Genomic DNA, 57,671 nt, shown 5'->3' on the forward strand with positions numbered 1-57,671 from the left:
GAATAATCATAAAAGGTGCCTTTAGGCACCTTTTATCAATTACATTATTTCAAAAGAATCCTTACCTACTCCGCATAGAGGACAAACCCAATCCTCAGGCACTTCTTCCCAAGGTGTTCCGGGAGCTATGCCGCTGTCCGGATCTCCTAACTCAGGATCATAGACATAACCGCACGCTGTGCATACCCATTTATCCATTTTGAATACCTCCTTAAATTTCAGATATTATTGTACATAGATTATAGCATCAAATGGATAATAATTCTAGATTAATTTATAAAGTTTTCAAAACTTTGCCCAGTCTCGTTATTCCCTCTACAATTTTGTCTTCAGGCATGCAGGAATAATTTAATCTAAAGTGGTTTTCATTTCCGCCATTTGGATAGAAAGAACCTCCGGGTACGAATGCAACCTTCTCTTCAAGCGCTTTTTTTAGCACCGCGGCTGCATCAACGCCTTCCGGCAACTCAACCCATGTAAAAAGGCCACCGCTGGGATAAGTAAATTTTACATTCTTGGGAAATTCCTTTTCCATGGTCTCTATCATCAATGTTCTTCTTCTGCCGTATACTTCTATTATTTTATTGATATGCTTATCAATATCAAACATTTGAACAAATGCAGCGGTCTCTCTCTGGGCCATGCTATTGCACTGCAAATCTGCCCCCTGTTTAACCAATACATATTTTCTTACAATCTCCGGTGAAGCAGCAACCCAACCAACTCTCAGACCGGGAGAGAATGTCTTTGAAAAAGTACCCAGATATATTACCATTCCTGCTGTATCAAAGTGCTTAACAGCCGGGATTCTCTCGCCTTCAAACCTTAGATCGCCATATGGATTATCCTCTACAATAGGTACATTATATTTTACCGATAACTCTACTAGTCTTTTTCTTCTCTCAAAACTCATGGTGATTCCGCTTGGATTCTGGAAATCTGGTATTGTATAGATGAATTTCGCGTTCGGATTAGCCTCCAATGCTTTCTCCAATTCATCCATTTTCATTCCTTCATTATCCATTTCTACTTCTACGAATCTAGGCAAATATGACTTGAAAGCATTTAAAGCTCCTAAGTAGCTTGGGCTTTCGCATATAACAGTATCCCCTTCATCCAAAAATACTTTGCCTGAAAACTCCAAGCCTTGCTGGGATCCGCTTGTTATTAGTATGTCGTCTGCTGGGATTTCAATACCTGAATACCTCATTCTCTCAGAGATGATCTTTCTGAGCGGCAAATAACCTTCTGTCGTACTATACTGCAATGCTGCCTTGCCATCGGTGTCAAGTACCTTAAGACAAACCTCCTTCATCTCCTCAATGGGAAACAACTCTGGTGCAGGTAAACCCCCTGCAAAAGAAATAATCTCAGGCTGTTCCGTCAGTTTTAAAAGCTCTCTGATGGCAGAACCCTTGATGTATTCCATTCGTTTTGCATATTTGATAGACATAGTTAATAAAACCCCCTAAAATATTATGCCCGTCATCCTATGTATACATCCTCCAATACCATTGTACATTATATTTGATTTTAAAGCTATCAAAAAATATTAAGGACAAATAGGATTCATCCTATTTGTCCAATTCTTTAATAATTTTAACCGAAGCACTGGCGCCTATCCTTGTAGCGCCAGCATCTATCATTTTCAAAGCGGTGTCAAGATCTCTAATGCCTCCGGAGGCTTTTACACCAAAATCCGCTCCTACTGTTTTTCTCATCAATGCCACATCAGCTTCTGTAGCACCAAATGTTGAAAAACCGGTAGAGGTTTTTACATAATCAGCACCGGCAAGCTTTGTTATTTTGCAGGCTTCAATCTTCTCTTCATCGCTTAGCAAATAAGTTTCTATGATCACCTTCAGCAGTGCTTTGCCTTCACAAGCTTTGGCTACACCGGCAATATCCTCTTGAACATAGCCAAGCCTTCCCTCTTTTAAAGCCCCAATATTTAGTACCATATCTATTTCTTTTGCGCCATTTTGTATTGCTTCTGCAGCTTCAAAGGCTTTTACCGCCGAGGTGTTGGCACCCAAGGGAAATCCTATTACTGTGCAAACCTTTACCGAAGAATCTCTCAGAATACTGTATGCTAGCTTAACAAAGCATGGATTGATACATACTGAAGCAAATCCATACTTCAAGGCTTCATTGCATATTTTTATTACATCTTTTTCTGATGCTTCGGGCTTTAGTATGGTATGGTCTATATACGAAGCTAAATTATTCATTACTTTATTATTTCCCCCATATCTCCATTAGAGATTCCGGCAGCATTTCCTTCCTCAATATCAATATGCATATCAAGAGCGTATTCAGGATGAACCCTTACTACTACATTTTCAAATACTACTGCTCTTTCTTTGCCAACTCTTACTTTTACTATATCTTTATCTTTCAACCCGAATTTTGGAGCATCGCTTGTATGCATATGAATATGTCTGGCTGCTACTATAACTCCCTCTTCCAGCTTTACCTGACCCTTAGGTCCCACTAAAGTGCATCCCGGAGTTCCGGCAATATTTCCAGAAGCTCTTACTATTCCTTCAACACCCATAGTCCTTGCATCAAACATGGATATTTCCACTTGTGTAGCAGGTCTTACAGGTCCGAGTATTCTCACGCCTTTTAAAGTTGATTTTGGTCCTACTATATCTACCTTTTCCTCACATGCATATTGGCCAGGTTGAGAAAGATCTTTCATATTGGTCAGTTCATGCCCTTCTCCAAAAAGAATGTCTAAATCTTTCCTGGTTACATGAAGATGACGGTTTGACATAGCCACCGGTATAAATTTTTCCATAAATACCCTCCTAAAATTAATTTTCTATAATTGAATAATATGCATTTAGCATTATTGAGCACTCTATTCTTTTGCGCTGTAATTTGCATTCCAGCTCATAAGGCACTTTCAAATCTCCGCAGAATGCATCTGCATTGGCTTGGCAGCCACCGCTGCAATAAAACTTGGCCCAGCATCCGCTGCATTTTTCCTTATGATATACTGAATTGTTTGAGAAGCTATCCTGAAGTTCTCCATTATTGATTCCTGAGTAAACATCACCCATTTTATACCCATCTCTGCCCACAAATTGGTGGCAGGGGTACAAATCGCCATCGGGAGTAACAGCAAAATATTCATGGCCTGCGCCGCATGAAGCCACTTTTTTGTATACACAGGGGCCTCCGTCCAGATCCACCATATAGTGATAGAATCTGAAGCTCTTGCCCTGCTTCTCATATTCTATCATCTTCAGCACAAGCTTTTCATATTCCTTCATTATTGTATCCAGATGCTCTTCTTTCAGAGCATAGTCCATATCGGGAGAAGCAATAACCGGCTCTATAGAAATTTCTTTAAAACCTTCGTCGGCCAGGGCGAGCACATCATTTACAAAATCAAGGTTGTAAGAAGTAAATGTACCTCTAATGTAATGGCTTTTATCTCCCCTTTTTTCTAAAAACTTTTTTATCTTTGGCAAAATTATATCATAAGTTCCCTTGCCATTTATAGTTTTTCTCATGCCATCATTTATAGTTTTTCTGCCGTCTATGCTGAGAACCACATTATCCATATTCTCATTCAAATACTCTATTGATGCATCATCCAATAATGTTGCGTTTGTTGTCATAGTAAATCCTATACGCTTGCCAAATTCTTTTTCCTTTTCTCTTGCATATCCTATAGTGGCCTTTACCACTTCAAAATTAAGCATTGGCTCTCCGCCAAAGAAGTCAACTTCAAGTCTTTTCCGATTTCCTGAGTTAAGGATCAAAAAATCTATAGCTTTCTTTGCCACCTCCAGTGGCATCAGCTTTCTTCCACCATGGTAGTCTCCCGTTGACGCAAAGCAATAGCCGCATCTTATATTGCAATCATGAGCAATGTTAAGACATATCGCTTTAACTTGGGAATCATTCTTTCTTGATAAGACCATATCTCTATATGTATCATCAGAGAAAAGCAAGCCCTCACCCTTAAGCTTCATGACCTCTGCTAACGCCTCTTTAATCTCTTTGTCATCATATTTATCCTCAAGTCTTTTTACAAGATCGGCCTCAAAGGGATCTGTTAACATGTCCAAAATATCATAGATTATATCTTCCACTACATGAACAGAGCCGCTGTTTACGTCCAAAACAATATTTAGTCCATTCATCCTATATTTGTGTATCATAAATATTAGTCCTCTCCATCAAAATTACCCTTAATAATTCTATATCATATTGAATCTGCTGTCAAACCTGAAGGCATACAAAAACCGCCCCAGAGGGCGGAAATATTATTGGGGTATGGCTTCATTCAATTCTTTTGTGAGCTCATCTGAGTCTATCCCGTATCGTTGAGCAGCCTGCTCAACAGACATATACAATGCCCCGCCTCAACCGAAGCATTTAATCCCAAAGTTCTTAAAAATATATTCCAAATCCGGATATTTAAACAAGATATCATCGATTATCATTTTTTTGTCTATCATTATTTCACCTCCACACTTGAATCAAGGTATTTAACAGCGCTTAAAGCTGCAGTACTTCCTTCTCCAACTGCTTTAGAAATCTGAAAGGGTTTGCCGGCACAATCACCGCAGGCATAAACTCCGGGAATACTTGTAGCCATCAGCCTATCAACCTTTATTGAACCATCCTCAAGTTCAAGACCTTCCAATAGTTGGTTTACAGGCAAAACATTCCTGATAAAAAATACTGCATCCACATCTATATTTCCCTTAGAAGTAGAAAGTGATGTAACTCTATTTTCATTTCCAATAACTGATATTGGTTTAGCTTTTATGACTTCAATGCCATTAATTTCTTCAAAGCTTGTTTTATAAAGAGGCAAATAGTATACTTTAGAGCATATTTCACTTAAGAACCTGGCTTCTTCCTCTCCTTCTTCGTTTTCAGACACTATAGCAACAGCCTTATTTTTATACAAAGGACCATCACAGGTAGCGCAGTATCCAACACCCATCCCAAGATATCGCTCTTCGCCTTCAATCAAACTGTTCTTCGCCTTTCCTGTAGCTATGATCAGCGTCTTTGCATCATAAAAATTGCTTCCTGCATTTATTGCAAAGTAATCCCCCATATTAAGGATGTTGTAGGCCATTTCGTTCTTCTTTTCAATTTCCATATCGCGCAGGTGCTTTTCAAAGCTCAATAAAAGCTCTGCCCCGCTTATGCTGTTTATTCCTAAATAATTATCTATGCTTGGAGCCTTGCTCAAGCCGGTAACCTTTTCATTGCCTGCCAACATTATAAAGCTTTTATTTCGAATTTTGAGATTCAAAGCTGCAGACATAGCAGCAGGGCCTCCGCCAATAATCGCTGAATCAAACATTAACAATACCTCCATCCATTAAAATTATCTATATATTTTATCCTCCATCCGTTCTAATGGCTCATCCACTATTACATGCTCAATGTTGAGCGCCATACCTTCAACGCTAAGCAGCACCTTTTTGATACCCTTCAGCTCAGTCATTGTATTCACCAGAGAGCTGATCGTCATATCTTCTCCTGCTGCTCCTCCCCAATGCTTCGTATACATTTCTCTTGAAAAGTCAATAAGAATAGTGTCTTCCTGTATCTCAACATTCAAAACTTTAACTTCACCGGGTATTGTTTTATATAGATTCTCTTCATTGGGACCCTTTATCAATTCTTCCAGCACCAATTTCGCAAAATCTTCTTCAGTTATATCCTTATCTGCTTTAACAGTGCGATATTCAGGTACAACAAATTGAGCCTGGGAATTGGCGAAATATAACACAATTTCTTTTTCTACAGTATCGGGTTCAACTGTTTCAACGTTATTGTCGACCGTATTATCTATTTGGGGAGTGCCCTTTTTAGGCCCACTGCAGCCCGCAATACCCAAAATAATTATAAGTAAAATAATTAAAAATCTTTTCATAATGATTAAGCCTCCATCATCTTGCATTAGTATGTTTTTTTTGTGTATTTAAGCATAATAGAAAGTATAAATAAAATAAACTGAGCAGTCAAATAGTATGTTATTATTCTAAAGGCAATATCAGAAAAAAAGCTTTCAGGGAAAATATTAACAAGTCTGTCGGCATTAGGGTCCAGAAGCCATAGATCATTGGTGAACAATATTTCATGAAAAATAGTAAAGTACTTATAAAAATCAATATTGATCAAAATAACCAATAAAACTATAGGTAATACACCGGCTATTGATGACAGCAGCAAAGCTTTCCCTACATCAAATCTTATATTTCTATTATATCTAAGTACAATTATTATAAACAGCAACAAAATCAAAATACCATTTCTGATGTTGCGCCCAGTAATAAATAGATTTTTTACATCAACCATGTGCAGTTTGTCTCTATCACTGAAAAATTCCTGTTCTATACCATTTACCGTTGTCTGAAAATCCAGATCTTTTCTGTTGTCTCTAAGATAATCCAGCAGCTTTGAGGTTGAATCCATTAAATCTTTTTGCTCAATAGCCAAGTTTCTTGAAATATTATATTTTTCATATTCAGTCCTATAATAATTGATATCGAATGCTGCAATTTCTGTTGAAATAAGCAAAATAAAAAGCGGCAAAACTAAAGCTAATATAATATATGAAATATTTCTCAAAGCCTTGTTTAACATAAAAGATGCTCCTTGCTGAATTTCTCAAAATTTTCATTGCCTTATAAACCAAATTATATCATAAATCCATACATTTTTATCTTGTTTATTTTTTATCAAATATTAATCAACCCACAGGAAATAATAAAAGTGAGGTGATTTTTTTGAATAAAAGATGTGTTTTATATAAAGTCATTGCCATTCTGTTTATAATTGCATCGCTTGGCGGTCTTTCATCCTGTACCCCACAATTAAAGCCCTCCCCTGAAGCTTCAAATGAGGATGAGGAGAAAGAGCCTCCCAAAGAGCTGGAAGAATTAAAAAAAAGCATTGGAAATATAGAAAAAACTCTGATGTCTATGCATGAAGAAAAAAAGAGAGCACAGCAAGGAATAATATCATCACAATCTGGCGGCGGACAGGGCCAGCAAGACCAGCAGCAAGGACAGGGAGGACAACAGGGGCAGCAAAGCCAGCAGCAAGGTCAGCAGCAGGGAAGCATGGGCCAGGGGCAGATTCAGATACAAATGAAGCCTGAGGAGCTTGCGGAATATCAAAAACAACAGGAAAAAGCTAAATTGCAGGAAGAGCTTGCAAAAAAAGGAAAAGAAACCTTAGAGAAATTTGAGGGCTTGAAAAAAGACGTGCTGGAGCTTCATGAAAAATGGAATTCCTTTGAGCCAAAGGCTGTTGTTGCTTTAGCCTCTCAAAAATCCATGGAGGATTTTGAAAATGCATTGAATAATTTAACCGATACCATACAGTTAAAAGATGAATATGTAAATTTGCTTTCAGTAAATTCATTGTATAAAACCCTTCCTGATTTCTATGAGCTCTATAAAACAAAGGAGCCGCCAGATTTAGACAGATTAAGGTATGGAATTAAAAAAGTAAAGCTGGTGGCTGAAAAAGATGATTACAATTCGATGAAGCTCACACTTGAATATTTGATAAATGTTTGGTCTGCAGCAAAGCCAAAACTAAAAAAGAGCTCATCCGATTTGATGAACAAATTTGAATTTGCTTTAAATGATCTAAAGAAATCAATAGAGGGCAAAAACAAAACTATAATCGATGCAAAGTCTGAAGTACTTTTAAAAATTATTGATGAAATGGTTCAAAGCTTAAAAAAGTGAACCAAACATTTTAATAGTAAGGGCTAAGGCTATGGTAATAAAAATAGGTTTTATTACTTTAGCCCCGTTCTTTATTGCAATTTTCGTTCCCGCTAAGGCACCCAAAATCATAGATGCTGCAAGGGGAATGGCTGTATAATAGTCTATAGAATCATTTATCGCAAATACTGCCAGGGATGCTATATTGCTTATGAAGTTTAAAGTCTTCCCATTTCCTGCACTTACAGAAAAATCAAACTTATAAACGCTTATGAAAGCAAAGATCAAGAAAGAGCCTGTCCCGGGCCCGAATAAGCCATCATAAAATCCCAGAGAAAGGGCAAGAATGATCCCGATAAATATATTCTTTTTGGTGAGACCTCCGAAATCATTATGGCTGCCGAAATCTTTCTTTATAAATGTATGTAATGCTATAACAAATGTAAGTATCAGTATGACCAATTGCAGCTTCTGCTCATCTATGCTCAGAACTGTTTTGACTCCCAGTATAGCCCCTATAAGAGTAAAAGGCATTAAACATTTTATCAATGGGAAGTAAATCTTTTTTGATTTAAAAAATGTCAAGGTACTGGCAAAGGCACCAAATGATGCTCCAAGTTTATTTGTTCCTAAAGCAATATGCGGCGGCATACCGGCTGCCATAAGGGCTGGTATGCTTATTATCCCGCCGCCCCCCGCTATTGAATCAACAAAGGCAGCGATAAATCCGGCAGTGCATATAAACAGTAAAAATCCCATATTCATTATTTTATAACTCCAATCTCTTCTGCAGCATTTCTTCTACTTTTTTTTCAGTGGTTTCAAAAAACTCAGCATAATCCTTGCTTATTATAAATGCAGCTTTATCAATTATTTTGGAAGCTTTATCTATATCTATGCTGATACCATGCTTATTTTTCATATGTTGATCATAGTTAATTGATAGAATAAAGCTATCTACATTCTTCTTATAAACGAAACTCTCAAATCTAATAAAGCTGTTCCCCAAACTTTTTGGTTCAAGTCCATAGAATTTTTCCAGAGTTGCTTCTATTTCTTTAATCAGTTCGGTATCTTTCAAGGCATCTTCTAATAACATTGGAAGATTATTATTTTCGCTTAATATATTTAACTCGACAGCCATTTCGATAAAATTGTGAGCTTTCCATAAGCCATGTTCTTTAGGTATATTGCAGGCATCTATAACCTCTTCTGCAATCTCGATAGCCTTTTGGAAGCAAAAACCTTTTGAGCCTTTATATTCTTCATCCCCGTAAAAGTCCAAACCCCTGGGATATACGGTGTGAGTTATGCCAGATTTAATAAAATCCAACAGCTCCGGCTTTTCTCTATAAAAATAATCAAGAATATGCCATCCAATTTTATGAGTAGCTTCGTAGTTCAGCGTGGCTGAAACCAGTGCATCCGGAAATATTGCCCCCAGCACTGTCATATTATTTGAATAACCTAATACCTTTTGGCTAAACCAGATATGGGTAAATGGAAACATAAAAAACACATCCCAAAATATTATACAACTATTCCATTATATATTATTTTGGGATGAAAAAGAATGATTATATCTGAATATTATTTTCTATTCCATTTTGTCCCCTCTCATAAACATCTTAATAATCTCATTGACTATCAGTGGGACCAAAGCAAATAATATAACCAATCCCCAGTCTCTCAGACTTAAATTATGGACACTAAATGCGTTTGCAAGAAACGGTATGGAAATAACTCCAAACTGGAGAATAAACCCGACAATTATTGCCCCTATTAAGTACATATTAGAGAATAACCCAATCCTTAATATTGATTTGGTTGAATTTCTCATTGACAATGAATAAAACAGCTGGGTGCCTGCAAGTACGACAAAGGACATTGTTCTGGCATAAGTTAATACTTCCTCAGGTATATTCTTTGAACCAAGACTGTATCCATATTCGGTCAGGCCAAAATAGAATGCTGCCAATGTCAAAATGCCTATTAATACGCCGCCGATAACAGCTCTCACCCCTGCACCATAGGCGAAAAAGCTCTCCTTAGGGTTTCTCGGCTTCTTTTTCATAACATCCTTATCACCTGGGTCGATACCCAGTGCTATAGCCGGCAGTGAATCAGTTATCAGGTTTATCCATAATATTTGTGTAGGCAGCAAAGGTACAGGCCAAAAAAACAGGATAGATGCAAATACTGTAATAACTTCTCCCAGATTGCAGGATAGCAGGAAGATAACGGACTTCTTTATATTGTTATATATGTTCCTGCCTTCTTCAATAGCATGAACTATTGTAGTGAAGTTATCATCTGTTAATATCATATCGCTAGCACCTTTAGAAACATCTGTCCCCGTAATGCCCATTGCAACACCTATGTCAGCATATTTCAATGAAGGAGCATCATTGACACCATCACCGGTCATAGATACTATATTCCCTTGTGATTTATATGCCTTTACTATCTTTACCTTGTGTTCCGGCGATACTCGTGCAAATACTCTATAGTCATTTATCTTTTTTGAAAACTCCTCATCAGATAATTCATCTATTTCAGCACCTGTTAAGCTCTGATCAATAGAATCTGCAATCCCTAGCTCTTTAGCAATTGCAACTGCCGTATTTCTATGGTCACCGGTGATCATTACGGGAGTTATTCCCGCTTGTTTAGCATCTTTTATAGAATCCTTGACCTCCATCCTTGGAGGATCTATCATGCCAACAAAGCCAATAACAGTCAAATCTTTTTCCATTTCTTCCGGAGCTATAATTCTATCTGTATCCTTAAAGGCGGCGCCAAGCACTCGCAGCGCGTCATCCGACATTTCTTCAGCCGCTTTTAGGTAGCTGGATTTCATTTCTTCAGTTAACGGTACTACTTTACCGTCTACCAGAGCATTAGCTGAAATCTTCAAAATATTGTCCAATGCTCCTTTAGTATGAACTCTGTATCCATCTTCTTCTGCATTTAAGGTAGACATCAGCTTTCTATCAGAGTCAAACGGGTTTTCGCCAAGCCTTTTATGCCTTGAGTTCAAATCTTTTTTTGAAAGATCATATTTATCGCCTAATACGACTAAAGCTATTTCTGTAGGGTCTCCTGTGCCTTGACCGTTTTCATATGTAGCATCCGAGCATAAAACAAAGGACTTGATCAATTCGGCTTCATCTTTAGAGGCTTCAAAGCCGGTTCCTGCAGCAGGTACATGCTTTAGATTGTTAAGCGTATAATATTTTACTACAGTCATCTTGTTTTGTGTGAGGGTCCCTGTTTTATCAGAGCATATAATATTGACTGAACCTAATGTTTCGACTGCCGGGAGCTTCTTTACAATTGCGTTTATCTTTGACATTCTAGTAACTCCTAATGCCAGCACTATAGCAACTATAGCAGCGAGACCTTCAGGGATTGCCGCAACAGCTAAACTGATCGCAGTCAAGAACATTTCAAACAGATCTCTCTTCTGAAACAGAGCGATTGCGAATATTAATGCACATATTCCGATAGCTATAAAGCCTAAAATCCTGCCAAGCTCATCTAATCGTCTTTGCAAAGGGGTCATTTCATCGTTGTCTTCATCCAGTATCTTTGCTATTTTTCCTATTTCTGTTTCCATGGCTGTTCCTACGACTACGCCTTCACCTCTGCCATATGTGGCAAGAGTGGACATAAAAGCCATATTTGACTTGTCTCCTATGGGAGTTTTCGGGTCTGTATGAACATCATTTGCATCCTTGCTTGTCGGAACAGATTCACCTGTCAGAGCAGATTCCTCGATCTGAAGGTTTACGCTTTGTATCAGCCTTAGATCCGCAGGTATATATCTACCTGCATCAATGATCACAATATCCCCGGGCACTATTTGCTCTGAGCTGATTTCTTCAATCTCTCCATCACGCCTCACAAGAGATTTTGGCGCAGTCATTTTTTGCAGTGCTTCTATCGCCTTTTCAGCTTTATATTCCTGCACGACTCCTATTACTGCATTTAAAATAATAACCAATAGGATTATTACAGCATCTACATACTCTCCAATCGCTATCGTTATAACTACTGCACCCAAAAGAACATATATCAGCATATCCTTAAGCTGTGAAAAAAATAGAGAAATTAAGCTCTTTTTAGGCTTCCCCTTAAGCTTATTTTCGCCATACTTCTCAAGCCTTGCTTTTGCCTCTTCACCAGAAAGTCCGGCAACTGGATCTACATTGAGTTCTTTCAAAGCTTCTTGTTGAGATTTTGAAAACCACATAATCATACACCTCTCTAGTTAATTTTGTTTGCCTTTTATAATCTAATTGAAATTATAAAACCCGCTGTCGTACCCTATTATTTTTTCTATAATTAGTGTTCTTATGTCTTAATATTTGATCCTCCTGTATTTTCAATAAAAAAAGACTTTTAATATGCATATGCATATTAAAAGTCTTGCACATCCGAAAGGACCTTCACAGCCAGAAAAAGCAATATCGCTTTTCCGAGATTGTTGGCAGTAAAGCAAGGTGGTGCTACTCCCTTTAAATATATACGTTTTGATTAATATCATTTTATATAATGGCTGAAGCAATGTCAATAGGTATCAAATCAAATACATCCGTCACCAGGTTTTAAGACTAAATATATCTGATAAAACTAAATCTTTGTTCCTCTCCTCTACCGTTCTTATAGACCATTCATTTTGGAATACCAAAACCAGATTATCGTGACTATCCCATAGTATTTTAGTATCCAATGTCAATCTTGCTTTTTCCGGATTAAAGCCTTCTGTCTCTATCCATCTTATATATTTGAACGGCAAATGCTCAATAGTTATCTCTGCTCCGTACTCGTTTTTCAACCTATATTCCAGCACTTCAAGCTGAAGAATCCCCACTACTCCAATGATTAATTTCTGAGCCATAGAGTCCTTCTCATGAAAAACCTGTATTGCACCTTCCTCAGATAATTGGTCTATGCCTTTAATAAATTGCTTCCTTTTCAAAGAATTTTTGATATATACCCTTGCAAAGTGCTCCGGAGCAAAAACCGGTATGCCTTCAAACCTGAATTGAGGACTCTTTTCGCACAGGGTATCTCCTATTCTGAATATGCCCGGATCAAATACGCCGATGATATCTCCTGCATACGCTTCTTCAACGATTTCTCTATCCTGTGCAAGAAATTGCTGAGGCTGAGCAAGCTTTACCTGCTTTCCGGCCTGTACATGATTTACATTCATACCTTTTGTAAACTTGCCTGAACAAATTCTCAAAAATGCTATCCTGTCTCTATGGGTCGGATTCATATTGGCTTGTATTTTAAAAATAAAGCCGGAAAAGAAATCGCTTTCCGCATTGATCTCCCCGACATCAGACGCCCTTGGCATCGGAGGAGTGCTCATCTTCAAAAACTCCTGCAAAAAATTCTCCACACCAAAATTAGTCATAGCGCTTCCGAAGAATATGGGAGTCATCTCACCCTTCAGCACTTTATTCATTTCAAAAGCATCTCCGGCCATATCTAAAAGGCTGATATCTTCAATAAGCTTATTATGAGCATCATCGCCCAGCAAATCCCTGAAAACTTGATCTTCAACAGACCTCTTTACCGAAGACACCAGGCTTTGGCCATGATCACCACCGGAGAAAAGCTCCATATGCATCATTTTTCTATCATATATCCCGAGAAAGCTGCCGCCTAACCTGACAGGCCAATTCATAGGGTATGATTGAATACCTAGTACTGTTTCAATTTCTTCCATGAGTTCAAAAGGGTCGAGACCTTCTCTGTCAAGCTTGTTTATGAAGGTAAATATGGGTATACCTCTCTTTCTGCATACCTGAAAGAGCTTCTTTGTTTGTTCCTCAACGCCCTTTGCATGGTCAATGATCATGACTGCACTATCGGCAGCCATAAGGGTTCTATAAGTATCTTCACTGAAATCCTGATGCCCGGGTGTATCAAGTATATTGATGCAATAACCATCATATTCAAATTGCATTGCACTTGATGTCACTGATATTCCTCTTTGCTTTTCGATCTCCATCCAATCTGATACAGCATATCTTTCAGTTTTTCTTGATTTTACCGAACCTGCCAACCTTATGGCGCCTCCGTATAAAAGAAGCTTTTCTGTAAGCGTCGTCTTGCCCGCATCAGGATGAGATATTATAGCAAAGGTTCTTCGCCTTCGTATTTCTTTCATTGTTTTTTCATCCACATGTCCCATTTATCTTAACCTCTCTCCAAAATCATCTCTTATATCATTTCCATTTAGAACAAATTAATTTTACATGACACAAAAAACTCTGTCAATTGAAATATATTTAAAAGCTTCAGAGTCACATATAATAATAGCAAGAATATATTAAAGTATAAGCTTTCATGGAGGTGTGTTATGCAAAAACAAGGTCATGTCAGAGAATTCTTCTTAGGTGCCAACACCTACAAAGGCTTTCATTCTTATTATGAATATGTTGTACCGGGAATTCCGAAAAAATTATTTATCTTAAAAGGCGGACCGGGGACAGGCAAATCAACTTTTTTAAAAAAAATTGCAAATGAATTTGCAAGTATGGGTCTTGATGTGGAACTTCACCATTGCTCTTCAGATAACGATTCTCTGGATGGAATTCGTATAGTCCCATTTAACATTGCTGTAATGGATGGCACAGCCCCACATACTACCGATCCTAAATACCCGGCTGTAGTAGATGAAATAATTAACCTGGGAGAATACTGGGATAATGAAGGCATTGAAAAGAATAGGAAGGCAATACTGAACTGCAATAAGGAATTAAAGAAACTATATGTTTCGTCATACAGATTCCTTAATGCGGCAAAAGAGGTCCAGGATGACTTGGAGGCTCTGACAGGTGATGAGTTCGATTGGGCAAGCTTTAATAATGCCCTGATCGATTACAAGCAATCTATACTTGAGCCTCTCGCATCTGTGCACAAGCATTCAGAAATAAGGCATTTGTTTCATTCATCAATCAATTCATCAGGAAGAGTTGACTTTATCGAAAACGCAGTACCAAAAGAATATACCTGCCACTATATAAAAGGGCGATATCTTGCTGCTGCCACAAATCTGTTCAACTCATTGTCTTCAGACCTTATATTGAAGGGTTATGATGTGGAGGTCTTTCATCAGCCACTAAATCCGGAAAGGATAGAAACAATGATAGTTAACGAGTTGGGCCTGGTGATCACAAATGATGGAAAGCTTAGAAATAATGCAAATAAAATTATAGATCTGAATGATAATAAAAATAGAAATCTTTCTAAAAACGATAAAGAATACCTGGAAAAGAACGAAAAGCTTATGAATGGCCTTATCGATGAAGCTATAGTAAGAATTCAAGATGCTAAGCTTCTTCACGACGAGCTGGAGAGATATTATATCGAAAGCATGGATTTTAAGAGAATGTCTGAACTGAGAAATAGCACCATCGAAAAAATTAGAAATATGTGCGGATTATAAATACCGGCTTCGAGAGCACTAAAAAAGTGCTCTCCTTTTTTAGTAGCACTTTTCTCAACATTTGTGATAGAATCTTTATGTATACATTTATCAAACAGATAGGGTGAAATGATGAAAGCAAAATGGTCAGACGAAAAAATACATATAGCGGCAAATAGAGCAAAGCTTCAAAAGGTCAAACGTGAAGCAGCGTTTATAGATAGCAAAAATGTGTGCCCTTTATGCTTTGGCAGCGATTTGCGGGTTATCAGTGCAAGCAAGACTCCTGATTGTATAGATAGTGAAATAAAATTTATAGCTATTTGTAAAGAGTGCAAAATAAGAGTCTATTATTTTAAAAGAATTGAAGATATTTAGAAGAGTATACCGGATTTATCCGGTATACTCTTCTTTTAAAATTCCATATAAATATAAATCATATCTTTTTCCGTCTCTATAGATAAAATCCCTGTAAGTCCCTTCCTTTTTAAAACCAACGCTTTCATACAAACTTATAGCGGCACTATTATAGCTGATCACATTCAATTGGATTCTATGAAAATTTAACTCATTGAATCCGAAATCCAGCAACAATCTCATAGTCTCTTTGCCCAAGCCCTTTCCTTTGCTCTCCTTGCTGCCTATTCCAATAAAAGTAGTTGCAACTCCATTCGACCATAGTATATCGTCAAAACCTGCGATACCTATGATCGTATTGGAATGGAGCAGCCTAACTGCAAATATCTGCTTATCCTCAGAGCTCTCATAGTATTCCAAAAGCTTTAGCATATCTTTTTGGGATTTAGGAATGGCAGGAACCATATCATAATATCTTAAAAATTCAACATCATTAAACCAGGATGAGATATATTCCATATCTGACATATTCAGAGAACCAAGTTTTATATTATCACCTATAAGCATATTCCTCATTGCAATTCTCTCCGTATATCAACAATAAATTTTTTTTCAAGCTTTATGGGGTCATAAGCCAGTTTAGCTCGTCTAAGCCCAGGGATTCCTATATCTTCTTCTCTATTAATGTATACTATGTCCTTTAGATAAAGCTCAGCAAAGGTTCTGTTTATAAAAGCATAAATCCCGTTATAGCTTATATCTCCTTTTTCAATATGTATGATAGCCATATTTTTATTTACAATCTCACCGATGGTGAAGCCTGTTATAACATTATTGACATATACAGCCATTCCGAGCCCGTTTAAATCTTTTAAATTATAAAGGATATCCTTTATTCCTTCAACCTCGCACTCCAGCTGATGATTACCGGACTGGCCATTGAACCATTCTTGAGAAAAATCTATACAATCCTTTATAACCTTATCTTCATGGATATCCTTTACATTGTAAGCGTAACTGCTCACAAAATGGTTGTATTGACTTTTTCTTTTCCTCAGCTTATCACCATTCAACTTTATCAACTTGTCTGCTTCATAGATATAATCAAAATTTTTAACGTCTTCATAGTATTGCACAGCGTCTCCATACTTTTCCTTAAGCTTTTTTAAAAAAGGTTCTTCGATATCTGAAAATAAAAATTTCATACCGCCTTTTTTCTCTTTATACTCCAACAATTTAGAAATGATAGCTTCCAAATTTTCTTCAGAGTATCCGATTGGCTGCATGAAAACAGTCCCCTTGCTTTCCTCGGTCTTTTTAATTATAAGCGAATCCTCCAGGATAGTATATTCTACATTGCAATATTTTCTCCAAAGGTACAGATTCAGAAATGAGTATTCATAGGTATTGAAATCATAATCTCCCAAATATTTCATAAATACCTCTTTGTCGTCTAACTCCAGCGTTTTAAATTGAAGCAAAATTATCACCCTTAACTCCATATATTAGTTGTAAGCAACTTTTAATATTATTATATCATCATCTGCTTAATCCAACAATATAATGAGCCTTCCACCATCCTATCAGTGAAAGGCTCTTGCATCCGTCTTGTATATAAAACAAGAGCTGCTACAAAACCAAAATTTTGAAACAGCCCCTTTATCGTCTTTTGGTGGAGATAAGCGGGATCGAACCGCTGACCTCTTGAATGCCATTCAAGCGCTCTCCCAGCTGAGCTATACCCCCAATTTTTGTTAGGCAAACTGCCGTAACACTATATATAATAAATTATTTAATAAAATTTTGCAACTGTTTTATGCAAAATTCCACTTTTTTATAAACAATTGTAGCACAATGGGATCAAATATAAATGAAATTCTTTTGAATAAATGTTACAATTTCTATATAAGCATTGACTATCATATATATAAACATATGAAGGCAGGTGACATTTTGAAAATTTTAGTTGTTGATGATGAGCCAGCTATAGTAGATTTAATAAACCTCAACCTTCAGCTTGAAGGCTTTGAATCTATATCCTGCAACAATGGTTTTGACGCTATCAAAATCGCTAAATCTCAAAATCCTGACTTGATTTTATTGGATATCATGATGCCGGGCTTAGATGGATTCCAAGTATGCAAAGCGCTTCAAAAGCTCAATATTCCCATAATACTCCTTACTGCGAGAAATTCCATCAAGGACAAGCTTTGCGGACTGGAGCTTGGAGCGGACGATTACATTACAAAGCCATTTGATAATAGAGAATTAATCGCCAGAATTAAAACCGTCTTAAGAAGAGTGAATAAATACAGCAGCAAGGATGAATCCTCTATAGCTGCCGGCCCAATTTCTATTAATCTCATGGAAAGAAAAGTTCATATCGATGGGAGAGAAGTTTTTCTTACACCCAAAGAATATGATTTACTCCTTTTATTCATTGAAAATCAGAGAAAAGTCTTTTCAAGGGAGAATATACTTGAATCCGTATGGGGTTATGAGTATATGGGAGACAGCAGGACAGTAGATATGCATATTCAGCGTCTCAGAAGAAAGCTTGGTGATTACAGTGTTTTCATCAAAACGGTGTTTTCTATCGGGTATAAATTTGAGGTGAATTATGAAGCTTAAGTTTAAAATACTGGCTTTGAATATTGCCGCTCTGTTTATTATGCTCACAATACTGGGGCCGATAATAATTAAGATATCCGATAATTATAATCTATCAAATATATTAAATTATCTAAAGAGCCAGGGTGATAACAGCACCATATACGTAGAGCAATATATTCTTAGCAAGGCAGGTAATATCTTTGAGGTACCGAATATTATGGAGAGTGATTCCTCATATCTTTGTTCATACCTGAATAAAAACATAAAATGCAGAGTGCAAATTTTTTATGGAAATAAGCTTCTTGGAGATTCAGAAGATATAACGGATAGTAACAAAACTATAAGACCTGAAGTATCGGAAACTTTTAAAGGCAACAAGGCTTATATCATAACAAAGAATAAAACACGAACCCTTTATTATGCTACACCTGTAAACATTGACGGAAGGTATAACTATTCCCTGGCGTTTATATACGATTTATCGGATGCAGATAATATGAAAAGAAACAACATCAATATGTTTATTGTAACAGGCTTATTAGCAGCTTTCTTTTCAGTGGTGTTCAGCAATTTTATTTCCGATAGAATAATAAGTCCCATCAAAAATTTGACGGAAACTGCAAAGCTTTTTTCAAAGGGAGATCTTCATCAAAAGGTAGAAGTAAAAAGCAATGATGAAGTTGGCGAGCTTGGCGAAAACTTCAATTCAATGGCAGACAGCTTGAGAAATATGATTCATGAGCTGAAGGATGAAAAAGAAAAACAAAAGAACTTTTTTGATAATTTTACTCATGAGATCAGAACGCCCCTTACTACAATATTAGGATATTCCGAGCTTCTGTGGAAAACCGACAGCATAGAGGTTAAAGATAAAAGCCTGTTTCATATTACTTCGGAAGGCAAAAGGATGCTGAATATGGTTGAAAGGCTATTGGAGCTGTCAAGGCTGAAGCGCTATGATTTTCAAATAAACAAATCGGAAACGAATCTGAAAGCTTTGCTTGAGGAGGTATGCGATTCCATACATTATAAGCTTGGGAGATACAACATCAGCCTTAATTTAAAGCTCCAGGACTTATCTGCTTTTATCGATCCTGATCTGTTTAAACAGGTGATAATCAACATCCTGGATAACAGCATTAAATACAGTGATACTTCAAAGATAGACATAACTCTCGAGGACAAGGACGGTATCGAATTGACAATAAAAGATTATGGTACCGGAATAGACCCTGATACTCTTGAAAACATATTTGAACCTTACTATAAAGGAGATAAATCAAGAAACAGCAGCATAGAAGGATGGGGTCTCGGTCTTTCCATTGTCAAGGAAATAATTGATAAGCACGGAGCCCGCATTGAGCTGGTAAGCCATAAGGGAGAAGGCACTCAGGTTATAATAAGGTTATGATTGACTAAAACAGGGGGATGCCGCATGAAAAAATTAGTTATAGTTTTGCTATGCTTTACAACATTACTTTCTTCTTGCGCTATTAAAGAAAATGAACTGGTCATACTTGAAAATAATGATAAAGATAAAAGCAATTCATCTGCTAAGATCAAAGATTGGCAATTTGAGACTATATCTCAAAAAGCCATCATTGAAAAAAATAGGGAAGCTATAAGCAAAATATCCAAAGATATTATTCCTATAGCCATTACTCCTGATTACAGTACCGTTATCGGCTATAAAAATATACAAAGCGAAAAAGCTGATACAAAAAATAGTATGGTCATAGTGGGAAAAATGATGCAGTATATTGAACTATTTGCCATCAATGCCTCCAATGGCAGCGAGAAAGCTTTAGGTAAGTTTATGTCTATAAAAAGCTCCCAATTCGATAATGAAGGAAAGCAATGGGCTTTCATAGATGGTGAAGATAGCGTCTATATCTATAATGTTGAAAACGAGCAGCTTCAAAAAATATTAGAAAAATATAATTACCGGCAGTTTAATAACATAAGCTGGTCCCGTGATTCTAAAAGGTTGATGTTCGACAACAGAATGATCTTTGACATTGCTTCAAAAGAATTTCTTTCTATCGCCGCAGACAGCTATACTCCATTTATAAGGATGAGTTACAGCCATAATACCTATATCGCTGAAATGAAAAACAATAGGTATGATAATATAATCACCCTGTATAACTTTGATAATAAAACCTTTACACAAATAGCCGACGGGTATTATATGGATTCAGACAGTTCAAATTTAATTTACACTATAGATTTGATGCAAGGATTAAAAATTGTAAACTTGAAGACCTTAGAGAGCAAGGCGATTGAAGACGGACCGATATATTGTGCAAGCATATTGAAATCGACAGGTGAAGTAATATACACAACCCTCAACTCTAATTTTCACGATGATGATAGGTATCTGCTGGTAAAAATAAACCCCAATAATATGGTAAAGAAGTCTTTTCCCCTATGCACACCATCGTACTATTTAAGCCCTGCTGAGGATAAGCTTCATTTTGTAAGCAATTACAGTGAAAATTCAATAAATGTGGATCTGGAATCTTTCAAGGTTACTGAAAATATATCCAGGACAGATGATGAAAATTTATCAAAGATCAAGTCTGTTATTTTAAACATGTTTCTCCTGGATTATGATTTCAATGGCAGTTATGAGGAGTATGAAATTCAAGCTAAGAAGGTTTATACAAATACAGCCTACCCAATACCGCAGGAAGCTCTTAACAACAAATTGACAGATTTTAAGCGATTTAATACCCCTCTGCCGAATTTTCAAAAGGAGTCTTACATTCCTCCTTCATTAAGCTTTGACAGCATTGCAATTAAGAGCAATAAGGCTTCGGTCAACATCGGACGTTTTTTTATCAACTCAATTGAACTGGTAAAAAACGATAAGGATTGGTTTATTACAGGCTTCTCCACCCATCCTGAATCCAATGAGATTGCTGAAGTAAGGGCCATAATACAGAAGCATATAAACGACATTATTTCAGGAAATTCAGGAAAAGCATTGAGCTACTGGGATAAAACGGAAGATAGCGATTTTGTGAAAAACAATAGAAATATAGTTGAAAACTTAATCAACAACAGGAGCAAAATTTCCTTTGAGATCGGGGAAACAGAGCTGTGGGCAATGAGCGATCCGCATCGCGCCGAATCTCCAAGTTCATCTACAGAAGCACGTACTAAGATAATAGTGAAGGAAGGCAAAAATATAAGCAAGTATAAGATTGTGCTTTCAAGAAAAAATAGAGATAAATTTACAATAAAATCCTGGGATGCAGATCCTCTCAGTATTTCTCAGCTTTATTAAAAAGCCAAATTTCAGAGGGCTTATCATGCGATGATAAGCCCTGTTTTTTCATATGAATTTCTCATTTTTTCAATAACCCGGATCAACGGTTCGTATTCTTCATAGAATACAACTACTATATCACCCGGCTCTGAATTTGCAATAGCCATTTCAAGGGCTTTTTCCTCAGATAATTCTATAGTTATTTCCGACTCTGCGATCATCCCTAAGCGGCACCCTCGCTTCAGCAGCTCTGCTATTTCCCCGGCTTTTCTTCCCCGCTTGTCTTTATCTTCTTTTATATAGATTTTATCGAAGCAGTTTCCGCTCATCTCACCAATAGTCAAAGTGCTTGAATCCGTGCGATCTCCAGGTACGCCAATAACGCCTATCAGCTTTCTTTTCTTCATTTCCTTGAGTGAATTCAAAACATGCTTGTAACCATCAATGTTATGTCCATAATCTATAACAACCTTAATCCCTCTTACATCAAATTGGTTAAAGCGTCCCGGATTATCTTTTTCATCGCATTTGAAGGAGGTAAGCCCTTTTGCTATATCTTTCAGCTCTGTACCCAGTCCATAAGCTCCTGAAGAAGCAGCCAGAGCGTTATATATATTGTGCTTAAGGATGCCTCCCATGGTTGCAGGTATTTCATCCAGACTGGCCAGCATTCGGGATTGATCTCCATCATTGCAGTATATTGCCTTTCCATCCGAGAAGAAAGCAATGCCTCCATGGTTTATATGCTCCTGCAGATACTTGTTATCAGATTTCGCGGAAAATAGTATAAGCTGTGATTTTACCCTTTCCTTGATCATCATGCAATATTCATCGTCAGCATTGAGCACTGCGTAGCCGTCTTTTTTTACCGCTTCAATTACAACGGCTTTAACAAAAGCCAAATCCTCCATGTCGTATACTCCATCTATACCTAAATGATCTTCTTGTATATTTGTTATCACGCCTACATCTGCCAAATCATATCCCAGACCTCTGTTTATTATTCCGCCCCTGGCTGTTTCCAATACAGCATGATCCACACGTTTATCCATCAAAACAGCTCTGGCACTTACCGGTCCGGTATTGTCTCCATGTCTTATGCATTCACCGTTGTAATATACCCCGTCTGTGGTGGTCATCCCTACATCATTGCCGATGCCTCTTAATATGTTTGAAATCATTCTTACAGTAGTAGTTTTCCCATTGGTGCCTGTGACAGAAATTACCGGGACACTCATTCTTCTCCCTCCGGGGCATAATAGGTTGACTATTTCACCTGCGACATTTCTTCCTTTGCCGTGACTGGGAAAATGATGCATTCTTATTCCCGGTGCCGCATTGATTTCTATAACAGCGCCTTCTGCCTTTGCAAGAGGGATTCCTATATCGCTTACAGTGATATCAACACCTGCAATGTCCAGTCCAATGACTTGGGCCGCTGTTACTGCCATCCTTAAACTCTCCGGGTGAACCTCATCAGTGACATCTATTGCTATACCGCCGGTGCTTAGATTATCATTTTCTCTTAAAAATATCTTTTCGCCTTCATCAGGTATATAATCCAGGCTCTTGTGTTGTTTTTTTAGATATGCCTGGACCACCTTATCGACAACTATCTTGGTCAATGGCTTTTCATGGTCTTCTCCTCTAAGCGGATTTTCCCTGTTTTCTCTATCTATGAGCTCTGCTATTGTACTTTCTCCGTCGCCTATCACATGGGCAGCGATGCGCAGTGAAGCTGCAACCACTTTATCTCCAACAACCAAGAGCCTGTAATGGTTGCCCTTAATAAACTTTTCGACTAGTATTGTATCTTCGTATTCACAAGCTATCTTATAGGCCTCCAGAGCCTCCTCAGGAGTTTTTAGATTTATTGATACACCAATTCCATGGCTGCCGAAATTCGGCTTTATTACAACCGGAAAACCTATACTCATGCAGTATTGCAGAAGCTCATTCTCGCTTCTTACTACTTTACCTTCAGGAACAGGTATGCCGTATTCAGTCATTATACTTTTGGCCAGAGTTTTATTGCAAGCCGTATCAACCGCTATACATGTGGAATTGTCCGATAATGTAGCTTGTATCCTCCGGCTGTTTTTCCCATACCCCAGTTGAAGCAAGCTTCCATCTCCAATCTTCATTACCGGTATTCCTTTTTTTTCTGCTTCTTTTTTTATCATCGATGTACTTACTCCAATATCTGATTGGACACATTTGGCCTTAAGGCTTTTCATTTCGCCTTCAAAGTTAAAATCCTGGCCGGTGATAAGGCTGCTCAGCAAGTCAAAGGCGATTCTGCCGGATTCTATGCCAGCCAATTCATTAATATATCCGTAAACTACATTATAAATATTCAAATTATCACTTCTGCTAGCTTTGCCATATGCTATATCATAACCTAAAATGTTTTGTATCTCGATAGCCATATGTTCTATAACATGAGCCATATATGTACCTTCTTCAAGCCTCTCGGCAAAACCACCCTCATGTCCTTTAGAACAATTGTGCCTTCCCAACCCAGGAAGAACCTTTAATAAAGCATCATTTAACCCATTTATGGATTTTGTAGGGGTATCATAGTGTTCACCTAAATCTACTACCATTTTAACTACAGGTTTATGACTGTAAATATTTCTTCCGGGGTAAGCATAGCTGCTTATGATTTTCACTTTTTATCCTCCTCAGTTTTTAAGTTATTATCTTCAGCCTATTTTTCATCTTTTTGTATTATTCCCTGTTTTGTAACCAGGTTAAACCCATAACCTTCCGGAAAGACATGAATTTTTACATTTGTAATGGCTAAAGGTTCTTCTGCATACTGCTCTGAAGTGTTTGTGAAAGTTATATCTCTCCCATCCACCACTGTTACCACACCAGAGCCAGCTACTTTCAAATTAAGCTCACTATTAACTATGGCCGCTGTATCTTCGTCTATTCCTATCCCTATGACTCCAGGGTTTTGCGCTACAGCCGCCAGAAGCCTTCCAATCCTGCCTCTTTGATTGAAATGCTGGTCAATAATAACACCTTGAAGCAAACCCATTCCCGGTGCCATTTTCAATGTACATTTCCTTGGAGCTTCATCATCTCGCCCTTCAACTACCATAACCTGGCTCATCATAGATGCTCCTGCACTGGTACCGGCTATGACCTTGCCGTTATTAAGGCTTTCCAGAACCGCTTTGTGAAATTCAGTCCCTCCTAATATGCTGGATATTCTTAGCTGATCTCCTCCAACAAAAAAAATGCAATCACATTCTCTGATTTGCTTTATCAACCGTTGATCATCCGCTTGGGCTCTATTAGATATGTTTATTCCATACACAGCTTTGCTGCCCAAGTTTTTAAATATATCATTATATTCTTTTTCCGCTTCATATGGACTGTTTGTCGCAGTGGTCACCACGGCAACAGTTCCATTATCCCCTCCAGATAATCTATATACAATTTTTAATATTCGCATATCTGCTGTCTTATCCTCGGCACCACCGATGATCACCAAGGTGCCGCGTTTCAAGCCCGGCATATCCACACTCCCTTTTTCAAGATAAGTATATTTTTTCTAATTTGCAAAATAATATACAATCAATTAAAATCATATCAGGCTTAAAATACTGAAATGCCAAATAAAATATTGATGAGGTACTGGATGATGAAAAAAATTATAGCAGTAATCGTATTACTATCAACTTTGGTCCTGCTTATATCCTGCCAGAAGTTAAATCAACCTGATAAGGATATTCAACCAGAAATACCGCCTTTCCCCTCAAATGAAACTGATGATGAGGAAGGATCGGAGCCGGCTTATGAGGATAAGATAATAAGCAATATGACTCTGGATGAAAAAATAGGCCAGCTTGTAATAATTGGCTTTCCTGAAGATACAAAGGATCAAACATTGATGAGCTTCATAAAAGACAATAAAGTCGGCGGTTTCATTCTCTTCAAGAGAAATTACAACAGCTTCAAGAAGCTATATGAATTGAACTCCAAACTAAAGGATTGGAATAATGGTAATCCTCTTCCACTTTTCATATCTGTCGATGAAGAAGGCGGCACAGTATCCAGGATGCCTGAAGATGGAACTACCATACCTGACGCAAAGATCTTCGGCAGCATTAATGATACGGCATTGACTGAAAAATCCGGAAGAGTGGTTGGAAAGCAGCTTTATGCCTCCGGTATTAACCTGAATTTTGCGCCGGTGCTTGATATTTTAAGCATTAAGGATAATGAATTATTAAAGGTGAGAGCTTATGGAACGGATGCTGATAGGGTATCCAACCATGGGATTTCATTCATCAAAGGCCTGGCCTCAGAAAAAATAATTGCGGTAGCAAAGCATTTTCCGGGCCATGGCAATACCAAGGTTGACTCTCACAGCAAACTCCCGATAATTGATATTGATCGCAGCCTTTTGGAATCCAGGGAGCTTCTTCCATTCAAAAATGCTATAGAAGAAGGAATAGATGCAATAATGATAGGACATCTTGCTTTTCCTAAAATTGATGAATCGGGAAAGCCTGCTACAAAATCTAAAGTTTTTCTAACGGATATTTTAAGAAATGAGTTAGGTTTCCAAGGCCTGGCAATAACCGATGAGATCGAAATGTACGGTTTCATGGAAGGCGATCAATCTGTTGAGGAATCAGTAATAGAGTCCTTTAATGCAGGCGCAGATATATTTGTAATAGGTCATACAAAGGAAGTTCAGGACAAGGTTCTGAAAGCGTTAAAAGAAGGCGCCGTCAACGGATTGATTTCAGAAGAACGCATCAACGAGTCACTTAGAAGGATTATCAAAGTAAAGAAAAAATATAACATCTCGGATAAGATAGATCTAAACTATGATGATGCTTACAAATTGCTTACCGATGAAGGAAACCAGCAATTTCTAAAAGAAGTGAAAGAAAGAAGAAAACAGTGAGGAGCATACCTCACTGTTTTCTTCTTCATCTTAATCCGTAAAGAATTCTACCTTTTCTTCAAAAGCACCCATAGTATAAATATGGCCCATAAGAGTTTCTGCCTTTTTCCCGTCAATCATAAATTGGACTCTTTTTATACTTCCCAACTCCATTAAACTATTAACTATCTGACTGATGGTAAAGGTCTCCTGCAAAGAGCCTCCGTACAAGCCTTCTTGAGCAAAGTTTACAAAAGCTGTGCCATCGGCTAGCTCGACACTTATCAGCTTAGCGCTTGATGGGATTTCTGTAGCAAGTTCAGAGCTTTCGGGTCCTTTCATCAGTTCTCTGACAACAGCTTCTTCTAAAGATATATCCCCATATTTCACAATTCGCTTTTCTGAAATAAGCTTTTCTAGCTTCTCATCGCCTGTTTCCACATACTTTTTGTTCGCAAAGTATAATGCTGCTTCCTTTTCATCAGTTTTGGGAGAAGGTTCTACAATTACATCAGTGCCCGGCTTTTCATCAGTTTTGGAGGGCTTCTTATCAAAGCTGCTGCAAGCGGCCAAACTCAAAACCATCACTATGACTAGAAATATTGATATATATTTTTTCATAACATTACCCCCTCTCTCTATTCAATATAATTATACAGCTTATTTTTTAAGATAAAATAAACAGATGTTAAGGAATTATTAAGATTTGCAGAAATATTTATAAACTAATTATAAGGATATAGTTATAGTGAATTTGCTGCCTGACCCGTAATTGCTATCTGCCGCTATCTGCCAATTGTGCTTTTCAATAATATTTTTAACGATGGCGAGGCCTATACCATAGCCTTCTGTTCTTGAATTTGCTGCTATTTCAGCATCCAGAACCCTAAAGCCCCTATTGAAAATATTTGATAGATATTCCTCTCGTATACCCATACCATTATCCTCTATGACCAAACACGCTTCATTCTTATTTTTAACCAAGCTGATCGTGATATTATTTTGTTTTTTATACGGATCTTTATATTTTACTGAGTTATCAAGAAGATTCAGCAATGCTTCTTTAACTTTGTTCCTGTCACATATTGTCCTCACGCTAGTAATGCCATTCACCGCAACATCAACACCATTTTTTTCCGCATAAGGCTTTATCAGCTTAAACGCATCTTCTATTATTTCCGCTAGATCTTCTTCCTTGAGATCCAAGCTGATATCCTCAAGCTTAATTGAGCTAAGCAAATAGTCGACAAGCTGCCCCATCCTTTTGGCTTCATCATTTATGTCCTCCAGATATTCTTTATAGATTTCCAGGCTGCTGTTTCCCAAGGATAATGATTCTATAAGAGCTCTTATAGCTGTTATCGGGGTTTTCAATTCATGTGATATGCTGTTTATGAAGCTTTTGCGGTTGTTCTCTATTTGCTTCAGCTTTCCGCTCATTTCATTAAATGACTCAATCAATTTTCCTATTTCTCCGCTTTCTCTGTCTTCAACCTTATAGCCCAAATACCCTGATGAAACCTTTTCCACGGCATTCGTCAAGCTGCTAAGCGGTTTTGCTATACTATTTGCAGCCATAACGGTAAATATTAAAGCGATCAACAAGGCTGAAGCAGAAACCTTGAGCAGCGTATTCTTCAAATCCTTCAAATCTTGGCTTATAGCCTCTAAAGATGCCGATATAAGAACAGCTCCTTCTATTTTCGTCTCATTAGCTGAATGAGCCATTATGGGCACTGATAGCTGTAAAACCTCTTTACCTTGAAGCTCGTAAATGCCGGACTTTGGTCTGGAAGCTAAGCTGCTTCTTATCTCTTCATTATCGACAGTCTTACCGATATAAGAGTTGTGGCTGTCTACTACAGTCTTTTTCTGAGAATCCAATATAAGTATTCTTGCATTAGCTTGCCTCCCATAGCTTTTTGCCATTGTCCTGATAAATATCTGATCCTCTTTATTAGCCCTATATGTATCAGCTACAACATTTGCGGTCTGAAACAGCCTATTCTCTTCATTCTTTATCCTTATGCTTTTATAACTGCCCGATACTACTATACCAAAGAAAGAAAATGCCGATACTATTATTATGCTATATATAATAAGCATTTTAGCCTTTATTGAAATAATAACCCACCCCCCATTTAGTCATTATATACCTTGGATGTTTTGCATCCTGCTCAACTTTATCCCTGAGATTTCTGATATGAACATCAATGGTCCTTACGTCAAAGGCGTCTTCCTTCCATATTTGCCTAAAGATTTCCTCCCTGGTAAATACTCTGCCAGGATTGCTTGCCAGCAAATAAAGCATATCAAATTCTTTGGCTGTAAGGTTTATTTCTTTGCCCTCTGCATATGCGCTCCGTTCATCCCAGTTGATTTCCAGACTACCTGACGCTATGACTTTGCCCTCTCCAATCTTTCCTGCTCTCCTCATGATAGCTTTTACCCTTGCGATCAGCTCCAAAGTATTAAACGGCTTTGTCATATAATCATCTGCGCCGAACTCAAAGCCTAAGATTTTGTCATAATCACCATCTTTAGCAGTCAGCATGAGAATGGGTATATCGTGATCGGCCCTGATCCTCTTGCATAGCATCATTCCATCCGCATCAGGCAGCATAAGATCCAATATAATAAAATCCATAGTATTTTTCTCAATAAGCTCCATAGCCTCATAACCCATATAAGCTGCAAAAACTTTATATCCTTGCTGCTCCAAGCTGTATTTAAGACCCTTTACTATGAGCTTTTCATCATCTACAATCAAAACATTCATCATATCACCTTCTCACATAGTGTTTGCATACCTATATATTCAATACAAATATAAAAAGACCTGCATCACAGGTCTTCAATGCTCTATTGGTTCAGCAAATAATTTCTTATTTCTTCAATCAAATCATTCTCTATTATTTTCTCAGATATGTCAAGCTCCATATGCATATCTTCAATCTCTTTCTTCAAGTTCTCTATCGGATAAGGCTCTCCGCTGTCTAGCTTAAAGGCTGCTCCGTCAGCAGTGAGGCACAAATAATCATCATCTATAAAATATCCATTTCTCATAACCGCCATACCATGAGGAGAGTTAAGAAGGTCTCTGCCCATCATTGGAATGGCTCTGCCGTCTACGCCCATAATATTTAAAATTGTAGGCATAAAATCCAAGCCTCCCCCTGCTATTGACCTGCGGCCGGCACCTTCATCGCCCGGAAGATGAATAATAAGCGGAACTTTCTGATGCTTTACCCACATATAATCATTCATGTCATCAATATTAAGCAATCGGGCCAATTCATTCTTTTTATCCTTCGAGACGGCATAATGATCTCCATATACAGCGACAACAGTATTATCCATCATGCCTTCTTTCTCCAGTCTGTCTATCAAGTAACCGAGCGATTCATCAGCATAATGTATGGCCTCAAGATAATTTCCCATAAATGCCCCTTTTAAATCTCCGACATCCAAAGCCTTATGATAGCTTTCGGTATTATCATAAGGATAGTGGCTTGTAAGCGTAACCATAAAAGCATAATACGGCTCCTTTATAGTTTTCAAATAATCCAGGGATTGTCTGAAAAATGACTTGTCACTCAGACCCATTCCTATTATCTCATCAGGAATAAGATCATTCTTGTTGAAAAATTTATCAAAGCTCATATTAGGGTACATAACGCTTCGATTCCAAAATCCTGGCTTATAAGCATGCATGGCAACAGTAGCATATCCTTGCTCCTTCAGCGCTTTAGGCAAAGAAAAGTAGTAATTGCCCGGATACTTCATAAAAACTGCTCCGGTTTTTAAAGGATAAAGGGAGTTGTTTGCAAGAAACTCTGCATCTGATGTACCGCCTGCAGCAGTTTCACAGAAATAGTTCTCAAAATATATGCTCTTATTGATAAGCCTATTCAGATTGGGAGTAATCTCATTGCCATTAATTTTCCTTCCTATTACAAATTCCTGCAGCGCTTCCACTTGTATGGCAATAAGGTTCTTTCCTTTAGCCGCTCCAAAATATTCAAGCTTGTCAGGCATATATGCCTGTTTTTCTTTAAACCAAGTATTTATTTTGGCTTTTTCATCATCTGACAAGGTCTTCTTTCCTCTTACACCTTCTTTAAAAAACTTAAACGCATCCACACCATGATAGTTTATCAAGCCAATATTTTGTGCGATATACGCCTTATCATAAAATGTGGTTAAAATATTCGGCTGATCCTTTTCCAGTATGACAATGCCTCGGTATGAAAGAAATATACCAGAAAGCAGAAGCACGAGAGATAATGATGTCCTATAAATCCAATCAGGTTTTGTTATCTCCTGTCTTGATCTGATTTTCTTTAATAATGGTATAAGGAGTAAAAAGTCAAGAATAAATAGTAAATCAGAAATATGGAAAAGATTAAATATGCTGCTGGAAACCGAACCCGCCATTTTTATTTGAGCTACCATGGGCAACGTGATCACATCATTAAAATATCTATAAAAAAGCAAATCGGCAACAGCAATAAATGTAATTATTGCATCAAAAAAGATAAGCATCTTCATCCTATACTGTTTATTAACAATGGGAATTAAGCAAATAAGTATCATCAGGGCCCCTATGGATGACATTAAAAGTCCGTAAGAAGCACTTATAGTACCTCCAATTAAATGATTAAAATATAATAGCTTTATAAGCATAGTTATAATAAAAATTGAAACTATTGCTGCCATATTCATACCTCTTCAACTATATAAAATAATAACATTCATAATTTTATACTATGGCTTGCATAATTACAATGTTAGTAAATGGGCTTATTTGAATATATTTGTGTCCATTCATTATGATTGCCTTGGTTTATCTGGTATTATTCAGCATTACAGCATTTAATTTAAAAAGACCGGGAAATCCGATCTTTTTAAATTATTATATTTATCTATTTACAGGCTTCACTGTATCCATATATGTGAATTTGCCGTCTTTTACAACTTTTATAACAGCATCCTTAACCGCGTCTCCATTTTCGTCAAGGCTTATAACTCCTGCCGCTCCCATGAAATCTTTTGTTTTGGCAATCTCTTCTCTTATCTTTACTGGGTCTGCGCTTCCGGCTCTCTTTATGGCATCTAATATAAGTATATATGCGTCGTAGCCAAGAGCTGTAACCGCTGCAGGCTCTTTATTATATTCCTTTCTGTATTCTGCAAGGAATTTTTCTGACTCGTCAGTTATAGGTTTCTCTGTAGCGAAGAAGGTTGAGAATACAGTTCCTTCAACATCAGCTTGCCCGATATCTATGAATTCCGGTGTTTCCCAGGTATCTCCGCCTATGATGGGCACATTGATGCCCAATTGTTTTGCCTGCTTGATAAGAAGAGCTGATTCGGTAAAATTGCCCGGTGCAAATATTACTTCGGGATTTGCAGCTTTAATATTTGTCAACTGTGCTGTAAAATCCTGATCACCTGTATTGTAGTTTGAAGAAGCTACTATACAATTTGCATCTCCTGTAAGCTCTTTAAAGGAATCGACAAAAAACTTTGCCAGTCCGACAGAATAGTCATTGGAAACTTCTTGGATTATGGCTGCTTTCTTAGCACCCAATTTATTGAATGCATAATTCGCCATAACTGTTCCCTGAAATGGATCTATGAAGCATACTCTAAAATAATAATCATTATTCAGCGTAACCAACGGATTTGTGCAAGAAGCGCCAACCGCAGGAACTTTAGCATTTTTGACGATGTCTCCTGCTGCCATAGACAGCGAGCTCCCCCAACTTCCGATTATGGCAACAACTTTTTCTTTCTCAACAAGCCTGGCGGCAGCACTTGCAGCTTCAACCTTGTCAGACTTATTATCTGCAATAACAAGCTCTACTTTTTTCCCCAATACTTCCGGGTATAATTTGTTTGCAAGCTTGGCTCCTTCTACCTCAAGAGCTCCCCCACCGGCATTTGCGCCTGTAATAGGTTCAAATACGCCGATTTTTATCACCTCTCCGTCTCCGCCTGTAGTCTGTTCTGCCGGCTTGGAGCAACCAGCAAGTGTAAAGGAAAGAATAAGAACAATGGCTAATAAAAAACTAACTTTTTTCATTTTTCTCCTCCTCATTCATTTTTATCTTAACTATGTCATTTTTAATAGACATAGTAAGTTTCCTGAAGATGTTAAGATAAGGCTTCTTGTGAAGCATCATAGAAATCAGAGAAGCCTTAACGAATGCATTAATATACATTCGCCGTTAGCGGACAAATCAAGTTATTTGTATTTTATGGCCCTAATTCTAAATATTTATTAACCATATTACCACTTGTATAATAATTTGACAATATGTATATTATAAAAAATGTTATGTGTATAGCGGACATCAACGATAAAATTGCGTACAGTTCTCCAATTTCTAAACTTTTATGGTATAATAATAATTACCATTAGAGTATACGTGAGGAAATTTACAGTTATGTTAGATATGATATCGAAATTTAAGAATAAAGCTGTCAGCATTTCCGACAGCGATCATTATAATGAATCTTCCGTGTTGATACCGATATTGGAAGGCGAAAATAATCTATGCCTTCTGTACGAAATCCGGTCGGAAAATCTGAAAAATCAACCTAATGAAATATGCTTTCCCGGCGGGCGGATTGAAAAAGGCGAATCTAAAGAAAATGCGGCCATCAGGGAAACTGCGGAAGAGCTGCTGATAGCAACTGAAAGCATCGAGGTTATCGGAGCTTCCGATATACTTGTCACGCCTTTCAATACTATAATATACCCTTATATAGGAACGGTGAAAGATTATAAAGGCACTTTTAACAATGAAGTAAAGGAAGTATTTACTGTACCTTTGTCATTTTTCTTGTCCAGCGATCCATTTTGCCACTACATAGATGTCAATATGCAGCCCAGAGAAGATTTTCCTTATGATCTAATCCAAAGAGGAATGGACTATAAATGGGCAAAGGGCAGGTATCCTGTATATTTCTATGTTTTTGACAGCAGAGTAATTTGGGGTATAACCGCAAGGATCACTTATGATTTTATCAGGAACATCAAGTGAATAATAGAACCTCTTTGCATTTCCAGCAAAGAGGTTCTATTATTATTTCTTAAGCCTATAGCCGGATATCCTGTTTACCATAAGTGCAATAGCGCCATCTCCGGTTACATTGCAGGCTGTACCAAAGCTATCCTGGGCCAAGTACAGCGCAATCATCAAAGCCAACAGGGTCGAATTAAACCCAAGCATGGATTCGAGAAGCCCCAAGGCAGCCATGACAGCGCCTCCGGGTACACCGGGCGCTGCTACCATCGTAATACCCAGCATCAATATAAAGGGAAACATACTTGCAAGATTTATGGGCATTCCATTCAGCATCATTACCGCCATAGAGCAGCTTACTAAAGTGATAGTGCTTCCCGATAAATGAATCGTAGCGCAAAGAGGTATTACAAAGTCAGCTATCCCGTCTTGAACGCCGTTTTTCTTCGCCTGTTCGAGGGTTACAGGTATAGTCGCCGCAGAAGACTGGGTCCCTATGGCTGTAAAATATGCAGGAAGCATATTCTTTAACAGCCTTATGGGATTTCCCCCTGCCAAGGTACCTCCAATAATATATTGGAATATCAATATCACTATATGAAGGATTATTATCATCGCAAAAACTTTCGCAAAAACTGACATTATCGTTGCAACTTGGCCTGCATAAGTCATATTAGCAAATATGCCCAATATATGAACAGGTAAAAGAGGTATTATTATATTCGATATCAGCTTTTCAATTATTTGTTGGAATTCACTCATGAACTTCTTTATAGTATCACCTTTAATGACTGAAATTCCAAGACCAATCGTAAAAGCAATCAAAAGTGCAGTCATAACCCCGAATATCGGCGGCATATCCACTGAGAAAAATCCCGATACCAATGCCTCTTCAGGGTTAGCAGCATTTACAACAAGACTTCCGGGCTTTAAAAAAGTTGGAAGAACTGCTGAGGATGTAAAATAAGCTGCCATACCGGAAATTATTGTAGAGACATAGGCTATGCCTGCGGTTATTGCTAAAAGCTTACCCGCTCCGGCACCCAGATCTCCTATTCCAGGAGCTACAAATCCAATGATTATCAATGGAATAGCAAATCCAAGAAAATTGCCGAAAATTCCATTAAAGGTTGCCAACACTTGTATCACCCATTTAGGCGCAATACTGCCTATTAATATACCAATTGCTATTGCAATTATTAATCTAGGCAACAATCCAAATTTTTTCATTAATTATCCTCCTCGTCAAATTTTACATTTGGCTATCAAAGCTTGCCTGCAACATTATACATAATATTGATTTAATAGTCTATCGGATTTTACTCCAATATTTTCCTTTTATTGTTTTCTCAATTTTATGACATTTCAATAAGTGTCTGTATTCTGAATACCAAAAATATTTATGCATATAGCTTACTCAATATCAGCTTACAAAATTCATCTATATCATTAACCGGTTTACTGCAGCTATTTCCCTTGCATACATAAGCCGTAGCTTTTCCGTCAAGCATAGAGTAATTATCTTCTCCATCCTTTTTCAAAGATACGCTTATATTTGGTAAGAACTCATTATTTAATACAGCTAACATTTCCACTATCTCTTTTTTATTTTTTCCCTGGACCAATACTATTTCTATGCTTTCCTTAGCAGCAAGCATAAAGGAAGAAAGAAAATATGTATATCCGGCAGGATATTCCAGAACCCTTCCTGCAAAGCTGCCAAACATTGCATTTGCGATATCTTCATAATCGATTTTATATGTGAGTCTTGAAAGCTTTATCAAAACCATGGCTGCGGTTGAATTTCCTGATGGCATGGCATTGTCATATAATTTCATGGGCCTTGTTATTAATTTCTCGCCATCAGATCCGTAGAGAAAGAAGCCTTTTGCTTTTTCATCATAAAAAAGCCTTATCATTTCATCAGCAAGATTGGCAGCTTCATTGAGATATTTCTCATTAAAAACTGCCTGATAAAGCTCGATCAAACCCCAAATAAGAAAGCTGTAGTCTTCCAGATATGCCAAGTGATCTGCGGAGCCTTCCCTATACCTTGCCAGCAGCCTCCCATCTTGCCTTCTAAGGTTTTTAAGTATAAAATCCGCTGCTGAAGACGCAGCATCTATAAAGCTATCATTATCCAAAGCTCTTCCGGCAAAGGCCATAGCTGCAATCATCAACCCATTCCAGGAGGTAATTATTTTATCATCTTTAAATGGGCGTATGCGCTGTTCTCTGTAAGCAAACAGCTTTCTTCTGGCAGCCTCAATCCTTTTATCCCCGTTTATTTTTTCAAACAGCTCATTCTCAATGAGATTGGGTATGCTTTTCCCTTCAAAATTACCTTTATCTGTAACCCCATACGTTTCACAGAATAATTTACCATCTTGTTCGCCCAATATATATATTATTTCTTTCTTATCCCATAAATAAAACTTGCCTTCCTCACCCTCCGAGTCTGCATCTTCGGCAGAGTAAAAACCTCCCATACGCGATGTCATGTCTCTCAGTATATAGTTGCCGGTTTGAATAACAATTTCTTTAAATAGATCACTCTTGGTTATTTGATAGGCTTCCGTATAGGCGTACATAAGCAGAGCATTATCATAAAGCATCTTTTCAAAATGCGGTACAAGCCATTTTCTGTCCGTAGAATACCTGGAAAAGCCAAAACCTATATGGTCATATATTCCGCCTCTATACATAGACTCCAATGTTTTTACGGCGATCCGGAGTGCACCCTCATCTTTTGTTATATCGTAATACCTGAGCAAAAACATGATATTATGGGGTGTAGGAAATTTGGGTGCAGCTCCTATACCCCCATATTCTTCATCAAAGCTGCCTTTTAATATCTCATAAGCTCTTTTTAGAGTGTCATCTGACAGCTCCTCACCGGTTTCTCCCATTTCCTGCCTTGATAAAGCCTCAATAATGCTTCTCGAGGAATCCAATGCTTTGCCTCTGTCCTTTTCCCATATGCTGTGAATTCTTGCAAGTATATCTATAAGACCGGTATATCCAAATTTTGAACGCTTAGGGAAATATGTGCCTGCAAAAAACGGCTCTTTATCAGGAGTCATTATGATAGTTAACGGCCAGCCCCCGCTGCCGGTGAGAATTTGACATACTTCCATATAAATATGATCTATGTCAGGCCTTTCCTCTCTATCGACTTTTATTGAAATGTAATTTTGGTTTAATATTTCCGCTACCTCATTATCTTCAAAGGATTCCCTCTCCATGACATGGCACCAATGGCAGGTAGAATAGCCTATGGATAAGAATATCGGTTTATCTTCCCTTTTCGCTTTTTCAAATGCTTCGGGTATCCAAGGCATCCAATTTACAGGATTATATGCATGCTGTAATAAATAAGGTGATTTCTCCTGGATTAATCTATTAGGTTCTCTATTATTGGTCACTAAAAACCACTTCCTTATATTTAAAATGCTTCCCAGTTTATTATTTTCTTATATATCCATAATATTCTATATCAGTAGAGTTAAATATTGTATAATGATTTAGTAATGATGCAATAAATGAAGAAATTAGACTACAAATTACGGCATCAAATGTCGAGTGGACTAATTCTAAAAAAGATATGATTGAACTAGGAGGGAGAAAAATGGATTGGGTTAAACAGCTTAATGAGGCGATAAACTACATAGAAGAAAATCTTGCAGGCGAAATATCCTATGATACTATTTCAAAAATTGCTCAATGTTCTGTTTATAATTTTCAAAGAATGTTTTCATATATTGCCGATAAGCCATTATCTGAATATATTAGGAGTAGACGTTTGACATTGGCAGCTTTTGATTTATTAAACAGTACAGAAAAAATTATTGACATTGCTTTGAAATATGGGTATGAATCACAAGATGCTTTTTCTCGTGCATTTAAAAATTTTCATGGTGTACTACCTTCAATTGTCAGAAATGAAACAGTACAACTGAAATCCTGTCCTAAACTTTCCTTTCAAATAACTATAAAAGGGGAAAATCATATGAATTATCAAATTGAGCAATGGCCGGCTTTTAAGGTAATGGGAATTTCACACAAGCTTAAAACAGCTGCAGCATTTGAAGTTATTCCGCAGATATGGGAAAGTGCATGGAAAGAAGGAATCATGAAAAGGCTTATAGAGAATTTCCCTGACTACAGACCTGCCGGATTCTTAGGGATTGCGGCTGGTGGTCAATGGGGAGACTCAGAAGAAATGAACTACATAATAGCTGTAACAAGCCATGTAGATATCCCAGAATGCGAACACATACCTGCACTTGCAGGAATGCAGGAGTTCTCTTATCCTGCTGCAACATGGGCGATTTTTGAGGCTAATGGAGAACTACCAAATGCAATACAGAAGGTATACAAACAATTTTACACTGAGTGGCTCCCTAATTCAGGCTATGAACTGGCAGACCTGCCGGTTATCGAATGCTATATGCAAGAAAACCGGCAGGAAGTATGGATTGCGGTGATTAAAAAATAGGCTTCTCCTCAATTTATCTGCTCAAGTAATGTATATGTTCTAAGGGTGTCCCTCCTCCGTGAGTCAAAGCTCATAGTTTCAGGACACCCTCTAGATCATTCTATTATTCTGTATAACTGGCAGCAGTATCAATTACGATTTGATTCAGGGCTCCATCCCAGGAAACGCCAAAATCAAATACAGCCGCTATATCTCTCAGCTTGAAATAGTTATTTCCGTTAATAGTATAAGATTCGAGTGTAATCTCTTCTCCATTTAAATAGATCTTAGACTGATTGGTAATTCCCTTAACGGAAGCAGCTCCTGATTCCGCAGTTAACTCATTTCCAGCAGGAGTATATGCTTCTCCGGATATGAGATTGATGGCATTTTTTACTCCATCCCAGGTCACTTCGAACTGCTTTGCTGAACCTGTAACTGCCAGAGCTAAATCCCGCAGCTTGAAGTAGTTGTACCCATCAATAGTATAGGCTCCAAAGGCGATTTGCTGATCATCTACAATAACCTTAGATGATGCAAGCAAGGCAGTCACTTCCTTAACCGGGGTCGGAGCAGGAGCTGGTGTAGAAGCCGGTGCAGAAGTCTCTCCCTCTTCAAATACAACCCAGAGCGGGAATTCATATATTACTTCAAAATCTGCATTACGGAAAGAAAAACCAAGATATAGTGGTTGTTCTGATACCTCATCAAAATCCGCCATCAAGTTTGGGCTGAACTTAACACGGCCATCCTCTAAATCAGCCATATAATCACCTATCTGGTCAAACTCTGCGGTATACAGAGTTGAAGTAACCAAAACAGCATCTGGATCAGTTGTTACGATTTCAAAAAAAGTATACCTGCCGTTGCTGTTCTGCGCTGGCTTTTCAACAACAATCGCAGGTGTTGTTTTGCCGTCACCTACTTCAACATCTCTTCCCTCGATGAACCCGGGTACAATAATCCGATAAGCGGCATTTCCCCAATCAACGGATTCTTCCTTTGCTGCGCTGACAGGAAATACTGAAAGGCTGGTAATCACAAGGGCTGCCATTAACATTTTGAACATTGCTTTCATACGTCTTTATCTTCTCCTTTGTTGTTATGTAGATTATTATAGTTACGCAGGTTATCATAGCATAGTATTTTATTTGTCGCAATATGTCGAATTGCTTTATTTTTTGTTGTTGAGCTTATTCAAATGGCCTTAAAAATGACTGGAGCTAGGTTTAAAACAATTTATGAAAGCAGAACAGACCTTCGGTCATTTCAGCGATTTTTGCTCCCAAAATTTGTGTCAAAAACAAATGTAATCATTTAGTAACTATAAAGCGTATATTTATTATGTTATATTGAGATTACAAAATGCACGCAGTAAATCAATATCGAAAAAGAAAATGAAGGGAAGATTGCTATGGATGAAAATATAAAAAAGAAATTAGTTGAGAAAAATGAAAACCTTATAAATATGGTCATTGAGCGTGCAAAACGTGATTTCCCAGAAGATATAGCAATTATCGGACTCTCGGGTTCCTTTTCAACCGGAGATTTCCATGAGAAGAGTGACCTTGATTTGATTATTATCAATAATACATACAGAGGTTGGGAAATATCATCAGCATTTATCCTGGACGATGTTGGATATGATATTTACTGTACCCCGTGGGATACTCGGATAGAAGCAGAGGCCAATCTTGAAAGCCCCATGGTATCCTGCCTTACCAATATGAAGGTGCTTTACTGTGCAAAACCTGAATATTTGGAAAGATTGAAAGCGTATCAGAAAAAAGCACTTGATGAACTGGCAAAACCGATTGGTATAGCATCTCTTGCAAGAGCAGAGAAGTGTATCAATAAGGCAAAGCAATACTATTCTGAAGCTTTGCTTTCAGATGAAATTGGTGCTGTAAGATATGCGTCAGGCAATCTGTCTTTTGAAGTCATAAATGCAATAAACTGCTTAAATAACACATGTTTTCAGCATGGTTTGAGGAGGTACCTTGATGAGTTAAGAACATTGAAATATTTGCCGGAGAACTTTGAAAAGACATATATGGATATAGTAAATTCTAAGTCGGTTGTGGAAATCAGAAGTGCAGCTTTCATACTATTGAAAGATATTGCCACGCTTTATGATAAAATGTATGCCGAGCTGATAGAGCATCCGGTTCCAACCTATGATAATCTCAATGGTACATATGAAGAGCTGTGGTGCAATCTGAGAAATAAGGTAATTAACAGTACACAAGCAAAGGATAAGTCCTACGCCTTTCTCACTGCCGTATGCGCTCAGGATTATCTGGATGAGATGACAGCAGACAGAGGAACAAAAAAGTTCAATGTAATGAAATATTTTTCATCTGATGCTCTTGATGCATTCAGAGAAAGCTTTATGCAGATCATGGATAAATATCTTGATGAATATAAGAAAGTCGGCAGAGAAGTTATTCACTATGATTCTTTTGAAGAATTATACAAAGCATATATGGGCAATGAATCATAGTATCTCTATTTGGAAGCTCTCCAAAACTGCGTCTGTATTTTGTTCTATAAAATCGATTACATTCTGAATACAGCTGTTGGAATGCTTGCTGCTATTGCTTACGCAAGCAATCCCTATAACAATCGACTGGTGCATGTCAAGATTTTCTATTTCTGCAATAGACACGTTAAATCTATGCCGCACTTTATCTATGATGCTTTTTACCACCATTCTTTTTTCTTTCAGCGAATGCACCCAGCCGGCATATAAATAGATCCTGCCCGAAGCAATAATCATTTTCTCACCTTCATATCATGCTTTATTAAGCATATTTCCATTTAACTCTTTGATATATATACTATTATAGTATAATATGCTGCAGATAGTATGAACATGGAGGATAATATGAATATTCGAAGCAAACGGGAAAGGAAAGAGAAGCAGCAGCAGATGAAGAACTACTTCATGCTCGCTGCTGCTTTTATATAATCATCCAAGCTGCTCAAGGCAATATTATTATATTTGCTTAAATAGCTTGCCAGGCTTTCAGAGGTCTTGCCCTTAACATTCCATTTGTATGCCGAAATGCTGAAGTTGATCTTATTGTAGTAGATTTTATAAACCTGCCCTATATCTATACCTTTGGTTTTCTTGCCGATCAGCTCTACTTTATCGCCCATGTTTTCTTTTAAGGCCAGTGCAAACATCTCTGTATTGCACGCACTTTCTTCATCCAGAAGCAAAAATATTTTCTTAAAGCCATAGTAAAAATCATTAGAGCTGTAATAGTGCTTTGAATTTGAAAATTCTACAGAAGCTATTTCCAAGTCTCCCGGAAGTAAGTCATCAGCAATCTCTATGGCTTCAGTATAATAACCCAAATGATTGCCTCTTAAATCCAATATCAGGTATTCCATTCCCTCCATTTTTTCTAAAGCTTTAAAAAACTTCTTTTCTGCATTCTCCCCAAAGCTTGAAAGCTTTATATAGCCGGTATTTTCATCAATTTTTTTGCTTTGCATCTCAAATTTTTTATATAATGAGTAGTTAAGCTTTCCCTGCACCAGATCGGCATAGCTGAAATTAGTATAATTATCTCCGGATAATTTCTCTGAAAGCTTAATAAGCGTATCAATTTTTTGTTTGGAGGTAAAAGGCGGCTTTAAGATGTTATTTTTTAGCTCAATGTATTCCTTATTTAAAAATACTTCGCTATATAAATAGTTTTTTTCAAAATCCTTAATTATATTTTTTGCATCCGAGTAAGTGACAAAACCGAAATAATTCAGCAATGAAAACTTATATATCACAAAAAATACCAGAACTATAAATATAAAAAGCATTGGACGCCTCTTTTTAGGAGCCGTAATTTCATTTTCAATAATTGTTTTATCCCTCAATTGTTTCACCTTCCGCTGATAAATATCCCCACATTAATTATTTGCCTATTTACCATATATTAATCAAAATTTTTAGCAGCATCATTAACAGTATTCTAAAGTTCAGAAGGAATATATGACTCCGCTTGAACTTTAGAATACCTTGTACCCCAGGGCACCTTCTCTTGCCCCTGTGGGGCAATTCACCTTGTCCGCGAGCTTACCATCGCTTATATCAATTAGCAGTGGTTAGCTATAGGATGATGCTGCTGCCTTAAGAACAGAGTGTATTACCTCCCAAACCACCGGCTTTTCAAAGCCTTTTCTCCAGGATGCAACTCCCCCCAAGTTATATTTATTGGCAAGCTGCGCCTTGAGCCTTATTGAATTCTCATCTTCCAGCCATATCTTATACAAAGCACCGTCTTTTTTAAACTCTGCATAGTATTGGCCGCTCTTTTCATCCCATATTTTAGATGCCTGATTATCCTTTATTACTTTTTCCCCCGTTTCCATGGATATAGCCTGGGAAGTCACAACTGTCTTTCCATCCACATATGCTTCCTTCCAAAGTCTTGTATAAAACGGAACTGCCAATATAAGCTTATTTTGAGGAATCTCCTCAAGGACTTTCTTCAAGCTGCTTTCAACCCAGCTCAGCTGAGCGACAGAACCGCTTACAGGGCTTCCTTCCCAATGTTGGTCATAAGCCATCAGTATCATATAATCCGCATACTTGGCCAAAGCTTTTCTGTCATAGCATGTAGACCAGCTGGAATATTGATTGATGGTAGTGACATCAACAGAAGTGATCAAGCCTTTTGCCTTTGCTTTGGCTGATAATTCTTTAATAAACAAAGTATAATTATCTCTGTCTGATGTACGCATATTTTCAAAGTCCATATTTATTCCGTCGGCATTATACTTGATGCTGTATTCAATAATAGAGTCCGCAAGCTTTGATCTTTTATCCGCGTCTTCCAATATCTTTCCTGTCAAGTCCGGATCAAAAGCATTTCCAAAAAGGGGCCAAACCTTATAACCATTTTCATGGGCCCACTTTGTATAGTTTATATCTCCTTTATCTATGATAGCCCCTGATTCATTCTGCAGTACAAACCAGGTAGGAGATACAACATTTAGCCCGGCTATCTTTTTCTCACCAGTCATATCCGGTGTTTTGCTATATACATACTGCCAGGTCAAATTCACCTTTTCATCGTCTTTCGACTTGCTTATAAGACTGCCATCAAGCAACGAATCAAAAACTACCAGGTGTCCGTCTCGCTTTGTCACGCTGAGATTCTTTCTTATATTGTATTCACTTTTGTTAAAGACTCCGCTTTCTACAGAAAGCACGTAATCTATTTCAAGGACATATTTGTATAAGGAGCTTTGCAGAACGTAAACTTTCATTTCACTTATACTTCTTCTTACATTTGTGTTCGTCTTCTTTAAATTCGAGATCACCTCTCTGCGCTTTTGATTCAATGCTTTTTCTTTGCCGATCGAATATTCCAAAGCTCCCGGCAATTCAATATCGGCTTCGTTTGCTGCTTCTATCAAGCTTGTCTCATATTTTTGCACAAAATCATAAATCCCGCTTTCTTCTGTCTCGGATTTTAAATGGATAAGCCTGTATATCATTGCAGCAGCTTCTGCCCTGGTAGCGCTGCCTTTAGGTGAGAAAGTTCCGTCAGGCAAACCATTTATTATTCCGGCTGATGATATTCTATCAATGCTGATTTTGTTAACATAATCAGCTCTTATATCACTAAAGCTCATAGGCTTGTCCACTTTATAATCGCTTGGAAGTGTTCCGGATATTATTACAGCCATTTCTTCTCTGGTTATTACCTTATCCGGATATAGTTTTGTTCCGGTAAAGTCATCCAGCAATCCGTAAGCTTTTGCATTGTTAATATAAGTGTAAGACCAGTGGGTTGCAGGAATATCCGTATAATTAGAGTATTTGTCAGAGTCCTTCTGCAGATCCATGACCCTTGCGATCATAGTTATAAATTCTGACCTTGTTATTGTCTTATTAGGTTTCATGGTATTATCAACAAAGCCCTTTAATATCTCCATATCGCTTAATCCGGACATATAGTTTTCTGCCCAATGTCCTTTAACGTCTTTGTATAAAATCTCAGTTATCTGGGGTTGAAACAGTTCATTGCTTAGTTTTTCCGAGCTTATTTCAGTGTATGTACCGACTTCTGCTGCTGCATTTGACAATACCGGTATAGAAGCGATGGAAAGTATAAGCAAGATTATAAGCATAGAATTATACAAGCCTCTTTTGGTATACATTTTCTGCCTCCTTCAAGTTATATATACATATGTATTATAGCATTATGTAAACTGTTTTTTAATGGTATTGATTCCCATTTTAAATTATTATGCTATCTTGAAGGCTCTCATTATTTATGCTGCAGTTCACGATATTATAGTAATCAATATAATCCAGGCCTGCTATGCCCAGTTGTATCGCTACTTCCTCAATCAGATAAATGCATAGTATATCCAGAATCTGCCCATTGAGGATCTGATTTTCAAGCTCAGTAAGATAGTATGAATTTTGCTTCTTTATATACAGCCCAATGTTAAACCTCTTATTATAGGAAAGTCCTATTCTGTAATACAGTAAAGGATCTAATTCCACATTGCACAGCCAGTCTGTAAAAAAATCCATAAAAATTTTATGCAATTCTTTGAAGAGCTCATCCTTTTTATCCTTGGCCAAGTTTTTCAATTTATATTTTTTTGTTGCATTCTTTATAGGAGCTATGAACAAAGCACATAATATCACAGGATAAAAATCCTTAGCTTCTGCCAATAGCCTCTTATATTCTTTCGGATCTATGATCTTCTTTTCATTTATATAGCTCATAAGAGCTTCAATATTCTCAGACACATAGTAGCTGGTAAATATGCTTTTCAGGGTATATAGCACACCGCGCAAAATAATACTGTGTATTTCGGAGGAGCTCATTTCATCCGATGCAACCCGTAAATTGCTTTTTTCTTTCTTTGCCAACTCTACACCTCCCAAAAGCTCTCACAATAATTATTTCCATCAATTGGTTTATTATGCAGCAATTTCACCTATTCTGCAGTGCATATTTAAGTGGCATAATATATCTACAATGCTAATATATAAATCTTGAAACTTTTAACTCCAAAATTAGTCTAATTAGGCAAAGAAATAATTCGGAAGGGGATAAACATGAAAAAGATTTTATCACTAGTACTGGCTCTAACACTATTATTTACTAACATGCTGCCTGTTCTGGCTGAGACATCTCAAAGCCAGACAAAGATTAGCCTGGAGAAAGCAATTGAAATCGCAAAAAATAGTTTTAATATAAACACAGAGGATTGTGATTTCAATCAAAGCTATTATGAAAACATTGAAGGGACAAAGCAGTGGCAGTTCAACTGGAACTCAAGGAAAAACAGCCATGGTATAAGCATAAATGTGGATGCTGAAACCGGTGATGTTTTATACATGAGTCAATGGAAGAATGAATCTTCAAATCCGTCAAAGCTTGCAAAATATAAAAAAGAAGAAGCACTTAAAATAGCTGAGGAGCTTCTAAAAAAGCTTCAGCCCGAAAAATACAAGGAGATGGACCTTGTAGATGACAGCTATAGTGGATCCAGATATATTTATGATGTCAATGCCTATAACTTCTATTTCATAAGAAAAGTCAACGATTTGGATTTTCAAGGCAACGGAGTCAATGTGAGCATAGATAAAAACACCCTTGAAATAAATAATTATAATTTTACCTGGAATAAAGAGGCTTTGCCCGATGTATCAAAGGCTATCAGTATAGAGAAAGCCAGAAAAAATTTCAATGAGAAGGTCGGCATAGAATTAGCTTATCTGATCAAATATGATCAGAAAACAAAAAAGAATAATGCCAAATTGGTATATACCTTTAAGAATGGAAACAGGCCGATAGATGCCTTAACCGGCGAGGTGATCAACTACGGGTATTACAACCCGCTATATGATATGGGCGCATCCGACAATGCAATGATGGCAAAAGAAGCCGCTGTCTTGACACCCGAAGAGATAAAAGAGGTTGAAAATACCAAAAAATTTATAACGAGAGAACAGGCCTTAGAAATAGCAAAGAAATATGTAAAAGTAGAGGATAAATATAAACTGGAAGCTGCTTCCCTCTACACAGATTATAACGGAACTAATGCCAGCTGGAGCTTCTCTTGGAATTATAACAATCCGGAGAAAAATGAATATGCTTACATCAGTATTTCTGTTGATGCAGTGACAAAAGAAGTCAGAAGCATATCTAAGTATGACAGCACTACAGATAATGCATCTAAAAATGGAAACCCCGAATATGATATGGAAAAGTCCAAAAAAGCAGCAGAAAAATTTCTAAGCATGATAGCTCCGGAAAAATTTGCTCAGACTGAGTATAGACCTGATATTTTTCAAAACAGCAATGTTGAAAAACCGGTAAGCTATAGCTTTAATTTTGTGAGAAAGGTTAACGGCATATCTTGCCCGGGAAATAACCTGAATGTAACAGTCAATGCCTATACAGGCGAAATTACAAATTTCTATAGCAATTGGATGGATTTAGAATTTCCAAAAGCAGATGATCTGCTATCCATAGATGCTGCATATGAAGCGCTCTATAATAACGTAGAATTCAAGCTAAAATATATTATCCATTATGATTATACTCTCAAATATCCAGATAACAGGGTTATAAAGCTCGTCTATGCCTTCGATGATTTTTCCGGCATGCTTGACCCAAAAACTGGTGCATTACTGAATTATAACGGTGAGGCTATAAAGGATAAACAAGAGTTGACATTTACAGATATAAAAGGGCATTGGGCTGAAAAAGATATTTTAGCACTACTTGAAGCAAATATCATAGAAGCTGACAACAAGGAATTTACACCGGATGAAAGGATCAAGCAAAAGGACTTTATCAAAATTTTGATCAATTCCTTACAGCCTTATTATCAGGTAATTTCTTATGCATCAGACTCATCTGCAGAAGATTACGATGAATATTATAAGCAAGCTATAGCTAAAAAAATAATCACTGAAAAAGAAAAAAATTTGGATGCTGAAGTAAGCAGGATTGAAGCTGCAAAAATGATAGTAAATGCAATGAATTTAGGTTATCTTGCTAAAAAATCCGATATATTCGACCTGAATTACAAGGATAAAGATAAGATTTCCCAAGATAATAAAGGATTTGCTGCAATAGTATCCGGTCTCAATATCATGTCGGGCAAAGACGGAAGCTTTGCACCGGAAGATAAGCTCACTAAAGGAGAGACTGCAGCAACCATAGTAAACTTTCTTAAGGTTGAAAAATAAAGAAAATTAAATAACAAATGCCGCGGATTTAAAATCTGCGGCATTAAATTTTGCGAGTAAACCTATAAGCCGGGTTCTGTTGTAGACGGTCATCTATCTCGATCTGCTGTTGCCAGCAGACTCTAGCGATCTTACCCAGAAGCGAGGCGGGCCGCCTCATTAGCTTCCCTATTTGATCTTGCTCCAGATGGGGTTTACATAGCCGATTAGTTGCCTAATCGCTGGTGAGCTCTTACCTCGCCTTTCCACCCTTACCCCTTTCGGGGCGGTATATCTCTGTTGCACTTTCCTTGAAGTCGCCTTCACCGGGTATTACCCGGCACCCTGCCCTTTGGAGCCCGGACTTTCCTCATGCATTCTACAGTGTGCACGCGACCATCCAGTTTACTCGTTTTTTCCTTTGCAGAAGTTAATTATATAATGTAAATGCGCTGGTGTCAAAGGTAATTTTTTATCCATCTTCTATTTATTTTTCTTATATATTAAAATTCTGCCGCAGTTTTGACATTTTAAAGGATTTCCTATTTTTACAGACTCATAGTCCATAGCCGGAACTTCTACGCCGCAGCCACTGCATTTTCTATTCTCTATTTCTGAAATTGGATTTATTAGTTTTTCTTTCATTTTAATATATTCTTTATATATATCTTCATTTACATTCAGCTTTATATCTTCAATAAGTCCTTCAATATTATTCTTTTCATTCATTAAAAAATCCAACTCTTCTTCTTTGTTTGCTTTCATTGTTTCATATTTCTTTTTAATGAATACTATCTTTTTCTTAATACTTAATATATCAAGTTCCATTTCTTTTAAGCTTTTTTCTAAATTCTCCAGACCTAGCGTTTCCAATTCCAAATTTTTCTGAACATCATCTATCTGCTTTTCTAATGTCTCAAGCTTTTTTACGCTGTTTATTTCCGGGGTATATATAAGCTTTTCATAATTAGTTTTGCTTAATTCCAGACTTTTATAATGAGATTTTTTTTGAGCTATCTGCTTTTCTATTTCCTTTTTTTTCTCACATAGTTTTACATACTCTTCCTTAAGCTTGGCATACTCTTTTTTAAATTTGTTTATTTGAGCATCATCGCTTATTTCAGATATTCTTGAAAGCAACTTTTTATGATTATTTTCCTGATGCTGTAGTTCATATAGAAATTCTAAGCCCACAAGCCATCATCCCTTCATAATTAATTTGTACTCTCTTTAAGATTCTTTATGTCGAGAAAATCCTTTTTTGTAATGCTTTTATCTTGCAAAAGCACTGTTTATATTAAGGAAAGCCTTTTTTGTAATGCTTTTATCTTGCAAAAGCATTACAAAAAAGGAATAGCAAAAATACTATTCCTAGAGATTCATGGTTATATCAACATTTGATTTGGCTTCTATAATATCCACAGTATATCCATTGCTTGCAAGAGCAGATTTTAAATAATCGGAAACTGTTTTTATCATTATCTTTTCCGTGCCAAAATGACCTGCATCAATTACGCATATTCCCTCCTCCAGAGCTTCAACCAGCTGGTGGTATTGCATATCTCCCGTTATAAGGACATCTGCGCCTGAAAATTTAGCTGATCGTACGAAACTATTGCCTGATCCATTTAACAGCGCTACTCTTTTTATATTTGTGTCTGGTGAACCAGAATATCTTATGCTTTCTATGTCCAAAGTTCTTTTTACAAAGGCAGCATATGAGGCTAATGTTACGCTGTTTTCTAATTGACCGATTCTTCCTAAGCCATAGGCCTTGCCTTTATTTTTCATTTCAAAGACATCATAGGCCACCTCCTCATAGGGGTGAGCTTTAAGCATAGATTTTACAACATTATTAATAAGGGCTTCAGGAACAACAGTTTCAACTCTGTATTCCTCAACTCTTTCCAGCTTCCCTATTTCACCGATAAAGGGATCCGCTTCTTCTCCGGGCTTAAAAGTGCCTATGCCCTTTACCCTAAAGCTGCAGCTGCTATACTTTCCTATATGCCCCGCTCCGGCCAGGGACATCTGCTCCATAACCTTCTCCTCGAAGCCTTCAGGAACAAAGGCAATAATTTTATATAACTTTTCTTCAGAAACCGGCTTCATAATTTCTGTTTTTACAAAGCCTAATTGCTTTGCAAATACGTCATTCAATCCGCCTTCAGATATGTCAAAATTAGTATGAGAGGAATAAACAGATATATTATTCTTTATCAATTTTATAATCTTCTTACCAATTACGGAATCTGTATTTATCTTCTTCAGAGGGCTAAATATGAGAGGGTGATGTGTAACGATCATATCTACATTGTTTTCAATGGCTTCTTCAACAACCCAGGCAGGTAAATCCAAGGAAATCATAATCTTATTTACACTGCTGCTGCCGTCACCGACGATAAGACCGACATTATCCCAGTCTTCAGCCAGTTTTTTCGGTGCAATGGTGTCCATAAAGCTTGCTACTGTTCCACATTTAAGCTGAGCCATTTTTTCGCCTCCTTATAGTGTATCAATTCTTTACTGCATTCCTCTATTCTTTTTTGGTTTTTATGAGTAAAGTTCTCCAAATGGTCTATGATTCCGCTATACTCACTAATTTTTTTATCTATGTATTCAAGCAAGGCAGGAGAATTTTTATAATAAAACATCTCATTTATCATATCTATACTTTTTTCATCATAGCAATTTTGCTTATATCTCGTCCAAATAATCTCATAGAATTTATCGTTTTCTTTAACGATCTCACCATTAAATATTTCAAAGGAATTCTGGATAAGCCATTTTATCAGTATCCTGCTATCCCTCATTGGCTGAAGAATAAGCTCTCCGGCACTTCTTGCAATATCTATACCCTCGCTGAGTATATTCTGTATCAATATTCCACCCATGCCCGCAATTACAATTATATCAGCTTCCTTATCCTTCAATGCGGACAGGCCGTCTCCTATCCTGATTTCAATGTGCTGTTCCAGCCCATATTTTTTAACTCTTTTCATGGATATCTCCGCAGGGCCTTTATTGATATCCGTGGCTATAGCTTTTTTAGCTTTATTATTATTTATCAAGTAAATAGGTAAATAAGCATGGTCAGATCCGATATCGGCAACAACATCACATTCGTCAATGCTTTCCCCTATAACGGCTAATCTTGGAGTTAAGTCCAACACATATCATCCTTTGCATTTAATCGCCTATATGATTATTATACTATACTTATCCAATATTCATAAGCGATTTTGATTTAAAAAATTAAAATAAAAAAAACCGGGAAATCATCCAGGTTTTAATATGGTGGGCCTTCAGGGACTCGAACCCCGGACCAACCGGTTATGAGCCGGTTGCTCTAACCAACTGAGCTAAAGGCCCCAGCATGGCTCCTCAAGTTGGACTCGAACCAACGACCCTGCGGTTAACAGCCGCATGCTCTACCGACTGAGCTATTGAGGAAAGTAAACTGACAAATAATATTCTACTAACTTTATAGGAAATTGTCAATAGTATATTGTAGAAATTTCTATTCTAAATAATCTTTTAGTTTCTTGCTTCTGCTGGGATGTCTCAATTTTCTTAAAGCTTTTGCCTCTATTTGACGTATTCTTTCTCTTGTTACATTGAATTCTTTTCCCACTTCCTCCAAGGTCCTTGCTCTGCCATCATCAAGCCCAAATCTTAATCTAAGAACCTTTTCTTCTCTGGGAGTCAGCGTATCCAACACTTCCATCAGCTGTTCTTTAAGAAGCGTAAAAGCCGCTGCTTCAGCCGGAGCGGGAACATCATCATCTGGAATAAAATCACCCAGATGGCTGTCTTCTTCTTCACCAATGGGAGTTTCCAATGAAACAGGCTCCTGTGCAATTTTCATTATTTCTCTTACTTTGTCTTCAGACAACCCCATTTCTTGGGCAATTTCCTCGGGCAGAGGATCTCTCCCGAGTTCTTGAAGAAGCTGCCTTGAAACTCTGATGAGCTTATTTATTGTTTCTACCATATGCACAGGTATCCTTATGGTTCTTGCCTGGTCTGCTATAGCTCTTGTTATAGCCTGTCTAATCCACCACGTAGCATATGTGCTGAATTTAAAGCCCTTTACATAATCAAACTTCTCTACTGCTTTAATAAGGCCAAGATTACCTTCTTGTATAAGATCTAAAAACAGCATTCCTCTGCCTACATACCTTTTTGCAATACTAACTACAAGTCTCAGGTTTGCTTCGGTCAATTTTTTCTTGGCCTCAGCATCTCCTTCCTTCATCCTCTTTGCCAACTCGATCTCTTCATCCGGGCTAAGAAGAGGAACCTTTCCAATTTCTTTTAGGTACATTCTCACAGGGTCATCTATGCTAATACCCTCGGGTACTGTAAGGTCAAGTTCAACCGGCTCGGCTTCGTCATCAATGGGAGGTATGTCAATTTCAGCATCGATATTGCCTACAATATCTATACCCTTTGCTTCCAAATATTCATAAATCTTATCGATTTGTTCAGGATCCATTTCTACTTCTTCTAATGTATCCATTATTTCTTTATAAGTGAGCATTCCATTCTTATTGCCCTTTTCAACCAATTCCTTTATATAATTCATTTTAGATTCATCACTCTTCAAAGTTATCCCCTCCCTTCCAGGAAACTATTTCTTCTTCTTTTGCAATTCCATGATTTCCTTGAATATTTCATTCGATTTATCCCTGTCCCCATTCTCATAATATTCATTCATTAACTTGGTCAATTCCCCAATCCTCTTGCGGATATGTGCTTGCAACAGCTTATCTATATATGAATCCATTAGTTCCAAATCATGGCTTGTTATCTCAATATTGAAAACCTCAGCGGCTTTTTTTCTGTCCTCTTCATTTTCCAAATGGATTATTATTTCTCCAGCTGATATCAATTTTCCTTCTTTTATTTTTAAATTTATTATCTCAGCAATTCTTCTGTGAATAGGCAGATTGAAATAATCAGCGGTAACACGGCTAAATATATAATTTGCCTTATTTTCGTTCTGAATGCATATGTTAATCAGTTTTTTTTCTGCTATAATTTCTCCATTAATAGATTTTTTTAATTCTGCATTGTTTGCAACAGCAGTCCTGTCTACTATATTATGCCTGTTATTTCCATTAGTATGCTTCTTTTTTAATCTATTTAATTCATCATAAACAGCCTCTTCGCTTATCTGCATCTCTTTTGAATACTTTTTAATATATGCATCGGTTTCAGCAGGACTGTCAATAGTCTGCATAACATTCGCGAGCTGCTTTATAAACTTTATCCTATCTTCAATGTTTTCCATATTGATGCCGTTTTTCAGGTTAAATATTTTGTAATCAATCAAGGACATACTGTTGTCAACCAGTCTTTTAAAGGATTCCAAGCCTTCTTTCCTAATATATTCATCCGGATCTTTTCCCTTGGGAAGTCTCAACACTTTTACAGTGCAGCCTTCCTTCTCCAATATGGATAAGCCTCTCAAAGTCGCATTTTGACCTGCGGCATCTGAATCATAAGCAATGATTATTTCATTTGCAAACCTTTTAAGCAATCTTGCCTGATGCTCAGTAAATGCCGTTCCCAGCGATGCAACTGCATTATTGATCCCATATTGGTGCAGTGATATTGCATCCATGTATCCTTCTACGACAATGATGTTCCTTAAATCTCTTATACCTTTGACGAGATTTAACCCATAAATATTGTAACCCTTATTATATATGGGAGTATCAGGAGAATTCAAATACTTTGGTTTGCTGTCGTCCAGCACCCTTCCGCCAAAGGCAATGACATTCCCCTTTAAATCTATGATCGGGAACATGACTCGGTTTCTAAACCTATCATAATAGCCTTCGTTGTTATTCTTTTTAACCAGAAGTCCCGCAGAATATGCTGCTTCAAGTTTTAGACTCTTCGAAGACAAAAAGTTCTTCAAACTGTCCCAGTTATCCGGCGAAAAACCAAGGCCAAACTTTTTTATAGTACCCATGCTCAGGCCTCGATTGGATAAGTATTTCATCGCTTCACGATTGCCGCTCAAATTATTATAAAAAAATCTGGCAGCTTCCTTGTTTATTCTAAAAAGAAGCTGTTTTCTCTTAGCCTTTTCTAAATCCTCTTTGTTTGCCGTATCTTCTATTTTAATTCCTGCCTTTTCAGCCAAAAATCTTAAGGATTCCGGGTAGGTCATCCTTTCGATCTTTTGAATGAAAGTACTTACATTTCCACCTTCTCCGCATCCAAAGCAATAAAAAAGCTGCTTATCTTGAGAAACGCTAAAAGAGGGGGTTTTTTCAGAATGAAAAGGACATAAACCGATATAGTTTCTCCCCCTTTTTTTTAGGTTCATGTATTGCGATATTATATCAACAATGTCATTTTTCTCAATTATCTCAGAAACCATTTCTTCTGAGAAAAACATAGCTTATACCACCTTTTTTAAATCATATAATCTTTATCAATCTTTCCAAAGAGCATAAAAACTCTTCATTGTCCTTTATGCTTCGTTTGGCCGGGCCCTTAACACGTCCCCCGCTGCGCAAAGATTTTAATGTTTCGTGTCTTTTCGCTAACAATTCATCAATATTGTTGTCGTCAAACAGTTTGCCGTCAAAAGAGATGGCAAATGCTCCCTTTGACAATATTATTGCAGCAAGTCCATAATCCCCTGTTACTACTATATCCCCTTCTCTTGCTCTATTGATTATTGCCAGATCTGCAGATTGAGATACATTATCTACATATACCGGATCTAATCCATGCTTTTCATAGTAGTTAGAATAATGGCTTAAGCTGCATACGAATATAGCCTCAATATTGTATTTTTGAGATATTTCTAATATAATATCTTTAACGGGACATGCATCGGCATCGACTAATATTTTCATACTCCACCTATTTAGGACACTGAATTTATACTTATTCGATATAAAAGCCAAATATCCTTCAATTTTTATTAAAATGATCATTTAAATCTGCCATGCAGTAGGCAAAAAAATCGCTTTATATTTGTTTAATGCATATCTATCCGTCATGCCGGCAATATAATCACAGGTCAACCTATGAATACTCTCGCATGGCAGCTTCATGCGCAAATCCTGAGGAATTTCTTCAGGATTCGCAATAAAGAATTCATAAAGCTGTCTTATAATATACTTAACCTTTACCTCTTCGACCTTAGCTTTAGAGCCAATATATACATGATCATACATGAAATTCCTCAATTGCTTTGTAGCCTCATCAACGCCTTCGCTCATCCTGACATAAGGCTTATCCAAGCTCTCAGTAATTATATCCGTAATCATTGTATTTATTCTGCTCTTATGATCACTGCCTAAAACCTCCAAACATTGTTCAGGTATGTCTGCGGTGCTTAAAATATCTGCTCTTAAAGCATCATCTATATCATGATTTATATATGCTATCCTATCAGAAAATTTAACTACCATGCCTTCCAATGTGCTGGGCAAATTGTCTCCAGTATGATTGAGTATCCCATCTCTGACTTCCCATGTTAGATTTAAGCCTCTTTTATCTTCTAATATTTCTACAACCCTGAGGCTTTGTTCGTTATGCTTGAAACCTGATGGATGAATGCTGTCCAATACCGCTTCACCTGCATGTCCGAAAGGGGTATGGCCTAAATCATGCCCTAAAGCAATGGCCTCTGTTAAATCTTCATTTAGCCTTAAAGCTCTTGCTATGGTTCTGGCTATTTGTGAGACCTCAAGGGTGTGAGTTAGCCTTGTCCTATAGTGATCTTTTTCAGGTGATATAAATACCTGAGTTTTGTGTTTAAGCCTTCTGAAGGCTTTAGAGTGAATTATCCTGTCTCTGTCTCTCTGAAAATCTGTCCTGATGATGCACTTATCCTCGGGTTTATCTCTGCCCACGCTGTCTATACATGCTACCGCATAGGGTGAAAGAATCAATTTTTCTATTTCCTCGGTTCTTTGCCTGATATTCATAGAAACAACTCCTAAAAATCAACAATATTCTTAGATCAGATTAAGCATACTATTTATATACTACAAAAAATTGTATTTTCCTTTAATGATATGATTTAAAGATAAATAATATAAGCCATCGAAATTATTATTCTCGATGGCTTTCATATTATTTCATATCTTACATTTCTACTATTAATGCAGTTCCCATTCCACCGCCAATGCAGAGAGTAGCAAGACCGTATTTAGAATTTCTCCTTTTCATCTCGTAAAGAAGAGTCGTTAAAATTCTGGCACCGCTTGCTCCTACAGGGTGGCCTAAAGCAACTGCACCGCCATTAACATTAGTTTTTTCCATATCGAGATTCAATTCTTTTGCCACTGCCAGAGACTGAGCTGCAAAAGCCTCATTTGCCTCAATAAGATCTATATCCTCTAATTTCAAATTAGCTCTCTTCAATGCAAGCAAGGTTGCAGGGACCGGACCGATACCCATTATGCTGGGTTCTACACCTGCAGAAGCATAGCTTACAACTTTTGCTAAAGGTCTGATTCCTAGTTCGTCAGCTTTTTCCTTGGACATGACAACAATCGCTGCTGCTCCATCATTTATGCCTGAAGCATTACCTGCTGTAACCGTACCGTCTTTTTTAAATGCCGGTCTTAATTTGGCAAGGGACTCGGCAGTTACTCCAGCCCTGGGAAACTCATCCGTATCAACAACCACCTCACCCTTTTTCGACGGTATGATGACCGGAACAATCTCATCTTTGAACTTACCCTCTTTTATTGCTGCTTCTGCTCTATTCTGACTTGTAGCTGAAAATTGATCCTGCTGCTCTCTGGTTATACCATATTTTTCTGCCAGGTTTTCAGCAGTTATTCCCATATGATAATTATTGAATATATCTGTCAATGCATCATAGACCATAGAATCTATTATTTCGCCATTGCCCATCCTATAACCTGTTCTGGCATTCTTGAGTAAATATGGCGCAGCACTCATATTCTCCGTTCCGCCTGCAACCACTATTTCCGATTCTCCTGATACAATCGCCTGTACTGCAAGCTGAACAGACCTCAGCCCCGACCCGCAAATCATATTGATCGTCATTGCCGGCTTTTCTACAGGAATTCCCGACTTGACAGATACCTGCCTTGCCACACCCTGGCCTAATCCGGCCTGAAGGATGCATCCAAGGATCGTCTGATCGACCATCTCAGGCTTTATGCCAGCTCTATCCAATGCTTCCTTCACAACAACGACACCTAAATCAACAGCTGAAACGCCGGATAGGCTACCATTGAAATTTCCTATTGCTGTTCTAGCGGCTGATGCAATCACAACTTCTCTCATTACACAAACCTCCCGATTATTCTTATTCATAAATTTATTCAAGCAATAATGATGCCATATAACAGGCTAATGAGCTGATTATCAAATAAAATAATATTAAAATGTAATAAACATGTAAATAAGCAGCTTATCCAATGATTGTTATTTTTTTAATATTATTAAATTTTAATCCAAGCTCTATTTAAGTAAGTCATAAATAAAACATCGCCGATAAATCGGCGATGTTTTCTATTAAACCATTTTTATACCTTAAAGCTGCTAAGCTCCCGTTTAAGCTGAAGAGCCGCACCATCAAGCTCATTTGACATAGCCAGAATCTCCTCCATGCTTGCCGTCTGGTTCTGTACGCTGGATGTTATTTCCTGTGCGGAAGCTGCCACCTTGGTTGAGATGACCGATAAATCGCTCACCTTCTTTATAATCCTTTCTTTCTCCTCCGACAAAAGCTGAACAGATGCAGAAACTCCTCCTACCCGGTCAATGCTTTTATCTACAGTGGTCCTGATATCTTCATAGGCATTCACTGTTTCATCAATTGCCTTCTTTTCTATTATTATCTGTTCTGATATTGTGCGTGTATTCTCTACCACTTTCAAGGTATTGGATGTAACATTGCTGATAAGTCCGTTGATGGTATTTGAATAATTCATGACCTGCCCCGCCAATTTTTTTATCTCCTCTGCGACAACAGCAAAACCCCGGCCTGCTTCTCCGGCTCTTGCCGATTCGATAGAAGCATTAAGAGCAAGCATATTGGTCTGATTGGCCACACTGTTGATTATATCCGTTATTTCGTTAATCTTTTCCACATCTTCACTAAGAAGAAGTATCTCTTCTATAGCTCCTTCAAAAGATAGCCGCATTTACTCCACCGTATCTACAAGCTGCTGCATGCTGCGGTATTCTTCTTCCACAGTATCCTTGATCATCCTGCTGCCTGCCAATACTTCAGTGGTCTCCCCCAGCATACCATCAAAACGTCCTCCAAAATTGTCTAAAGCCTGAGTAATATAATGAATATCATCGTTCTGTACGACTATGCTTTCTGAAACGGTCTCAATATTTTGTGTAACATTTATGCCGCTAGCTGCAATTTCCTCACTAGCCTCATTTATGGAGCCTGATACATTATATAGCTTGTCCCCTATTATTTTCATCGATAGGATCATATTCCTCAATGTATTTACCGAATGGTTCATAGCATTAGTAAGCCTTTTAATCTCATCCCTGCTTGTACTACGGAACTCCACAGTAAAGTCTCCTTTAGAGAAACTGTCAAGCTTATCTACTACGCTGACAATTGGCTTGGTAAGGGACCGCGCGAA

49 protein-coding genes, 3 tRNA genes and 1 other RNA gene (1 of these 53 running past the window's edge) are annotated in these 57,671 nt (G+C 37.5%); 11 read left to right on the forward strand and 42 right to left on the reverse strand.

Features of this window, described 5'->3' with window-relative positions; genetic code table 11:
* Nucleotides 1-39: 39 nt before the first annotated feature.
* The 8 genes from rd to LJD61_RS14695 all read right to left on the reverse strand — a co-directional run bounded on the left by rd (nt 40) and on the right by LJD61_RS14695 (nt 6,630).
* Entirely contained in the window at nt 40-198 is a 159-nt protein-coding gene (gene rd, locus LJD61_RS14660) for a rubredoxin (RefSeq protein WP_255228302.1), read from the reverse strand.
* Between the two features lie 76 nt (nt 199-274).
* Nucleotides 275-1,453, reverse strand: a complete 1,179-nt coding sequence (locus LJD61_RS14665; RefSeq protein WP_255228303.1) for an aminotransferase-like domain-containing protein — start codon at nt 1,451-1,453, stop codon at nt 275-277.
* Nucleotides 1,454-1,574: 121 nt separating this feature from the next.
* Complete coding sequence (gene deoC, locus LJD61_RS14670; protein WP_255228304.1) at nt 1,575-2,231, reverse strand: deoxyribose-phosphate aldolase; 657 nt, start codon at nt 2,229-2,231, stop codon at nt 1,575-1,577.
* Complete coding sequence (gene pduL, locus LJD61_RS14675; protein ID WP_255228305.1) at nt 2,231-2,803, reverse strand: phosphate propanoyltransferase; 573 nt, start codon at nt 2,801-2,803, stop codon at nt 2,231-2,233. The genes deoC and pduL overlap by 1 nt, the downstream gene beginning before the upstream one ends.
* Before the next feature lie 16 nt (nt 2,804-2,819).
* Nucleotides 2,820-4,178: a thioether cross-link-forming SCIFF peptide maturase gene (gene scfB / locus LJD61_RS14680; protein WP_255228306.1), complete on the reverse strand. Its 1,359-nt coding sequence runs from the start codon at nt 4,176-4,178 to the stop codon at nt 2,820-2,822.
* Nucleotides 4,179-4,477: 299 nt separating this feature from the next.
* Nucleotides 4,478-5,341: an NAD(P)/FAD-dependent oxidoreductase gene (locus LJD61_RS14685; protein ID WP_255228307.1), complete on the reverse strand. Its 864-nt coding sequence runs from the start codon at nt 5,339-5,341 to the stop codon at nt 4,478-4,480.
* 24 nt (nt 5,342-5,365) lie between these two features.
* The gene (locus LJD61_RS14690; RefSeq protein ID WP_255228308.1) at nt 5,366-5,917 is read right to left on the reverse strand and encodes a GerMN domain-containing protein; all 552 of its coding nucleotides are present in this window, start codon (nt 5,915-5,917) and stop codon (nt 5,366-5,368) included.
* 26 nt (nt 5,918-5,943) lie between these two features.
* Nucleotides 5,944-6,630 carry a TIGR01906 family membrane protein gene (locus LJD61_RS14695; RefSeq protein ID WP_255228309.1) on the reverse strand — a complete coding sequence of 229 codons (687 nt, stop codon included), beginning with the start codon at nt 6,628-6,630 and terminating at the stop codon, nt 5,944-5,946.
* 143 nt (nt 6,631-6,773) lie between these two features.
* Between LJD61_RS14695 and LJD61_RS14700 the strand changes: the two genes are divergently transcribed.
* On the forward strand, nt 6,774-7,745 hold the full coding sequence (locus LJD61_RS14700) for a hypothetical protein (RefSeq protein ID WP_255228310.1): 972 nt from the start codon (nt 6,774-6,776) through the stop codon (nt 7,743-7,745).
* On the opposite strand, the gene LJD61_RS14705 is transcribed toward LJD61_RS14700, so the two are convergent.
* From LJD61_RS14705 to LJD61_RS14720, 4 genes are all read right to left on the reverse strand, one after another.
* Nucleotides 7,734-8,489, reverse strand: a complete 756-nt coding sequence (locus tag LJD61_RS14705; protein ID WP_333783136.1) for a sulfite exporter TauE/SafE family protein — start codon at nt 8,487-8,489, stop codon at nt 7,734-7,736. The two genes, LJD61_RS14700 and LJD61_RS14705, sit on opposite strands and share 12 nt — an antisense overlap.
* 4 nt (nt 8,490-8,493) lie before the next feature.
* Entirely contained in the window at nt 8,494-9,234 is a 741-nt protein-coding gene (locus LJD61_RS14710; protein WP_255228311.1) for a hypothetical protein, read from the reverse strand.
* Nucleotides 9,235-9,321: 87 nt separating this feature from the next.
* The gene (locus tag LJD61_RS14715; protein ID WP_303740783.1) at nt 9,322-11,979 is read right to left on the reverse strand and encodes a cation-translocating P-type ATPase; all 2,658 of its coding nucleotides are present in this window, start codon (nt 11,977-11,979) and stop codon (nt 9,322-9,324) included.
* A 345-nt stretch (nt 11,980-12,324) separates the two neighbouring features.
* A complete protein-coding gene (locus LJD61_RS14720; RefSeq protein WP_255228313.1) occupies nt 12,325-13,935 on the reverse strand; it encodes a peptide chain release factor 3 in 1,611 nt (536 codons plus the stop codon).
* A 168-nt stretch (nt 13,936-14,103) separates the two neighbouring features.
* On the opposite strand from LJD61_RS14720, the gene LJD61_RS14725 reads away from it, so the two are divergent.
* Both LJD61_RS14725 and LJD61_RS14730 read left to right on the forward strand, forming a co-directional pair.
* Nucleotides 14,104-15,192 carry a hypothetical protein gene (locus tag LJD61_RS14725; protein WP_255228314.1) on the forward strand — a complete coding sequence of 363 codons (1,089 nt, stop codon included), beginning with the start codon at nt 14,104-14,106 and terminating at the stop codon, nt 15,190-15,192.
* Between the two features lie 111 nt (nt 15,193-15,303).
* The gene (locus LJD61_RS14730) at nt 15,304-15,549 is read left to right on the forward strand and encodes a hypothetical protein (protein ID WP_255228315.1); all 246 of its coding nucleotides are present in this window, start codon (nt 15,304-15,306) and stop codon (nt 15,547-15,549) included.
* Between the two features lie 15 nt (nt 15,550-15,564).
* Here the strand turns inward: LJD61_RS14730 and LJD61_RS14735 are convergent, their stop codons facing one another.
* From LJD61_RS14735 to LJD61_RS14745, 3 genes are all read right to left on the reverse strand, one after another.
* Complete coding sequence (locus LJD61_RS14735) at nt 15,565-16,104, reverse strand: GNAT family N-acetyltransferase (RefSeq protein WP_255228316.1); 540 nt, start codon at nt 16,102-16,104, stop codon at nt 15,565-15,567.
* Nucleotides 16,101-17,009 (reverse strand): DUF2156 domain-containing protein, encoded by a 909-nt coding sequence (locus LJD61_RS14740; protein WP_255228317.1) that lies wholly within the window; start codon nt 17,007-17,009, stop codon nt 16,101-16,103. Before LJD61_RS14740 ends, LJD61_RS14735 begins: the two co-directional genes overlap by 4 nt.
* A 189-nt stretch (nt 17,010-17,198) precedes the next feature.
* Nucleotides 17,199-17,274 (reverse strand) — tRNA-Ala (locus tag LJD61_RS14745).
* Between the two features lie 207 nt (nt 17,275-17,481).
* On the opposite strand from LJD61_RS14745, the gene LJD61_RS14750 reads away from it, so the two are divergent.
* The 3 genes from LJD61_RS14750 to LJD61_RS14760 are packed head-to-tail and all read left to right on the forward strand — an operon-like array spanning nt 17,482 to nt 21,433.
* Nucleotides 17,482-18,159, forward strand: coding sequence for a response regulator transcription factor (locus LJD61_RS14750; RefSeq protein ID WP_255228318.1), 678 nt, complete (start codon nt 17,482-17,484; stop codon nt 18,157-18,159).
* On the forward strand, nt 18,149-19,552 hold the full coding sequence (locus tag LJD61_RS14755) for a sensor histidine kinase (RefSeq protein WP_255228319.1): 1,404 nt from the start codon (nt 18,149-18,151) through the stop codon (nt 19,550-19,552). The genes LJD61_RS14750 and LJD61_RS14755 overlap by 11 nt, the downstream gene beginning before the upstream one ends.
* A 24-nt stretch (nt 19,553-19,576) precedes the next feature.
* Nucleotides 19,577-21,433, forward strand: coding sequence for a hypothetical protein (locus tag LJD61_RS14760; RefSeq protein ID WP_255228320.1), 1,857 nt, complete (start codon nt 19,577-19,579; stop codon nt 21,431-21,433).
* A gap of 23 nt (nt 21,434-21,456) precedes the next feature.
* Here the strand turns inward: LJD61_RS14760 and cphA are convergent, their stop codons facing one another.
* Together cphA and LJD61_RS14770 are read right to left on the reverse strand one after the other, a co-directional pair.
* A complete protein-coding gene (gene cphA / locus LJD61_RS14765) occupies nt 21,457-24,087 on the reverse strand; it encodes a cyanophycin synthetase (RefSeq protein ID WP_255228321.1) in 2,631 nt (876 codons plus the stop codon).
* A gap of 38 nt (nt 24,088-24,125) precedes the next feature.
* Nucleotides 24,126-24,944, reverse strand: coding sequence for a cyanophycinase (locus tag LJD61_RS14770; protein WP_255228322.1), 819 nt, complete (start codon nt 24,942-24,944; stop codon nt 24,126-24,128).
* A gap of 126 nt (nt 24,945-25,070) precedes the next feature.
* Here LJD61_RS14770 and nagZ point away from each other — a divergent pair, with 126 nt between their 5' ends.
* Nucleotides 25,071-26,345 carry a beta-N-acetylhexosaminidase gene (nagZ, locus tag LJD61_RS14775; protein WP_255228323.1) on the forward strand — a complete coding sequence of 425 codons (1,275 nt, stop codon included), beginning with the start codon at nt 25,071-25,073 and terminating at the stop codon, nt 26,343-26,345.
* A 30-nt stretch (nt 26,346-26,375) separates the two neighbouring features.
* On the opposite strand, the gene LJD61_RS14780 is transcribed toward nagZ, so the two are convergent.
* The 5 genes from LJD61_RS14780 to LJD61_RS14800 all read right to left on the reverse strand — a co-directional run bounded on the left by LJD61_RS14780 (nt 26,376) and on the right by LJD61_RS14800 (nt 32,412).
* A complete protein-coding gene (locus LJD61_RS14780) occupies nt 26,376-26,945 on the reverse strand; it encodes a GerMN domain-containing protein (RefSeq protein ID WP_255228324.1) in 570 nt (189 codons plus the stop codon).
* Between the two features lie 108 nt (nt 26,946-27,053).
* On the reverse strand, nt 27,054-28,430 hold the full coding sequence (locus LJD61_RS14785) for a sensor histidine kinase (RefSeq protein WP_255228325.1): 1,377 nt from the start codon (nt 28,428-28,430) through the stop codon (nt 27,054-27,056).
* Nucleotide 28,431: 1 nt separating this feature from the next.
* Complete coding sequence (locus tag LJD61_RS14790) at nt 28,432-29,106, reverse strand: response regulator transcription factor (protein ID WP_255228326.1); 675 nt, start codon at nt 29,104-29,106, stop codon at nt 28,432-28,434.
* Nucleotides 29,107-29,186: 80 nt separating this feature from the next.
* On the reverse strand, nt 29,187-31,043 hold the full coding sequence (locus LJD61_RS14795; protein WP_255228327.1) for an LTA synthase family protein: 1,857 nt from the start codon (nt 31,041-31,043) through the stop codon (nt 29,187-29,189).
* 202 nt (nt 31,044-31,245) lie between these two features.
* Nucleotides 31,246-32,412, reverse strand: coding sequence for an ABC transporter substrate-binding protein (locus LJD61_RS14800; RefSeq protein ID WP_255228328.1), 1,167 nt, complete (start codon nt 32,410-32,412; stop codon nt 31,246-31,248).
* Nucleotides 32,413-32,776: 364 nt separating this feature from the next.
* Here LJD61_RS14800 and LJD61_RS14805 point away from each other — a divergent pair, with 364 nt between their 5' ends.
* Entirely contained in the window at nt 32,777-33,376 is a 600-nt protein-coding gene (locus LJD61_RS14805; protein ID WP_255228329.1) for an NUDIX hydrolase, read from the forward strand.
* 42 nt (nt 33,377-33,418) lie between these two features.
* On the opposite strand, the gene LJD61_RS14810 is transcribed toward LJD61_RS14805, so the two are convergent.
* Together LJD61_RS14810 and LJD61_RS14815 are read right to left on the reverse strand one after the other, a co-directional pair.
* Complete coding sequence (locus tag LJD61_RS14810) at nt 33,419-34,588, reverse strand: dicarboxylate/amino acid:cation symporter (protein WP_255228330.1); 1,170 nt, start codon at nt 34,586-34,588, stop codon at nt 33,419-33,421.
* Between the two features lie 170 nt (nt 34,589-34,758).
* Nucleotides 34,759-36,783 carry a thioredoxin domain-containing protein gene (locus tag LJD61_RS14815; protein WP_255228331.1) on the reverse strand — a complete coding sequence of 675 codons (2,025 nt, stop codon included), beginning with the start codon at nt 36,781-36,783 and terminating at the stop codon, nt 34,759-34,761.
* A 203-nt stretch (nt 36,784-36,986) separates the two neighbouring features.
* Between LJD61_RS14815 and LJD61_RS14820 the strand changes: the two genes are divergently transcribed.
* Entirely contained in the window at nt 36,987-37,856 is an 870-nt protein-coding gene (locus LJD61_RS14820) for an AraC family transcriptional regulator (protein ID WP_255228332.1), read from the forward strand.
* 103 nt (nt 37,857-37,959) lie between these two features.
* Here the strand turns inward: LJD61_RS14820 and LJD61_RS14825 are convergent, their stop codons facing one another.
* Nucleotides 37,960-38,913, reverse strand: coding sequence for a stalk domain-containing protein (locus LJD61_RS14825; RefSeq protein WP_255228333.1), 954 nt, complete (start codon nt 38,911-38,913; stop codon nt 37,960-37,962).
* 336 nt (nt 38,914-39,249) lie between these two features.
* On the opposite strand from LJD61_RS14825, the gene LJD61_RS14830 reads away from it, so the two are divergent.
* Nucleotides 39,250-40,338, forward strand: coding sequence for a nucleotidyltransferase domain-containing protein (locus LJD61_RS14830; RefSeq protein ID WP_255228334.1), 1,089 nt, complete (start codon nt 39,250-39,252; stop codon nt 40,336-40,338).
* Here LJD61_RS14830 and LJD61_RS14835 read toward each other — a convergent pair.
* The 4 genes from LJD61_RS14835 to LJD61_RS14850 all read right to left on the reverse strand — a co-directional run bounded on the left by LJD61_RS14835 (nt 40,333) and on the right by LJD61_RS14850 (nt 44,736).
* Nucleotides 40,333-40,614 (reverse strand): DUF503 domain-containing protein, encoded by a 282-nt coding sequence (locus LJD61_RS14835; RefSeq protein WP_255228335.1) that lies wholly within the window; start codon nt 40,612-40,614, stop codon nt 40,333-40,335. The genes LJD61_RS14830 and LJD61_RS14835 overlap by 6 nt on opposite strands.
* A gap of 161 nt (nt 40,615-40,775) precedes the next feature.
* A complete protein-coding gene (locus LJD61_RS14840) occupies nt 40,776-41,660 on the reverse strand; it encodes a S41 family peptidase (protein ID WP_255228336.1) in 885 nt (294 codons plus the stop codon).
* Between the two features lie 285 nt (nt 41,661-41,945).
* Entirely contained in the window at nt 41,946-44,009 is a 2,064-nt protein-coding gene (locus tag LJD61_RS14845) for an S-layer homology domain-containing protein (protein WP_255228337.1), read from the reverse strand.
* A 79-nt stretch (nt 44,010-44,088) separates the two neighbouring features.
* The gene (locus LJD61_RS14850; RefSeq protein WP_255228338.1) at nt 44,089-44,736 is read right to left on the reverse strand and encodes a hypothetical protein; all 648 of its coding nucleotides are present in this window, start codon (nt 44,734-44,736) and stop codon (nt 44,089-44,091) included.
* 189 nt (nt 44,737-44,925) lie between these two features.
* Between LJD61_RS14850 and LJD61_RS14855 the strand changes: the two genes are divergently transcribed.
* Nucleotides 44,926-47,070: a YcdB/YcdC domain-containing protein gene (locus LJD61_RS14855; RefSeq protein WP_255228339.1), complete on the forward strand. Its 2,145-nt coding sequence runs from the start codon at nt 44,926-44,928 to the stop codon at nt 47,068-47,070.
* Between the two features lie 49 nt (nt 47,071-47,119).
* Here LJD61_RS14855 and rnpB read toward each other — a convergent pair.
* The 13 genes from rnpB to LJD61_RS20590 all read right to left on the reverse strand — a co-directional run.
* An RNA gene (gene rnpB / locus LJD61_RS14860) (RNase P RNA component class A) lies at nt 47,120-47,461 on the reverse strand.
* A gap of 71 nt (nt 47,462-47,532) precedes the next feature.
* Nucleotides 47,533-48,243 carry a zinc ribbon domain-containing protein gene (locus tag LJD61_RS20585; protein WP_255228340.1) on the reverse strand — a complete coding sequence of 237 codons (711 nt, stop codon included), beginning with the start codon at nt 48,241-48,243 and terminating at the stop codon, nt 47,533-47,535.
* A 177-nt stretch (nt 48,244-48,420) separates the two neighbouring features.
* Nucleotides 48,421-49,542 carry a Nif3-like dinuclear metal center hexameric protein gene (locus LJD61_RS14870; RefSeq protein ID WP_255228341.1) on the reverse strand — a complete coding sequence of 374 codons (1,122 nt, stop codon included), beginning with the start codon at nt 49,540-49,542 and terminating at the stop codon, nt 48,421-48,423.
* Complete coding sequence (locus LJD61_RS14875; protein WP_255228342.1) at nt 49,515-50,219, reverse strand: tRNA (adenine(22)-N(1))-methyltransferase; 705 nt, start codon at nt 50,217-50,219, stop codon at nt 49,515-49,517. The genes LJD61_RS14870 and LJD61_RS14875 overlap by 28 nt, the downstream gene beginning before the upstream one ends.
* A gap of 125 nt (nt 50,220-50,344) precedes the next feature.
* Nucleotides 50,345-50,421 (reverse strand) — tRNA-Ile (locus tag LJD61_RS14880).
* Between the two features lie 5 nt (nt 50,422-50,426).
* Nucleotides 50,427-50,502, reverse strand: a tRNA-Asn gene (locus tag LJD61_RS14885).
* 67 nt (nt 50,503-50,569) lie between these two features.
* Nucleotides 50,570-51,637, reverse strand: a complete 1,068-nt coding sequence (gene rpoD / locus LJD61_RS14890; protein ID WP_408615592.1) for an RNA polymerase sigma factor RpoD — start codon at nt 51,635-51,637, stop codon at nt 50,570-50,572.
* A 45-nt stretch (nt 51,638-51,682) separates the two neighbouring features.
* The gene (gene dnaG, locus LJD61_RS14895) at nt 51,683-53,464 is read right to left on the reverse strand and encodes a DNA primase (protein WP_255228344.1); all 1,782 of its coding nucleotides are present in this window, start codon (nt 53,462-53,464) and stop codon (nt 51,683-51,685) included.
* Between the two features lie 22 nt (nt 53,465-53,486).
* A complete protein-coding gene (locus LJD61_RS14900) occupies nt 53,487-53,930 on the reverse strand; it encodes a YaiI/YqxD family protein (protein WP_255228345.1) in 444 nt (147 codons plus the stop codon).
* An 81-nt stretch (nt 53,931-54,011) separates the two neighbouring features.
* Nucleotides 54,012-55,010 carry a deoxyguanosinetriphosphate triphosphohydrolase gene (locus tag LJD61_RS14905; RefSeq protein WP_255228346.1) on the reverse strand — a complete coding sequence of 333 codons (999 nt, stop codon included), beginning with the start codon at nt 55,008-55,010 and terminating at the stop codon, nt 54,012-54,014.
* A gap of 160 nt (nt 55,011-55,170) precedes the next feature.
* Nucleotides 55,171-56,346: an acetyl-CoA C-acetyltransferase gene (locus LJD61_RS14910; RefSeq protein ID WP_255228347.1), complete on the reverse strand. Its 1,176-nt coding sequence runs from the start codon at nt 56,344-56,346 to the stop codon at nt 55,171-55,173.
* A 242-nt stretch (nt 56,347-56,588) separates the two neighbouring features.
* Nucleotides 56,589-57,209, reverse strand: coding sequence for a methyl-accepting chemotaxis protein (locus LJD61_RS14915; RefSeq protein ID WP_255228348.1), 621 nt, complete (start codon nt 57,207-57,209; stop codon nt 56,589-56,591).
* Nucleotides 57,210-57,671, reverse strand: the final stretch of a protein-coding gene (locus LJD61_RS20590) for a HAMP domain-containing protein (protein WP_255228349.1). The gene runs 627 nt beyond the window's last position; the window shows 462 of its 1,089 coding nt (coding positions 628-1,089); the start codon falls outside the window, past its right edge; the stop codon is at nt 57,210-57,212. It abuts the gene before it with no gap.

This window comes from Lutispora saccharofermentans, assembly GCF_024363565.1.
Lineage (GTDB): Bacteria > Bacillota > Clostridia > Lutisporales > Lutisporaceae > Lutispora > Lutispora saccharofermentans.

Bases quoted from the DNA above. Each gene is read 5' to 3' on its own strand.
- LJD61_RS14735 (WP_255228316.1), bottom strand. From the start codon at position 16,104: ATGAGGAATATGCTTATAGGTGATAATATAAAACTTGGTTCTCTGAAT.
- LJD61_RS14905 (WP_255228346.1), bottom strand. From the start codon at position 55,010: ATGAATATCAGGCAAAGAACCGAGGAAATAGAAAAATTGATTCTTTCA.
- LJD61_RS14870 (WP_255228341.1), bottom strand. From the start codon at position 49,542: ATGGCTCAGCTTAAATGTGGAACAGTAGCAAGCTTTATGGACACCATT.
- LJD61_RS14830 (WP_255228334.1), top strand. From the start codon at position 39,250: ATGGATGAAAATATAAAAAAGAAATTAGTTGAGAAAAATGAAAACCTT.
- LJD61_RS14760 (WP_255228320.1), top strand. From the start codon at position 19,577: ATGAAAAAATTAGTTATAGTTTTGCTATGCTTTACAACATTACTTTCT.
- deoC (WP_255228304.1), bottom strand. From the start codon at position 2,231: ATGAATAATTTAGCTTCGTATATAGACCATACCATACTAAAGCCCGAA.
- LJD61_RS14820 (WP_255228332.1), top strand. From the start codon at position 36,987: ATGGATTGGGTTAAACAGCTTAATGAGGCGATAAACTACATAGAAGAA.
- LJD61_RS14840 (WP_255228336.1), bottom strand. From the start codon at position 41,660: ATGCTTTTTATATTTATAGTTCTGGTATTTTTTGTGATATATAAGTTT.
- LJD61_RS14825 (WP_255228333.1), bottom strand. From the start codon at position 38,913: ATGAAAGCAATGTTCAAAATGTTAATGGCAGCCCTTGTGATTACCAGC.
- LJD61_RS14795 (WP_255228327.1), bottom strand. From the start codon at position 31,043: ATGGCAGCAATAGTTTCAATTTTTATTATAACTATGCTTATAAAGCTA.
- LJD61_RS14720 (WP_255228313.1), bottom strand. From the start codon at position 13,935: ATGGGACATGTGGATGAAAAAACAATGAAAGAAATACGAAGGCGAAGA.
- LJD61_RS14910 (WP_255228347.1), bottom strand. From the start codon at position 56,346: ATGAGAGAAGTTGTGATTGCATCAGCCGCTAGAACAGCAATAGGAAAT.
- LJD61_RS14835 (WP_255228335.1), bottom strand. From the start codon at position 40,614: ATGATTATTGCTTCGGGCAGGATCTATTTATATGCCGGCTGGGTGCAT.
- LJD61_RS14785 (WP_255228325.1), bottom strand. From the start codon at position 28,430: ATGCTTATTATATATAGCATAATAATAGTATCGGCATTTTCTTTCTTT.
- nagZ (WP_255228323.1), top strand. From the start codon at position 25,071: ATGAAAAAAATTATAGCAGTAATCGTATTACTATCAACTTTGGTCCTG.
- LJD61_RS14800 (WP_255228328.1), bottom strand. From the start codon at position 32,412: ATGAAAAAAGTTAGTTTTTTATTAGCCATTGTTCTTATTCTTTCCTTT.
- LJD61_RS14770 (WP_255228322.1), bottom strand. From the start codon at position 24,944: ATGCCGGGCTTGAAACGCGGCACCTTGGTGATCATCGGTGGTGCCGAG.
- LJD61_RS14715 (WP_303740783.1), bottom strand. From the start codon at position 11,979: ATGTGGTTTTCAAAATCTCAACAAGAAGCTTTGAAAGAACTCAATGTA.
- LJD61_RS14855 (WP_255228339.1), top strand. From the start codon at position 44,926: ATGAAAAAGATTTTATCACTAGTACTGGCTCTAACACTATTATTTACT.
- LJD61_RS14845 (WP_255228337.1), bottom strand. From the start codon at position 44,009: ATGTATACCAAAAGAGGCTTGTATAATTCTATGCTTATAATCTTGCTT.
- LJD61_RS14685 (WP_255228307.1), bottom strand. From the start codon at position 5,341: ATGTTTGATTCAGCGATTATTGGCGGAGGCCCTGCTGCTATGTCTGCA.
- LJD61_RS14710 (WP_255228311.1), bottom strand. From the start codon at position 9,234: ATGTTTCCATTTACCCATATCTGGTTTAGCCAAAAGGTATTAGGTTAT.
- LJD61_RS14725 (WP_255228314.1), top strand. From the start codon at position 14,104: ATGCAAAAACAAGGTCATGTCAGAGAATTCTTCTTAGGTGCCAACACC.
- rd (WP_255228302.1), bottom strand. From the start codon at position 198: ATGGATAAATGGGTATGCACAGCGTGCGGTTATGTCTATGATCCTGAG.
- dnaG (WP_255228344.1), bottom strand. From the start codon at position 53,464: ATGTTTTTCTCAGAAGAAATGGTTTCTGAGATAATTGAGAAAAATGAC.
- scfB (WP_255228306.1), bottom strand. From the start codon at position 4,178: ATGATACACAAATATAGGATGAATGGACTAAATATTGTTTTGGACGTA.
- LJD61_RS14805 (WP_255228329.1), top strand. From the start codon at position 32,777: ATGTTAGATATGATATCGAAATTTAAGAATAAAGCTGTCAGCATTTCC.
- LJD61_RS14780 (WP_255228324.1), bottom strand. From the start codon at position 26,945: ATGAAAAAATATATATCAATATTTCTAGTCATAGTGATGGTTTTGAGT.
- LJD61_RS14695 (WP_255228309.1), bottom strand. From the start codon at position 6,630: ATGTTAAACAAGGCTTTGAGAAATATTTCATATATTATATTAGCTTTA.
- rpoD (WP_408615592.1), bottom strand. From the start codon at position 51,637: ATGAATTATATAAAGGAATTGGTTGAAAAGGGCAATAAGAATGGAATG.
- pduL (WP_255228305.1), bottom strand. From the start codon at position 2,803: ATGGAAAAATTTATACCGGTGGCTATGTCAAACCGTCATCTTCATGTA.
- LJD61_RS14690 (WP_255228308.1), bottom strand. From the start codon at position 5,917: ATGAAAAGATTTTTAATTATTTTACTTATAATTATTTTGGGTATTGCG.
- LJD61_RS14900 (WP_255228345.1), bottom strand. From the start codon at position 53,930: ATGAAAATATTAGTCGATGCCGATGCATGTCCCGTTAAAGATATTATA.
- LJD61_RS14755 (WP_255228319.1), top strand. From the start codon at position 18,149: ATGAAGCTTAAGTTTAAAATACTGGCTTTGAATATTGCCGCTCTGTTT.
- LJD61_RS14790 (WP_255228326.1), bottom strand. From the start codon at position 29,106: ATGATGAATGTTTTGATTGTAGATGATGAAAAGCTCATAGTAAAGGGT.
- LJD61_RS14730 (WP_255228315.1), top strand. From the start codon at position 15,304: ATGAAAGCAAAATGGTCAGACGAAAAAATACATATAGCGGCAAATAGA.
- LJD61_RS14810 (WP_255228330.1), bottom strand. From the start codon at position 34,588: ATGAAAAAATTTGGATTGTTGCCTAGATTAATAATTGCAATAGCAATT.
- LJD61_RS14705 (WP_333783136.1), bottom strand. From the start codon at position 8,489: ATGAATATGGGATTTTTACTGTTTATATGCACTGCCGGATTTATCGCT.
- LJD61_RS14665 (WP_255228303.1), bottom strand. From the start codon at position 1,453: ATGTCTATCAAATATGCAAAACGAATGGAATACATCAAGGGTTCTGCC.
- LJD61_RS14915 (WP_255228348.1), bottom strand. From the start codon at position 57,209: ATGCGGCTATCTTTTGAAGGAGCTATAGAAGAGATACTTCTTCTTAGT.